At 65.2% G+C, this 57,671-nt stretch carries 48 protein-coding genes, 1 tRNA gene and 1 other RNA gene (1 of these 50 running past the window's edge); 36 read left to right on the top strand and 14 right to left on the bottom strand.

The genetic code is table 11. The annotated features are described in order from the left end of the window. Window positions 1–358 precede the first annotated feature (358 nt). Together D580_RS0107555 and D580_RS0107560 are read right to left on the bottom strand one after the other, a co-directional pair. The gene (locus D580_RS0107555) at window positions 359–1,282 is read right to left on the bottom strand and encodes a chemotaxis protein (protein ID WP_018953800.1); all 924 of its coding nucleotides are present in this window, start codon (window positions 1,280–1,282) and stop codon (window positions 359–361) included. A 109-nt stretch (window positions 1,283–1,391) separates the two neighbouring features. Next, complete coding sequence (locus tag D580_RS0107560) at window positions 1,392–2,252, bottom strand: pirin family protein (RefSeq protein ID WP_018953801.1); 861 nt, start codon at window positions 2,250–2,252, stop codon at window positions 1,392–1,394. Between the two features lie 229 nt (window positions 2,253–2,481). Here D580_RS0107560 and D580_RS17070 point away from each other — a divergent pair, with 229 nt between their 5' ends. From D580_RS17070 to D580_RS0107570, 3 genes are read left to right on the top strand one after another with little or no spacing between them, the layout of a single operon-like run. After that, the gene (locus D580_RS17070) at window positions 2,482–2,763 is read left to right on the top strand and encodes a hypothetical protein (protein ID WP_018953802.1); all 282 of its coding nucleotides are present in this window, start codon (window positions 2,482–2,484) and stop codon (window positions 2,761–2,763) included. A gap of 27 nt (window positions 2,764–2,790) precedes the next feature. Next, window positions 2,791–3,060, top strand: a complete 270-nt coding sequence (locus D580_RS15280; protein ID WP_018953803.1) for a PIN domain-containing protein — start codon at window positions 2,791–2,793, stop codon at window positions 3,058–3,060. After that, entirely contained in the window at window positions 3,057–3,470 is a 414-nt protein-coding gene (locus D580_RS0107570; protein WP_018953804.1) for an HIT domain-containing protein, read from the top strand. The genes D580_RS15280 and D580_RS0107570 overlap by 4 nt, the downstream gene beginning before the upstream one ends. Window positions 3,471–3,639: 169 nt before the next feature. On the opposite strand, the gene arsS is transcribed toward D580_RS0107570, so the two are convergent. The 3 genes from arsS to D580_RS0107585 all read right to left on the bottom strand — a co-directional run bounded on the left by arsS (window position 3,640) and on the right by D580_RS0107585 (window position 7,020). Next, window positions 3,640–4,605 (bottom strand): arsenosugar biosynthesis radical SAM (seleno)protein ArsS, encoded by a 966-nt coding sequence (gene arsS / locus D580_RS0107575; protein ID WP_018953805.1) that lies wholly within the window; start codon window positions 4,603–4,605, stop codon window positions 3,640–3,642. Window positions 4,606–4,613: 8 nt separating this feature from the next. Then, window positions 4,614–6,062, bottom strand: coding sequence for an FAD-dependent oxidoreductase (locus D580_RS0107580; RefSeq protein WP_018953806.1), 1,449 nt, complete (start codon window positions 6,060–6,062; stop codon window positions 4,614–4,616). A gap of 94 nt (window positions 6,063–6,156) precedes the next feature. Continuing rightward, a complete protein-coding gene (locus D580_RS0107585) occupies window positions 6,157–7,020 on the bottom strand; it encodes a diiron oxygenase (RefSeq protein WP_018953807.1) in 864 nt (287 codons plus the stop codon). A gap of 171 nt (window positions 7,021–7,191) precedes the next feature. On the opposite strand from D580_RS0107585, the gene D580_RS0107590 reads away from it, so the two are divergent. Then, on the top strand, window positions 7,192–7,527 hold the full coding sequence (locus D580_RS0107590) for a DUF1820 family protein (RefSeq protein ID WP_018953808.1): 336 nt from the start codon (window positions 7,192–7,194) through the stop codon (window positions 7,525–7,527). Window positions 7,528–7,649: 122 nt separating this feature from the next. Beyond that, a tRNA-Ser gene (locus D580_RS0107595) sits at window positions 7,650–7,740 on the top strand. 288 nt (window positions 7,741–8,028) lie between these two features. Here D580_RS0107595 and D580_RS0107600 read toward each other — a convergent pair. From D580_RS0107600 to D580_RS15285, 5 genes are read right to left on the bottom strand one after another with little or no spacing between them, the layout of a single operon-like run. Next, on the bottom strand, window positions 8,029–9,693 hold the full coding sequence (locus D580_RS0107600) for a diguanylate cyclase (RefSeq protein ID WP_018953809.1): 1,665 nt from the start codon (window positions 9,691–9,693) through the stop codon (window positions 8,029–8,031). Then, window positions 9,686–10,075: a response regulator gene (locus tag D580_RS0107605; RefSeq protein WP_018953810.1), complete on the bottom strand. Its 390-nt coding sequence runs from the start codon at window positions 10,073–10,075 to the stop codon at window positions 9,686–9,688. Before D580_RS0107605 ends, D580_RS0107600 begins: the two co-directional genes overlap by 8 nt. Further along, on the bottom strand, window positions 10,072–13,845 hold the full coding sequence (locus tag D580_RS0107610) for a PAS domain S-box protein (RefSeq protein ID WP_419581640.1): 3,774 nt from the start codon (window positions 13,843–13,845) through the stop codon (window positions 10,072–10,074). The genes D580_RS0107605 and D580_RS0107610 overlap by 4 nt, the downstream gene beginning before the upstream one ends. Continuing rightward, a complete protein-coding gene (locus tag D580_RS0107615) occupies window positions 13,842–14,903 on the bottom strand; it encodes an HD-GYP domain-containing protein (RefSeq protein ID WP_018953812.1) in 1,062 nt (353 codons plus the stop codon). Before D580_RS0107615 ends, D580_RS0107610 begins: the two co-directional genes overlap by 4 nt. Beyond that, entirely contained in the window at window positions 14,900–18,958 is a 4,059-nt protein-coding gene (locus D580_RS15285) for a response regulator (protein ID WP_018953813.1), read from the bottom strand. Before D580_RS15285 ends, D580_RS0107615 begins: the two co-directional genes overlap by 4 nt. 507 nt (window positions 18,959–19,465) lie before the next feature. Between D580_RS15285 and D580_RS15290 the strand changes: the two genes are divergently transcribed. The 23 genes from D580_RS15290 to D580_RS0107735 all read left to right on the top strand — a co-directional run bounded on the left by D580_RS15290 (window position 19,466) and on the right by D580_RS0107735 (window position 47,631). Then, window positions 19,466–19,783 (top strand): STAS domain-containing protein, encoded by a 318-nt coding sequence (locus D580_RS15290; RefSeq protein ID WP_081617252.1) that lies wholly within the window; start codon window positions 19,466–19,468, stop codon window positions 19,781–19,783. Window positions 19,784–19,842: 59 nt separating this feature from the next. Continuing rightward, entirely contained in the window at window positions 19,843–20,205 is a 363-nt protein-coding gene (locus tag D580_RS0107635; RefSeq protein WP_026289805.1) for a response regulator, read from the top strand. 23 nt (window positions 20,206–20,228) lie between these two features. Beyond that, window positions 20,229–22,325 carry a chemotaxis protein CheA gene (locus tag D580_RS15295; protein ID WP_018953816.1) on the top strand — a complete coding sequence of 699 codons (2,097 nt, stop codon included), beginning with the start codon at window positions 20,229–20,231 and terminating at the stop codon, window positions 22,323–22,325. A gap of 10 nt (window positions 22,326–22,335) precedes the next feature. Next, window positions 22,336–22,845 (top strand): chemotaxis protein CheW, encoded by a 510-nt coding sequence (locus tag D580_RS0107645; RefSeq protein ID WP_018953817.1) that lies wholly within the window; start codon window positions 22,336–22,338, stop codon window positions 22,843–22,845. 6 nt (window positions 22,846–22,851) lie between these two features. Then, the gene (locus D580_RS0107650) at window positions 22,852–23,601 is read left to right on the top strand and encodes a ParA family protein (protein WP_018953818.1); all 750 of its coding nucleotides are present in this window, start codon (window positions 22,852–22,854) and stop codon (window positions 23,599–23,601) included. 43 nt (window positions 23,602–23,644) lie between these two features. Next, window positions 23,645–26,206, top strand: coding sequence for a methyl-accepting chemotaxis protein (locus D580_RS16980; RefSeq protein WP_018953819.1), 2,562 nt, complete (start codon window positions 23,645–23,647; stop codon window positions 26,204–26,206). 98 nt (window positions 26,207–26,304) lie between these two features. After that, window positions 26,305–27,150: a CheR family methyltransferase gene (locus D580_RS0107660; protein WP_018953820.1), complete on the top strand. Its 846-nt coding sequence runs from the start codon at window positions 26,305–26,307 to the stop codon at window positions 27,148–27,150. Continuing rightward, entirely contained in the window at window positions 27,150–27,806 is a 657-nt protein-coding gene (cheD, locus tag D580_RS0107665; RefSeq protein ID WP_018953821.1) for a chemoreceptor glutamine deamidase CheD, read from the top strand. Before D580_RS0107660 ends, cheD begins: the two co-directional genes overlap by 1 nt. Before the next feature lie 16 nt (window positions 27,807–27,822). Beyond that, on the top strand, window positions 27,823–28,908 hold the full coding sequence (locus tag D580_RS0107670; protein ID WP_018953822.1) for a protein-glutamate methylesterase/protein-glutamine glutaminase: 1,086 nt from the start codon (window positions 27,823–27,825) through the stop codon (window positions 28,906–28,908). An 8-nt stretch (window positions 28,909–28,916) separates the two neighbouring features. Further along, window positions 28,917–30,089 carry a methyl-accepting chemotaxis protein gene (locus tag D580_RS0107675; protein ID WP_018953823.1) on the top strand — a complete coding sequence of 391 codons (1,173 nt, stop codon included), beginning with the start codon at window positions 28,917–28,919 and terminating at the stop codon, window positions 30,087–30,089. Between the two features lie 57 nt (window positions 30,090–30,146). Beyond that, window positions 30,147–30,452, top strand: coding sequence for an STAS domain-containing protein (locus D580_RS0107680; protein WP_018953824.1), 306 nt, complete (start codon window positions 30,147–30,149; stop codon window positions 30,450–30,452). Between the two features lie 5 nt (window positions 30,453–30,457). Further along, window positions 30,458–32,173 (top strand): SpoIIE family protein phosphatase, encoded by a 1,716-nt coding sequence (locus tag D580_RS0107685; protein WP_018953825.1) that lies wholly within the window; start codon window positions 30,458–30,460, stop codon window positions 32,171–32,173. A 141-nt stretch (window positions 32,174–32,314) separates the two neighbouring features. After that, window positions 32,315–32,917 (top strand): response regulator, encoded by a 603-nt coding sequence (locus D580_RS0107690; RefSeq protein WP_018953826.1) that lies wholly within the window; start codon window positions 32,315–32,317, stop codon window positions 32,915–32,917. Next, complete coding sequence (locus D580_RS0107695) at window positions 32,914–33,738, top strand: hybrid sensor histidine kinase/response regulator (RefSeq protein WP_018953827.1); 825 nt, start codon at window positions 32,914–32,916, stop codon at window positions 33,736–33,738. The genes D580_RS0107690 and D580_RS0107695 overlap by 4 nt, the downstream gene beginning before the upstream one ends. Further along, complete coding sequence (locus tag D580_RS15835) at window positions 33,719–37,375, top strand: PAS domain-containing protein (RefSeq protein WP_018953828.1); 3,657 nt, start codon at window positions 33,719–33,721, stop codon at window positions 37,373–37,375. The genes D580_RS0107695 and D580_RS15835 overlap by 20 nt, the downstream gene beginning before the upstream one ends. Beyond that, window positions 37,372–41,157: a PAS domain S-box protein gene (locus tag D580_RS15840; protein ID WP_018953829.1), complete on the top strand. Its 3,786-nt coding sequence runs from the start codon at window positions 37,372–37,374 to the stop codon at window positions 41,155–41,157. Before D580_RS15835 ends, D580_RS15840 begins: the two co-directional genes overlap by 4 nt. A gap of 379 nt (window positions 41,158–41,536) precedes the next feature. After that, window positions 41,537–43,162, top strand: a complete 1,626-nt coding sequence (locus D580_RS15320; RefSeq protein WP_018953830.1) for an ATP-binding protein — start codon at window positions 41,537–41,539, stop codon at window positions 43,160–43,162. Between the two features lie 124 nt (window positions 43,163–43,286). Continuing rightward, an RNA gene (gene ffs, locus D580_RS16150) (signal recognition particle sRNA small type) lies at window positions 43,287–43,383 on the top strand. Window positions 43,384–43,640: 257 nt separating this feature from the next. Then, window positions 43,641–45,314, top strand: coding sequence for a DNA polymerase III subunit gamma/tau (dnaX, locus tag D580_RS0107715; RefSeq protein ID WP_018953831.1), 1,674 nt, complete (start codon window positions 43,641–43,643; stop codon window positions 45,312–45,314). A gap of 74 nt (window positions 45,315–45,388) precedes the next feature. Then, window positions 45,389–45,715, top strand: coding sequence for a YbaB/EbfC family nucleoid-associated protein (locus tag D580_RS0107720; RefSeq protein ID WP_012637645.1), 327 nt, complete (start codon window positions 45,389–45,391; stop codon window positions 45,713–45,715). A 7-nt stretch (window positions 45,716–45,722) separates the two neighbouring features. Beyond that, entirely contained in the window at window positions 45,723–46,316 is a 594-nt protein-coding gene (gene recR, locus D580_RS0107725) for a recombination mediator RecR (RefSeq protein ID WP_018953833.1), read from the top strand. Window positions 46,317–46,409: 93 nt separating this feature from the next. Next, the gene (locus D580_RS0107730; protein ID WP_018953834.1) at window positions 46,410–46,754 is read left to right on the top strand and encodes a histidine triad nucleotide-binding protein; all 345 of its coding nucleotides are present in this window, start codon (window positions 46,410–46,412) and stop codon (window positions 46,752–46,754) included. 82 nt (window positions 46,755–46,836) lie between these two features. Then, entirely contained in the window at window positions 46,837–47,631 is a 795-nt protein-coding gene (locus D580_RS0107735) for a hypothetical protein (protein WP_018953835.1), read from the top strand. A gap of 109 nt (window positions 47,632–47,740) precedes the next feature. On the opposite strand, the gene rsgA is transcribed toward D580_RS0107735, so the two are convergent. Both rsgA and D580_RS0107745 read right to left on the bottom strand, forming a co-directional pair. Then, window positions 47,741–48,610 (bottom strand): ribosome small subunit-dependent GTPase A, encoded by an 870-nt coding sequence (gene rsgA, locus D580_RS0107740; protein ID WP_026289810.1) that lies wholly within the window; start codon window positions 48,608–48,610, stop codon window positions 47,741–47,743. A gap of 66 nt (window positions 48,611–48,676) precedes the next feature. Beyond that, window positions 48,677–48,979 (bottom strand): c-type cytochrome, encoded by a 303-nt coding sequence (locus D580_RS0107745; RefSeq protein WP_018953837.1) that lies wholly within the window; start codon window positions 48,977–48,979, stop codon window positions 48,677–48,679. Window positions 48,980–49,165: 186 nt separating this feature from the next. Here D580_RS0107745 and orn point away from each other — a divergent pair, with 186 nt between their 5' ends. Next, on the top strand, window positions 49,166–49,711 hold the full coding sequence (gene orn, locus D580_RS0107750; RefSeq protein ID WP_012637651.1) for an oligoribonuclease: 546 nt from the start codon (window positions 49,166–49,168) through the stop codon (window positions 49,709–49,711). A 161-nt stretch (window positions 49,712–49,872) separates the two neighbouring features. On the opposite strand, the gene D580_RS0107755 is transcribed toward orn, so the two are convergent. Both D580_RS0107755 and nadB read right to left on the bottom strand, forming a co-directional pair. Then, window positions 49,873–50,706, bottom strand: a complete 834-nt coding sequence (locus tag D580_RS0107755; RefSeq protein WP_018953838.1) for a sulfurtransferase — start codon at window positions 50,704–50,706, stop codon at window positions 49,873–49,875. 154 nt (window positions 50,707–50,860) lie between these two features. Next, window positions 50,861–52,489, bottom strand: coding sequence for an L-aspartate oxidase (gene nadB / locus D580_RS0107760; RefSeq protein WP_018953839.1), 1,629 nt, complete (start codon window positions 52,487–52,489; stop codon window positions 50,861–50,863). Window positions 52,490–52,668: 179 nt separating this feature from the next. Between nadB and rpoE the strand changes: the two genes are divergently transcribed. The 7 genes in view from rpoE to lepA are tightly spaced (at most 49 nt apart) and all read left to right on the top strand, a layout consistent with a single transcriptional unit that may run on beyond the window. Further along, on the top strand, window positions 52,669–53,244 hold the full coding sequence (gene rpoE, locus D580_RS0107765) for an RNA polymerase sigma factor RpoE (RefSeq protein ID WP_018953840.1): 576 nt from the start codon (window positions 52,669–52,671) through the stop codon (window positions 53,242–53,244). 49 nt (window positions 53,245–53,293) lie between these two features. Beyond that, window positions 53,294–53,899, top strand: coding sequence for a sigma-E factor negative regulatory protein (locus D580_RS0107770; protein ID WP_018953841.1), 606 nt, complete (start codon window positions 53,294–53,296; stop codon window positions 53,897–53,899). A 3-nt stretch (window positions 53,900–53,902) separates the two neighbouring features. Further along, window positions 53,903–54,877, top strand: a complete 975-nt coding sequence (locus D580_RS0107775) for a MucB/RseB C-terminal domain-containing protein (protein ID WP_018953842.1) — start codon at window positions 53,903–53,905, stop codon at window positions 54,875–54,877. Then, window positions 54,874–55,347 carry a SoxR reducing system RseC family protein gene (locus tag D580_RS0107780; RefSeq protein WP_018953843.1) on the top strand — a complete coding sequence of 158 codons (474 nt, stop codon included), beginning with the start codon at window positions 54,874–54,876 and terminating at the stop codon, window positions 55,345–55,347. Before D580_RS0107775 ends, D580_RS0107780 begins: the two co-directional genes overlap by 4 nt. A 44-nt stretch (window positions 55,348–55,391) precedes the next feature. Next, window positions 55,392–56,825 (top strand): DegQ family serine endoprotease, encoded by a 1,434-nt coding sequence (locus D580_RS0107785; RefSeq protein WP_018953844.1) that lies wholly within the window; start codon window positions 55,392–55,394, stop codon window positions 56,823–56,825. Window positions 56,826–56,829: 4 nt separating this feature from the next. After that, entirely contained in the window at window positions 56,830–57,072 is a 243-nt protein-coding gene (locus tag D580_RS0107790) for a glutaredoxin family protein (protein WP_018953845.1), read from the top strand. Further along, window positions 57,065–57,671 carry the 5' end (the start) of a translation elongation factor 4 gene (gene lepA / locus D580_RS0107795; protein WP_018953846.1) on the top strand. 1,208 nt of this gene lie beyond the right edge of the window, so the window shows 607 of its 1,815 coding nt (coding positions 1–607); its start codon is at window positions 57,065–57,067; its stop codon lies beyond the right edge, outside the window. Before D580_RS0107790 ends, lepA begins: the two co-directional genes overlap by 8 nt.

Consider the following 57,671-nt stretch of genomic DNA (forward strand, 5'->3'; position numbering starts at 1 on the left):
TGTCGATACCTATCACAGTCATCATCGGTCCTTTCCCATTCGGGGGGTGGTTGAGTCACAATAAGCACCGGTTCCCCGACCTCGCGCTTTTTGCGGCTTCGACCTTGTAATGCAAAGTCCAGCTTGGCTGGCTTTTGGATACTCCACGAAGTCAGCAATGAGGCGGGGAGCCGCTCTACGTACGAGGTCAGACAAACGCTGCCTCCAGGTCGGGACGGCTTACCCGGTGTCCGGCTGATAACCTATCAAACCAGACCTGCTCAACATACAAGGTCGGGCTTCAGCCCGACACCGGCGCTCGAATGAAGCCTCGCTGTCGGGCTGAAGCCCGACCTACCCTGGCTGGCGGCACTGTGTGTCAGGCCGATGTATCGGCGCCAATGCGCTCCTGAACCGCTCGGGCCAGGTCATCCGGGTGGTATTTCTGGATGAACTTGTTGGCGCCGGTGCGCTTGACCATGTCCACGTTGAACACGCCGCTGATGGAGGAGTGCAGCAGTATGTAGAGGTCCTTCAGTTGCGGCTGCTGGCGAATCCAGGTGGTGAGCTGGTAGCCGTCCACCACGGGCATCTCGATGTCCGAGACCACCATGGTGAAATGCTCGCTCACGTCCACGCCGTCGGCCAGCATCTTCTCCAGCAGCTGGATGGCGTGCTGGCCGTCGGGCACCTGGGTGCACTGGATGCCCAGCTGCTCCAGGGCGCGGCTGATCTGGTTGCGGGCCACGCTGGAATCATCCACCACCAGCACGTGGCGGTTGCCGGCATCGATCTGGGCGCTCAGGTCGGTGGACACATCGGTACTGGCACGCACCACCTGGTCCAGCACCTTCTCCACGTCCAGGATCTCCACGATCTTGTCGTCCACCATGGTCACGGCGGTGACGTAGGCATTGCGGCCCGTGGCCCGGGGCGGGGATTGCACCTTGTCCCACTGGGTGTTGACGATGCGCTCCATGCGCCGGATCAGGAAGCCGTGCACCGAGCGGTTGTATTCGGTGATGATGATGTAGCCGTTTTCCGGGTCCTTCATGGCGGGTCCGCCGATGGCCCGGGACAGGTCCATGATGGGCATGGTGACACCGCGCAGGGTGGCTACGCCGCTGACCATGGGGTGCGAGCCCGCCAGCCGGGTCAGCTTCTTGAAGGGGATGACTTCCTGGACCTTGAACACGTTGATGCCGTAGAGCTGGCGTCCCTCCAGCTGGAACAGCAGCAATTCCAGGCGCGTGCCGGCGGCCTTGTTGGATTCGAGGCTCGAGCCCCAGCTGTTCGTGCTCATGGCGGCATCCTGACTGTGTTGAAGAGTGTGCATGTTAGCTGAAGCACGCAGGGGCATGGCCGACGTCCGTCGGGCATGCCCCTACGCCGGTCCGTTTAGATTCGCCGAGTCAGGCGTGACCGCTCATACGGGCCTTGCTGCGCACCAGTCGCCCGGTCTGGTAGTCCTGGAAGGCCTGCTCGATCTCCTCGCGACGGTTCATCACGAAGGGCCCGTACTGCACGATGGGCTCACCGATGGGCCGTCCCGCGACCAGCACCAGCCGCGCGCCCTGAGCGCCGGCCTTGAGGGCAACGCCTTCGCCATTCTCAAGCACCGCCAGCTGGTGCTGTTCCAGCGCCGTGCCCTGGATGTCCACCGAGCCCTCGTAGACATACACGAAGGCGTTGTGCCCGACGGGCAGGGCATGCTCGAAGCCGGCGCCGGGTTCCAGGTTCACGTCCAGGTAATGCACCTGGGTGATCGGGTCCTCGATGGGCGCACGGGCATCGCCGTGTTCACCCATGAGTACCTTGACCCGGGCGCCCGCGCTTTGCACCTCGGGGAAGGCGTCGGGGCCGTATTCCTGGTAGGCGGGATCGGTCATCTTCTCCCGGGCGGGCAGGTTGATCCACAGCTGGAAGCCGCGCATCAGGCCCTCGCTCTGGCGCGGCATCTCCGAGTGGATCACGCCGCTGGCGGCCTTCATCCACTGGGCGCCACCGCTCTTGAGATCGCCCTGGTTGCCCATGCTGTCCTTGTGCTCCATGTGGCCGTCCAGCATGTAGGTGAAGGTGATGAAGCCCCGGTGCGGGTGGTCCGGGAAACCGGCCACGTAGTCGTCCGGGTCATTGCTGGAGAAGTGGTCCAGCATCAGGAACGGATCCAGGTTCTTGAGTGCCGGAGAGCCGATGCTGCGGCGGAGCATCACGCCGGCGCCGTCGGAGGCGGGCATGCCGGGGATGCGGGTCTTGACGGTGCGTGCCTTCATGATGAAGTCCTCCAGTCGGTCCTTGAGAATAGACCAGGTCAGTGTGTAGTCATTCTCGTTGTTTATTTATTCGGAATAAACGCCATGAATCGCAATCATGGGTTCTGTATTTCGGAACGAATAGTGCATTGCCGCGCGGGTGACTTTTCCCGTCCGCGCGTTGTCCATCAACATGGGGCAGGCGCTGTCCTGAATCCCCCGTGAACCTGAGAGACCGCCGGAGCCCGCCATGATTCCCCGTCCCAAGCACCTGTCCCGCCGCCGTTTCCTGACCTGGCTCGGGGGTGCCAGCCTGCTGCCGTTGCTCCCGGGCGTACCGGCCGGGGCGAATCCCGCCGGGATCCTCACCCGCCCCATCCCGTCCTCGGGTGAAGCGATCCCGGCGGTCACCTGCGCCATCCCCGCCACCACCCGGGTGGAGCACATGGTGCAGAACATGGGCGCGGCCTACGGGGCGCTGCCCGACGAGGCCCTGCGCCGGCGCATGCTGGCGGACTTCGCTGTGGCTTAACCCGCATATCTCACCGACCGGCTGGGTGTGGCCAAGAGCCGGTATCGGGACAAGAACGCGGCCCGTCTTGCCGAATTGGTCCGAGGCATTGCGCTGCAACCCATCGATGCCGAGGTGGCGCGCCACTACGCCCGCATATGGGCCGCCCTGGAGCAGGCGGGTACGCCCATTGGCGCCAATGACCACTGGATCGCGGCTCAGGCCCTGGCCCAGGAGCTGATCCTGGTGAGTGACAATGTCCGGGAGTTTTCCCGCGTGGATGGACTGAAACTGCAAAACTGGATGGCGGCGCCATGAACCCATTCGAACTCGATGCCCGCCTCGCGGCAGACACCCTCGCCCTCGGTGAATCCGAGTTATGCCTCTATCGCCTCATGGATGATGCCCGCTGGCCCTGGGTGATCCTGGTGCCCAGGCGTGCCGGGGTCACCGAGATCCATGACCTGAACGACGCCGACCACGACACCCTGTGGGCGGAGTCCCGCGCCGTGGCCCGCGCCCTCGCAGAGACATTCAACGCTCGCGCCATGAACGTGGCCAAGCTGGGCAACGTGGTGTCCCAGCTACATCTGCATCACGTGGTGCGCCAGGAGGGCGACCCGGCCTGGCCCGGCCCGGTGTGGGGGTTCGGGCAGCGGGTGGCCTATGAGGGGCGGGAGCGGGAGACGATGGTGAGGCGGTTGAGGGATGTGCTGAGTTGTCAGTAGTCAGTGGTCAGTAGTCAGTAGTCAGTAGTCAGTGGTCAGTGGTCAGTGGTCAGTGGTCAGTTGTTGAAACCCATGGACATACGCTTTGACGTGGCCAGACAACAGACAACAGACAACAGACAACAGACAACAGACAACTGACAACTGACAACTGACAACTGACAACTGACTAACTCAACGCCCCGCCGCAACTCGACCCCTGCCCGGCGGTGCAGCCGAAGCAGTGATCCGCCACGGCGATCTCCCGCCCCTCCAGATCCGTGCCCATCAGCTCCCGCAGATGGGCACGGCCGCTGTCCCCGCCCAGGGGTATGCCCAGCATCTGGTTGAAGTCGCAGTCGTAGACATAGCCCTGCCAGTCCACGCTGATCAGGGAGCGGCACATCACCGCCGCCAGGTTCTCGTCCCGGTGAGCGCCTTTCAGCAGGTCCAGGTATTCCCCCAGCCGTCCCTCCTTGCGCAGCTGTTTGCCGAAGCGGTGGATGGGCATGTTGGCGATGGTGAACAGCTGGTTGAACACCACGCCGTAGCGTTCGCCCAGGTGGCGTTTGTAATCCGCCTCCAGCGGCCCCTGGGGCGGCGGCAGGCTGGGGCCCTGGGGGTTGAAGACCAGGTCCAACACCAGGCCGCTGCCCGGTTGTCCGTAGCCCCGGGCGTTGAGCTGTTGCAGGCCCCGGATGCTGGCCTGGAAGACCCCGTCGCCCCGCTGGGCGTCCACGTTCTGCTCCAGGTAACAGGGCAGGGAGGCCACTACCTCCACCCGGTGCTCGGCGAGAAACGCCGCCAGGTCCTCCTGACCGGGCTGCTCCAGGATGGTGAGATTGCAGCGATCCATGACCTTCACCCCGAGGTGCCGGGCCTCGCGCACCAGGTCACGGAAATGGGGATTCATCTCCGGCGCGCCGCCGGTGAGGTCCAGGGTCTTCGCCCCCGAGGCGCGCAGGTAATCGAGCACCAGCGCCACCGTGTCCCGGTCCATCACCTCCCGGCGGTTGGGGCCGGCATTGACGTGGCAGTGAAAGCAGGTCTGGTTGCACACATAGCCCAGGTTCACCTGCAGGGTCTCGAGCCGGCCACGGCGGATGGCGGGGAAACGGGTGTCGTGCAGGGGGATCAGGGGCTGAGTTGCAGACATGGGTGTTCCTACGGAATGAGACGTTGAATCCAGCGTACCAGACGCCGGGTGGCAGGGCTGAACAACCTCGGGCTGTAGGCGGTATTGACCGCGCGGCGATGGATTTGTGCCAGGGTGGGGTAGGCGTGGATGGTCGCGGCGATGCGGCTCACGGGGGTCTTCGCCTGCATGGCGAGCGCCAGTTCGTGGATCAGCTCGCCGGCCCGGGGGCCCAGCAGGGTGGCGCCCACCAGCCGCCCCTTGCGCACCAGGAGTTTCGCCTCGCCCGCGGTCTCGCCCTCGGCCAGGGCCCGGTCCACCTGGCTGAAGGGGAAGCGCAACACATCCACCTCAAGCCCCTGCTCACGGGCCTCCCGTTCATTGAGCCCGACGCGCGCCAGTTCAGGATCGCAGTAGATCACCCGGGGCAACACCCGGTAGTCGGCACGCCGGGGCAGGCGGAATACCGCATTGGCGATCACGATGCCCGCTTCATATTCGGCCGCGTGGGTGAAGGGGTAGGGCGTGTCGCAGCAGTCGCCGCAGGCATAGATGTGTTTGGCGCTGCTGCGCATGCGCCGGTCCACGCGGATGCCGCGTGCGCCGAAGTCCACCCCCGCCGCCTCCAGGCCCAGGTCCTCCACGTTGGGCCGCCGTCCCGTGGCCACCAGGATCTCGTCGACTTCCAGTGTACGGGAACGAGCGTCCTGCACGTAGTCGAGGCGTTTCACGGCATCCAGGCTGCTTACGCCGGTCACCTGCGCACCGAGCCGGATCTCCAGACCTTCCTGATCCAGGATGGCCTTCAGCGCCGCGCCGGTGTCCGGATCCTCGCCGGGCAGCAGGCGAGCTGCGGCTTCCAGGATCGTGACCCGGCTGCCCAGCCGGGCCAGGGCCTGGCCCAGCTCCAGCCCGATGGGCCCGCCGCCGAGCACCGCCAGGCGGCGGGGCAGGCTGCGCTGGGTCCAGAGGCTGTCGCTGGTGAGATAGCCGGCCTCATCGAGGCCGGGGATGGCAGGGATGGCAGGCCGTGAGCCGGTGGCAATGACAAATCGCCGCCCGGTGAGGCGCCGGTCCTCCACCATGAGCTCCCGGGGGGCGGTGAAACGGGCCTGGCCGAAGATCACCTCCACCCCGTAGCCCCGGAATCGTTCCGGGTCGTCATGGGCCTGGAGGGTATCGATGACGCTGCGTACCCGGTCCATGACGGCGCCCAGGTCCACGCGGGGATCGGCCGCCGGCAGTCCGAACTCGCCGGCCCGACGCATCAGGGAGGCCACCTTGGCGCTGTGGATCAGGGTCTTGCTGGGCACGCAGCCGGTGTGCAGGCAATCGCCGCCCAGTTTCGGGCCTCGCTCGATCAGGGTGGTGCGCACCCCCAGCTGGCCCGCCACGCTGGCCGTGACCAGCCCGCCCACGCCGCCGCCGATGACCACCAGTTCAGGATTGTCTTGCTGTCGGGGACTCATGGGCATCATTACGGGGCCAGGCACGTATCGGATGCAAGGCCCGGCAACAAAAAGGGGGCCTGATCGCCCCCTCGTATATTGTGTATATGGTGATCGGCCTTCATCAGCGCCAGTTGAGCTTCAGCCCGTGGTCCTCCAGGACCCGCAGGGCCGATTCCACGCAGCGGTCGACGAAGGCCGTACGCTGAGTGTTCTGGCGTGCCAAGCGCGCCCAGCGGCGGCCGTCGGACAGCCCGGCCAGCTCATAGATACGCGGGCGGGGATAGTAGAAGGCGTGCACGAACTGACGGAATACCGCGTTCATCACCGGCCGGAACAGGGCACGCTGCAGGGGCGAGAGCTGATCCACTAGGCCCCCCAGGGTCTCCCGGGCGTGGGCGATGTGGCGCGCCTCGTCGATCACGTGCACGGTGATCATGTCGTAGATGGTGGGGCAGATGTCGTCCCGGTGCTTGCGGATCAGCCGGTTCATGCGATCCGGCACCTCCTCGCCGATCAGCACCGCGATCCAGAAGGCCGGGGACTCGTAGGGCGCGTGGCGGCCCAGCAGGTTGGCGAGGTTGAAGCGCCGGAAGCGGGTGCGTGGCATGGGCAGGCGGGAGCGGCGCATCAGCTCCAGGAACATCAGGCTGTGGCCGGCCTCCTCGCGCAGCTCGTGCAGACGGTAGGTGGCCCGGGACAGGTCCCCGCCCAGGTGCACCATGGAGCGGCTGATGCGTTCCATGAACAGGCTCTCCAGCCACAGCGCCCCCTCGATGAAATTGATGAACTCGTACTGGGACAGGGCCTGGCGGCGTTCCAGGGGCAGGGCGTCGAACTCCGGGATGCCGTGCAGGGACACGGCCTCCTCGGGCAGCCAGAAGCTTTCCAGGCTGAGCGCCTCCCAGTCCACCCGGGCCAGGGGGTCCAGGTAGGGGGTGCTGTTGCGGCTCAGGTGCTCCAGGAGTTCGGATGAGGGCTGGGTCATGGCCTTGATCGGGTCTTGAACCGTGGCGGCAAACCCCCAGATTCGGCACAGCTACCGGGGTCTGCCGGAAATTAGCATTTGCTTAATAAGCGGTGAATGATAGCCGCTTGTCACGAGCGGGTAAAATATCCTTCACCGACACCTATCCTCAGCCGCGGAGCCCCATGGGCCATGAGTCGCAGAAAGAGCATCTACAAGGTCAGTTTCATCAACCAGGGCAAGGTCTACGAGGTCTTCGCCCAGAAGGTCTACCAGGCCGACCTGTACGGTTTCGTGGTCATCGAGCAGCTGATCTTCGGCGAGCGCAGCACCGTGGTGGTGGACCCGGGCGAGGAGCGGCTGAAGAGCGAGTTCGCGTCCGTGCGCCGCAGCTTCGTGCCCATGCACGCCATCATCCGCATCGACGAGGTGGAAAAAGAGGGTGTGGCCAAGATCCACGAACTGGGCGCCAACATCACCGCCTTCCCGCCGACCCTGCCCCCACCGGGCGGGCGCCGGGACGGCTGAAAAGGCACCGCGGGGTATTTGCAGAAGTCCCGCATCTGGGGTAACCTTCCGCCCCTTGCCCGGCCCCGGATGGGGCCCGGCAGCCCGCCCCGGCATGAGTCCTCGGGGCGGAAACATCCAGCGGAGAGGTGGCCGAGCGGTCGAAGGCGCACGCCTGGAAAGTGTGTATACGGTAACCCCGTATCGAGGGTTCGAATCCCTCCCTCTCCGCCATATTTAAAACAAAGGGGCCCCGGGTGTTTTCCCGGGGCCCCTTTGTTTTGAATATCGATGTGAACGAGATTCGAACCCTCGAAATAGTCACGGGGGTTCGATCAGGTCGGCAGGAAGCTGATCTGACATCGCCCGAATGGGCGGCGCCGCGCAAGAGTGAGGGCCATGGAGGGTCCGAGTCAATATCTCTCTCTGGCACACAAAAGCAAAGGGGCCCCGGCATGATTGGGGTCCTTTTTATGGATCTAAGTGGGTGAACTCTCAACGGAGTGCGGTGTGATCACGCCATCAGGGTGTCATTACTGGATAGCCCTGTCTGACCCGGTTCCTGCCCGCGCGCTTGGCCGCGTAGAGGGCCTCGTCTGCGGCGACTAGGAGTTCGTTGCTGCGGTGGTCCGTGGAATCCGTGGAGCTTGCCAGACCTGCGGAAAGCGTGCACTGGAAGGGCTGTTCTCCATGGCTGAAACTCAATGAGGCGAAACGGCGACGTATGTCGTCGATGAGCAACTGCGCATCTTCAGCGGTGCATTCGGGCAGAACGACGAGAAACTCCTCTCCCCCATAGCGGCCGATCAGGTCGGACTCCCGCAAGCGCTGTCGCAAGAGCGTGGCCAGGGCCATGATGACCACATCGCCGGTGGCGTGTCCGTGGGTGTCATTGATCATCTTGAAGTGATCGATGTCGAGCATGGCGAGGGTGAGCGGTTTGCCCGTACGCCGGGCGCGCGCAATCTCGATCTCGACGGCTTCCTTGATGCTGGCGTGCTTGAGCAGCCCCGTGAGGCTGTCCTTGTTGACGTGTTCGGCGAGCTCTCTGGCGCGGTCTATGCGTGCGCGGACTGCGGCGACCAGTTGCACGTCGGGAACCGGCTTGGTGAGGAAGTCATCGGCACCGCTGGACATGGCGCTGACCTGCCGTTCGATGTCGGTCTCCGCAGACAGAAAAACGATCGGCAGCGTGGTCCAATTGTCGTGCTGGCGGATGACGCCAGCGAGATCCTTCCCCGTGTAATCGGGCATGTACAGGTCCATGAGTACCAGCTCCGGCCGGAAGGAGTTGAGTCTGTTGATGATATCCCCCGGCGATGCGAGGACTTCCGCCTCCATGCCCGCGCCCGTGAGCACCAGTCGATAGCGTTCTCCCAGATCCTGGTCATCCTCCACGATCAGCACCCGTTCTGGCGGCGCGCGACGTTTCTTGAGTACCCGTTCGATATCGTGGATCAGCCTGGGGATGTTGACGGGCTTGAGGTGATAACCCGCCGCACCCAGTCGCGCCGCCTGGACTCGCAGGAAGAAGTCGTCTAGGGAAGAGATGAAGATGAGCGGGCATGACAAGGCGCGCAGGGCCTGACAGGTGGGCAGGGCGATGGTGGCGTTCTGGTTCTCCTTGGGTAGAAACACGTCTACCAGCAACAGGTCCGGCGTTTCGCTGCGGGCCGCGTCCTCGGCCTGGCTGAGGCTGTCGAAGTGGTGCACCACATAATTGAATGATTGCAGCTGTTTGCTTAATTCTTCGGCGAGCACGGTGTCGCCGGTGATCAACCAGGCGCGGTCTGTCTTGCCAGTACGGGCCATGTGTATCGGGGGAAGGCTTTGAGGCTCGACGGCGTTTGTATTCACGCGCTCAGACAGGGCGTGAATCTGCCGTTGGAGATCCCGTAGAGACTCTGGATCCATGTGCAATGATTTCCCGCTGAGCCAGCTGGAGACACGTTTTTCCAGATCGCGTGCCGTGTCGCTCAGTGTCTGGAGCCCGAAGGAACCACCAGAGCCTGAAAGCCGGTGCAGGTGTTGGCGGATCTCCAGCAGGGGCGAACGATCCGCAGGAGTGCCGGTGAGGCGTCCGGCCAGGTAGGTCAGCTCGGCAAACTGTGCAGGCAGTTTGGCCATGTAGCTGCGACGCAGCGCTTCCAGCTCGCCCCGAACAGAGGAGGTCTCCTGCTCAGTCATCGGATCGGCTGCTCCAAAGTTCCCGCAGCTGCTCGGCGAGGGTCATGGGGTCGAAGGGTTTGGCGATGACGCCCACCGCGCCCAGGGCAAGCAACTGCTCAAGCTCCTGTGGCTGTGCCTTGGCGGTCATGAATACCACGGGGATGGTCGCGAGGTTTGGGTCGGCGCGCAGGGCCTTGAGCGTGCCCGGGCCATCCAGGCCGGGCATCATCACGTCCAGCAGGATCAGGTCAGGGGCGAAGCCCGGGGCCTCGTTCAGGGCGGCTTCACCGCAGGCGCATACATGAACCGTGAAGCCACCCACCTTCTCCAAGGCCAGACGTGCGATGGCCTGGATGTCGGGATCGTCTTCCACATAAAGGATACGCTGCAGTTGGCTCATGGCTCGGTACCCTCGTTGTGCCTGGTCTCGGGGTTGTCGCCTCCTTGCTGCTCGTTCCAGATCGGCAGATCGATATGGAAACAACTGCCCTGGCCTTCGACGGATTCAAAACCGATGCTGCCGCCCATGCGCTGTACCAGTTCGCGTGTGATCGCCAGGCCGAGGCCGGTGCCGCTCCGCTTGCGGGTATTTGAGCCATCCGCCTGGGAAAATTTCTCGAACAGGTGCGCTTGGAAGTCTGCCGGAATGCCGGGTCCCCGGTCTTTGACCGCGATCCTCACCTGGTCATCGATCCTGGTGACGGCGATCTCCACCTGGGCGCCTTCTGGGGAGAATTTGGCCGCATTGGATAGTAGGTTGGTGAGGATCTGATGAAGGCGTTGGGCATCGACGTTCACCATGACGTCATCCTGGCGGCTGGTCAGCGAGAAAGCTACGTCAAACTGATCCGCGTAGGGGCGATTGTCTGTCATGGCCTGTTTCACCAGAGGCATCAGTGCCTGTGGCTGCAGGTTGAAACGCATCTTGCCTGCCATGAGTTTTTCCATGTCGAGCAGGTCGTTGATGAGGTAGGTCAGGCGCTGGCTGTTCTTGTGGGCCAGTTGGACCAGTTGACGGACATTCTCGGGTATCTCGCCCATGGCGCCACCCTGGATCAGGCCCAGGGCGGCGGCGATGGAGGTCAGGGGGGTGCGCAGTTCGTGGCTCACCGTGGAGACGAACTCGCTCTTCATGCGCTCCAGGCGCTTGCGCTCGGAAATGTCCTCAATGATCGACCAGATCAGTTTGCGTCCATTGGTGTCCAGCACCACCATGCCATGCAGCAGCACCGGGTATCGGCTGCCGTCCTTGCGGATGTATTCCTTCTCATAGGGCCCGTACTGGCCGGTCTTTTCAAGGCTTTCCAGCTGAAGTCTTTCCTGAGCCTCGTATTCCCGGGGAGTCAAATCCCAGTAGCTCAGGGTCATGAACTCGTCTTGACTGTAACCGGAGGACCTGAGCAGGGCTTCGTTGACCTCGAGGAAATTGCCGGTCTCGAAATCATTCAGGGCGATACCTACCGGCGACAGTTCGAACAGGCCACGCAGGCGGGCCTCGCTGCGCGCCATGGCCAATTCGGCGTGTTTCTGTTGCGTGATATCCCTGATGTAACCGTGCCACAGGGTGCTGCCGTCAGCCATGGCCTCGGGCGTGGCATGGCCTTCCAGCCAGCGCACACGGCCGTTGTAGCGCAGGGTGCGATACTGCAAATGCCAGGTGCTGAGGTCCTGCATCGATCGCTTGATGGATTGTGCCACGGCGTGCAGGTCATCCGGATGGATAACGCGGTAGACGGCAGCGGCATTCTCGCGCACCTCCTCGGGGTGCACGCCGTAGATATCCAGGATGCCGGGGCTGCTGTAGGGGAGGGCTCCGCGCCCATCGGGCCATTGCTGGTACTGGTACACCATACCCGGGATGTGGGAGACCAGTTTCTGCAGCTGCTCATGGCTTTTTTGCTTCTCAAGGGTGACGGCAACCCAGCGGGACAGGAGGCGTATGAATTCGCGCTCGCTTTCCTTGAAGGGATTGGTGCGTGCCTTGGAAGAGGAGAAGCTCAGGGTGCCGAACAACTGCCCGGACACCTGCAGGGGAATGCTGATATAGCTCTCCACGCCGTTGGCGAGATAGCTGGGGTGACTGCGATAATCTGATGCGCCCAAGTGGTGTATGGAGTCTAGGTCGCTGCCAGCGATGGCCAAGTGATGATAGGTGTCCTGCAGGGGAAAGGCCTGACCCACGCGTAGATCCACGTTCTCCGGCGCCACCAGCCATCTGATCCGGAAGGTCTCACGCTGAGCCTCACCGATGACGCCGATCTCCATACCCAGGTGCCTGGCTCCCAAGCTCAGGGCCAGGGTCAGTTGTTGATCCACGTCCTGAGCAGGCAACGATGCGATCTCGTTGAGTACTGCGAGACCCTGGAGGTGATGCTCCACTTCTTCCCGCGCCTGCCGCTCGTGGGTGATGTCGGTCTCAATGGCCATGAAGTTGGTGATCTGGCCGGCGCTGTCGTACATGGGGCTTGACTGGATCCGGATCCAGTAGGGCTGGCCGTCCCGGGTGTAATTGAGAATGTCCACCTGAAAGGGTTTGCCGCGACAGATGGCCTCGCGCATGACGGCAACGGTCTCCGGATCGGTATCAGGCCCCTGCAGCAGTTCGCCCGGTTTCCTGCCGCGCATCTCATCCAGGGTGTAGCCGCTGATGCGGGTAAAACCCTCGTTGATCCATTCCACCCGGGCTTCGGTGTCGGTGATGATCACCCCGTTGATGGTCTGGCTGGCCACCCGGGACAGGCGCGCCAGCTCGGCCTGGTTGTCCTCGAGCCGGCGCTTCATGCGTGCGGCAATGATCAGCTGTCCCAAGGTCAGCAGGAGCGGATCCAGGAATTCGATCAGGGCCTGGTCATAGCCTCCGGGGCGGTTGGCGATGCCCAGCATGGCGACCATCTCGCTGCCATGGTGCACTGGCAGACCCAGGAAGGCCTTGAGTGGCGGGTGGCCATCGGGCAGTCCGCCGCGTCGAGGGTCGGTGGCGGGTGCGTTGGCGATCACCGCCTCGCCGCTGGTGACTACCGCGCCAAACAGGGTCTTGAGATTGGTGAACACCAATCCCTGCGGTGCGTTGGCCTCATAGAAGGCGCGGGTATCGGCGTTCCAGGCGATGTTGGTGATGGCGTGGGTCTTGAGATAGGGCTCACCCCCGGGGGTATGGAGGACCTCGCCGATGAAGCCGTATTCGCTGTGGGTGAGTGCCAGGATGTCACCCAGCAGGGTATCGAAGGCCTCGCGCTGATCCGGTTCGCTGATGAAGCTGGCCTGGGCGTGGGCGATCATGGCGGTGATGCGTTGCTGCTCGTGGAGGGCGGTCTCCGCCTGTTTTTGTCGGGTGATGTTGCGGATGATGATCAGCGCCTGGTCGGCGTTGATCCGGCGCACCCGGGCCTCGAAACTGGCCGGTCCGGCGGGGATGTCCAGGTCGTATTCGAAGGCGACCGTCTCGCCGGTTTGCAGGGTGTCGCGGATGGCGGCCATGGCGCGTTCCGCTACATGGGCAGGCAGGGTGTTGGGAATCGAGGTCCGAAGTAACTGCTCCCTGGGCATCAGCAGATCGGGGTGGTCGTGGCAATCAATGAAGCGCCCCGCCTGATCGACCACGAAGACCATGTCGGGCAGTGCCGTGAGGATGCCGAGATGTCTGGCCTGGCTGGCGGCCAGCAGGCTGGCCAGTTCCCGGTCCTGTCGCAGGTTGATTTCGTCCTGCACGCAGTCGGCCAGCTCCCGCAACGCCAGGCGCTGGGATGGCGTGAGCTCGCGGGGCCGGGTATCGATGATGCACAGGGTGCCGATGCGGTAGCCGTCCCGGGTGGCCAGCGGCGCGCCGGCATAGAAACGGATGTGGGGTTCGCCGGTGACCAGCGGGTTGTTGGCGAAGCGGGGATCCGTGGCGGCGTCATTCACCGCCAGGATGTCCTCCTCCAGTATGGTGTGGGCGCAGAAGGAGACATCCCTGCCGGTTTCACAGACATCCAGCCCCTGGCGGGACTTGAACCACTGACGCTGCTCATCCACCAGGGAAACGAGCGCGATGGGCACCTCGAACAACCGTTGCGCAAGTCGGGTGATACGATCAAAGCGTTCTTCAGCGGGCGTGTCCAGTATCGCCCGTTCATATAACGCGTTCAGGCGTTGTGTTTCGTTCTGTGGGCGTTCGGGTGGTTGCATCATTCGGGTTCCGCGTAGCGTTCGCGAATCTCCAGTATGCCCGGCAGCTGTTCCATGAATACCTGCACCAGGGCCGGGTCGAAGTGTTGGCCGCTGTTCTCCCTGATCAGGTCCACGGAGTCCTCCACTGTCCAGGCCTTTTTGTACGGGCGTTCGGAAGTCAGGGCGTCGAACACGTCGGCCAGGGCGGCGATGCGTCCGGCCATGGGGATGGCCTCCCCGGCCAGGCCACTGGGGTAGCCGCTGCCGTCCCACTTCTCGTGGTGGGTCAGGGCGATGTCCCGGGCCATGCGCATGAGATCGCTGTCATCGCCGTCCAGCAACTTGGCGCCGATGCTGGCGTGGGTCTTCATGATCTCCCACTCGTGCGGCTCGAATTTGCCCGGCTTGAGCAGGATTGCGTCGGGGATGCCGATCTTGCCGATGTCGTGCATGGGGCTGGCATGTAGGATCAGTTCACACTGGGCATCGTCCCAACCGATTGCTCGCGCCAGCAGCGCGCAAGTATGACTCATGCGCAGGATGTGATTGCCGGTCTCCTCATCCCGGTATTCCGCCGCCATGCCCAGGCGCTGCACCACCTGCAGGCGCGTGCGGCGCAATTCCTCGGTGCGCGCACGCACCATGTCCTCGAGCACTTTCTTGCGGTCGTGCATGAAGCGATGGGCCAGTTGCGCATCCAGCAGGTTGCGCACGCGCATGAGGAGTTCATTGCGATCGAAGGGTTTGGTGATGTAATCCCGCGCCCCGGCGGCCAGGGCGCGCAACAGGAAGTCCTTGCCGTGCTTGGCGGTGAGCATGACGATGGGAGGCAACAGAGGGTCATTGAGGCTCTTGAGCTGCTCCATGACCTGAAACCCGTCGAGGTGGGGCATGTTGATGTCCAGCAGGATCAGGTCTGGGCGGGCGCTGCGGTAGAGATCGACGACATCGCGTGGGTCATCGACGAGGACCAGGCCCTGGTAGCCCTGGCCGCGCAGCATGCGATCCATCAGTTTCAGGTTGGTGGGCTCGTCGTCCACGATCAGGATGCGTTCTTGTGTCAGTGCCTCGGTGCTCATGAAGATTCTCCAGCGGGCGCAGGGGTATCGATCGCTGAGGTGTCCTTGAGATGTCGCTGCACGGTTTCCAGGAGCCGCTCCACCTGCAATGGCTTGGTGAGATACTCCGCGAAGCCCGCGGCTCGCCCGTGCTCGATGTCCCGGGGCATGGCATTGGCGGTGACCGCGATCACCGGGATGTCCCTGAGATAGATGTCGCCCTGGAGCACGCGCATCACCTGGTAGCCATCCAGTTCGGGCATGTTGATGTCCATGAGGATCAGGCGCGGTCGCCGCGCCATGGCCAGCTCGATGCCCAGCGAGGGCGTGTGTGCGGTCAGCAGGCTGATGTGGGGCAGGCGGCCGAGGATCTGCGCCACCAGCTTGATGTTGGAAGGGTTGTCCTCGATGTAAAGCACGAGATGCTGGTCACTTTCTGCTGGCGCAGCCGTTGCGTCCGAGGCCAGGTCCCGCTCTTGAGCCGGGATCGGTCTGTCATCGGAGATGGACTCCAGGGGCAGCTCGATCCAGAAGGTGCTGCCCTCACCCGGTTCGCTTTGCACGCCCACATTGCCGCCCATCATTTCGACCAGGCGCCGGGTGATGGTCAGGCCGATGCCAGTTCCCTCGACGCCGCTGCGTTCGGCACCCAGGCGGTTGAAGGGCTCGAACAATCTGGCGACCTGTGATCGAGTCAGGCCCTGGCCCGTGTCGCTCACCAGGATGCGCAGCCATGCGCCGTCTCGAACCGGCTGGATGTCCAGGCTCACGCGGCCCCCTTGCCGGTTGTACTTCACCGCGTTGGACAGCAGGTTGAGCAGGGCCTGCTTGAGCCGTGTGCGATCGGCACGCACCCACACGCCCTCCATGCCGCCATGGTTGACGCGAACATCACGTTTGGCCGCCAGGGGCTCAATCAGACTGATGCATTCCTCGATGACGGGACAGAGCGCCACCGGCTCGATGGACAGATCCAGATTGCCGGACTCGATGCGTGCCAGGTCCAGGACCTCGTTGATCAGTTCCAGCAGGTGCCGTCCCGCCTTGAGGATCTCGTGGAGGTTGTCGACATGTTCCGCCGGCAGCGCATCGTCGTATTCCATGAGCTGGGCAAAGCCCAGGATGGCGTTCATGGGGGTGCGCAGCTCATGGCTCATGCTGGAGAGGAACTCGGACTTGGCGCGGTTGGCCCGGTCGGCCTCCTCCCGGGCGGCGATGAGGGCCAACTCCGCCTGTTTGCGTTCATCGATGTCCTGGACCACACCCAGCATCTGCAGCGGCCTGCCCTCGGCATCGCGTGTCACCGCCCCCTTTTCCAGCAGCCAGCGCACGGTGCCGTCGGGCCAGATCACCCGGTGTTCGATCTCGTAGGGTTCGTCGCGTTCCACACAGGCGTTGACGGCGTCGATCACCGATTGCCGGTCGTCCGGGTGTACGGCATTGAGGAAATTCTCGTAGGAGGTCTCCAGGTCGCCCTCCGGATAGCCGAACAAGGGGGCGATGCGCTCGGTCCAGAACAGTTCGCCGGTGACGATGTTCCATTCCCAGGTGCCGATGTTGGCGTAGGCCTGGCCCCGGCGCAGGCGCTCCTTGTGCAGTTCCGCGGCGGCCTCGGCCTGCTTGATGGCGGTGATGTCGTGGAAGCTCCAGACCATGCCGCCGGGTTTCCCGTTCCAGAACAGGGGTTTACAGTAACGTTCGATGACGCGTCCGTCCGTGAAGTGCAGGATATCGTGGGACGCCTGGCCGGAAGCGTAGAGGGCCTCCACCCCGGCCAGGAAGACCTCCGGGTCAGCGACCCGGCTGCGGGCATGGGAAAGCAGGTGATGGTCATCCTGACCCTGGAACAGGTCCTGATCCGGGATGCCCCAGATCTCCTGAAAGCGCTGGTTGACAAAACATACCCGCCGGTTTTCATCCACGGCGAGGATGCCGTCCTGGGTGGACTCCAGGGTGGCGATCAGGCCTTGCTCGCTCTCGATCAATGCCTGCTCGGCGCGCATCCGGGTGAGCGCGCTGCTGATGACGTCGGCCAGCAGTTTGAGCAGCGAGAGTTCCTCCTCGTGCCAGTCGCGGCGCTGGCGCACGGCGTCGTAGCCAAGGAATCCTATGGTCCTGTCGTGTCGCAGTAGGGGGAAGGCAAACAGGGACTGGATGTCCTGTGTCTGGAAATGCACCTTTTCCATCGCTGCCTCGGCGGGCAGTTGGTCCACGTCCGGGATGATCACCTGGCCCTGGGTACTGATCTGTTGCCACCACCAGGGCGTCTCATGCACGGGCATGTCCTGCACCTGCTGTTTCTGCGGTGCGATGCCCGGCGCGCACCATTCATGGGTGTTGCTCATACGGGCGCCGTCATCGCTCACTAGGAACAGGTAGGCCCGGTCGGCGCCGATGAACTCACCACTGACGCGCAGTACATCCTCGATGGCCGTGTCGGTTTCATGCAGGGAGAGGGACAGGAAACGGGCGGCCTGGTGGATGATGAGTTGCTGCATGTCTCGCTGCCGCCGCAGGGACAGTTCCGCCAGCTTGACATGGGTGATGTCCGTGCGGATGGAGACATACTGGTAGGGTATTCCCTGTTCATCCATGAAGGGGACGATGGTGGATTCCACCCAGTAGAGCGAGCCGTCCTTGCGGCGGTTGCACAGCACGCCCTGCCATATGCGACCCGAGGCGATGGTGCCCCACAGGCCGTGGTAGAACTCGGGCGCGTGCTCGCCGGACTTGACGATGCGGTGGTTCTGGCCGATCAATTCCTCGCGCCGGTAGCCACTCACCGCGCAGAAGCGGTCATTCACGTAGAGGATGTCGCCGCGCCGGTCGGCGATGCTCACGATGGCATGTGTATTGATCGCCTGGTGTTCCCGCTCCCGTTCATATAGGGCGTTCTGCAGGCGGCAGCGCATGGCATTGGCCTGGCGCGCGCGCCTGGCCCGGGCAGTGACCGCGGCCACCAGGTGATCCGGCGGCACCGGCTTGACCAGGAAGTCGTCGCCGCCGAGATTCAGCGCCAGCAGTTGCTGGCTCATGTCGGTCTCGGCGGAGAGAAACAGGATGGGCAGGTTCAGCTGCTCGTCCCGCTCGCGCAGCACTGCGGCCAGTTCCGGGCCGCTGATCTCCGGCATGTACACGTCCAGCACCACCACGTCCGGTCGCGTGCTGTCCAGCACCTCCAGGACCCGCATGGGCTGGTCCAGGGTGGTGACCTCCATACCGGCGGCGCGCAGCACTGTGGCCTGGGCCTCCAGCAGCAGGGGTTCGTCGTCCACCAGCAGCACCCGGTAGGGTTCCGGCGGCTGTCGGTGGGTGAGGGCGTCCAGCAGGCTGGTTAGGCGCGCCTCGTCCACTGGCTTGGTGAGGTAACGGCAGGCCCCTGCGCGCAGTGCCGCCAGCCGGGTGGGCAGATCGTCCCGCACGGAGACGACCACCACCGGGATGTTGTCTTCCCGACGCAGGTCCAGTCGGGTCAATGCCTGGGCGCCGGCGTGCTCGCCTTCCGGGAACACCATGTCCAGCAGCACCGCGGCGGGCCGTTCCGCATCGCTGTCCTCCCAGTCCTTGTGAAAGGCCGGCAGTTCCAGGAAGACCCGGGTGCGGTAGCCGCCGTCCCGCAGGGTCCGGGCCAGTGATTCGGCCTGTGCGGCGTCATCGTCCACCACATAGACCAGCGGGACGTCAGCCTCGCGCCTGACAGGGGCGTGGCGGGGTCGCGCCGAGACCTCCGGTTCTTTGGCGGAGACGATCACTTCCGCCACCCGTTCCAGGGCCAGGCCGATGGACCGGATATCCGCATCTCCGGGTTCGGGGTCCCGGTGGATCAACTCCTGTACCAGCCTTTCCAGGGCGCGGGCGGCGTCGGACAGGGTGTGCAGGCCGAAGCTGCCCGCCGCGCCAACGAGTCCGTGGGCCAGGCGTGCCAGGGACTGGGCCTCCTCGGCGGACCAACCGTTCCTGGCCAGATGGGAGTAGTGGGCCTGCATGGCGGAGAGGCGCTGCTCGAGCCCGGCGATGAACTGCCGGTGCAGGTCGGCCAGTGGCTTGTCGAGGTCATCGTTGTTCAGGTCGTTCATCGCGTCGCCCGTGTGTTGAGGGCTTGTAGTTGTGTGGGTCCTGAGCGCCCGTGGTCCATATCAGCGGGGCAGGGCGCGCGTCGTTTGTCCTTTCTTCCTGTGCGTCTGGCCGTGGCTTCACCGAAGTCTGGCTCATGGGGCTGCAGCTTGAGGATGCCAGCTCCAGCCGTGAGCCAATCTTGCCATAAAAATATAAAAAGTGGTAATAGTGAAAAAAATGTTTTATAACGTGGCCAGAGCGGGGAGGGTGTCTCTCGGCCTTATCGCGTGGGCCGGATTTCCAGGCCCGGGTTCTCCTGTCCTCAAGTTATCGGCAGATACGGCCGATACATGAGCTGGGAGCGCGGTTAAAAGGCCTGCCAGAACCAGACGTGTGAGTGCGTTCGGGCGTCAATCTCCTGGCGCGGCGCGGCCGGAATGCCTTCGGAGGGTTAGGCGCCGGAGTCGCAAGTGACTGGATATAAAGACTTATTCATTATAGGGCATGGATATTGCTAGTTTTTATTCATGCCACAGATGTCTGACGAATCGGAAGGAATTGCCATGCAGAGCATCGTGCTGCCGGACAGCCTGGACATCAGCTACGCGGCCGAATTGCACGCCCTGTTGCGGGACGGCCTGGAGGCCGGTGAGGGAGTGGAGCTGCAGGCGGCCGGTGTGAGCCGTCTGGACACCGCCGGGGTGCAGCTGGTTGCCGCGTTCCTGCACGAGGCCCGCGCACGGTCGCTGCCGGTGCGGCTGGTGGAGCCTTCCGATGCGCTGGTTTCGGCGGCCGAGCGCCTGGGTCTGGCAGCGCTGATCCCGGCGCCGACCGGTACGCCCTGACCTGCCGGGATGAGGGTTGATCGAGTGTCTTGTGTAACAAAATAAGCGGAGAAATCACGGTGGCAAAGATTCTTGCGGTGGATGATTCGACCTCCCTGCGCCAGATGGTGGCCTTCACCCTCAAGCAGGCGGGCCACGAGGTGGTTGAAGCGTCGGATGGGCGTGATGCCCTCCAGAAGGCCAAGGGCGGCCGGGTGGACCTGGTGCTTTCCGATGTGAATATGCCGGGCATGGATGGCATCTCGCTGGTGAAGGAGCTGCGTACACTGCCCAGCTACAAGTTCACCCCCATTCTGATGCTGACCACCGAATCGAGCCCCGAGAAGAAGCAGGAAGGCAAGGCGGCGGGTGCCACGGGCTGGATCGTCAAGCCCTTCAGCCCGGACCAGCTGCTGGCCACCGTGAAACGGGTGCTGGGTTGAACTGAAACCGGGGTACGCGCGCCATGAGCATCGACGTCAGCCAGTTCGTACAGACCTTCCTGGAAGAGAGCTTCGAGGGGCTGGATGTGATGGAGGCCCAGTTGTTGGATCTCCAGGGCGATGACGTGGAGGCCGTCAACACCATCTTTCGTGCCGCCCACTCCATCAAGGGGGGCGCAGGCACCTTCGGTTTTGCCGCCGTGGGCGAGTTCACCCACGGGGTGGAGACCCTGCTGGACGAGATGCGATCCGGGCATCGCAGTGCAACCCCGGAGCTGGTGAAACTGCTGCTGGAATCCGTGGACTGCATCCGCGAGATGCTGCAGGCGGCCCGGGACGGCGCCGAGGTGGACGCTGCGCGCATCGCCACCGTGGGCGCCGCCATCGAGGCCTCCCTGGGCAAGGGCGAGGCCGCAAGCGCGGATGGCGAGGCGGCTCACGGGGAAGTGAATGTCTCATCGGGCTGGCACATCCGCTTCGTGCCCGAGCCGGAGGTGCTGCGCACCGGCAATGACCCCCTGCGGCTGTTCGCCGCCCTGGAGGAACTCGGTCCTCTGCAGGTGCAGTGTGATCTGGATCGTCTGCCACCCTTTGCGGACATGGATGCGGAGGCCTGCTGGCTGGCCTGGGATCTGCGCCTGGAAGGCGATGCCAGCCGCGAGGCGGTGGCCGAGGTCTTCGAGTGGGTCGAGGATCAGTGTGAACTGCTCATCGAGCCCCTGCGGGAGGACGAGGGTGCAGGGGCCGAAGAAGATGCACCGGAGTCAGTGAGCCCGCCGCCTGTCTCCGGCGCCACTTCCGGGACGCCGGTGCCGATTGCGTCTGTACCCGGGTCGGCCGTCCCGGCTTCGGCGGCCAGCGCCAAGTCACGCCCCGCCACCGAGAGCAGCTCCATCCGGGTAAACATCGACAAGATCGACGCGCTCATCAATATGGTGGGTGAACTGGTGATTACCCAGTCCATGCTCAGCCAGGTGGGTGAGCGCCTGGAGGGCAGCGCCGGGGCAGACAATCTGCCCTGCCTGGAGAAGCTCCTGGAAGGCCTGGCCCAGCTGGAGCGTAATACCCGGGAGCTTCAGGAAAGCGTCATGGGCATCCGCATGCTGCCCATCAGCTTTGCCTTCAACCGCTTCCCGCGCATGGTCCATGACCTGGGCGCCAAGCTGGGCAAGCAGGTGCAGCTGAAACTCTCCGGGGAGCAGACCGAGCTGGACAAGACGGTCATGGAGAAGATCGGTGATCCGCTGGTGCACCTGGTGCGCAATTCCATCGACCACGGCATCGAGACCCCCGAGGTGCGCGTCGCCGCCGGCAAGCCGGCGGCGGGCGAGGTGCATCTCAATGCCTTCCACAAGGGCGGCAATATCGTCATCCAGATCAGCGATGACGGTGCCGGATTGAACCGCGACCGGATCCTCAACAAGGCCGTCGAGCGGGGCCTGGTGGCGCCGGACCAGGTGCTCAGCGACGAACAGATCCACGACCTGATCTTCGCGCCGGGTTTCTCCACCGCCGAGCAGGTGAGCGATGTCTCCGGCCGGGGCGTGGGCATGGACGTGGTGCGCAAGAACATCAAGGCCCTGGGCGGCTCCGTGGAGGTGCAGTCCCGGCCCGGCGAGGGCAGCACCTTCACCATCCGTCTGCCCCTGACCCTGGCCATCCTGGACGGTCAGCTGGTGGAGGTGGACGGTGAGCGCTACGTGGTGCCGCTCATCTCCATCGTCGAGTCCATCCAGGTGCGCCCCGAGTTCGTCAAGTCGGTGGCCGAGCGGCGCCTGGTCTACCGCCTGCGGGACGAATACATCCCCATCCTGTTCCTGGACGCCCTGCTGGGCGCCGGTGCCCGCCCGGAGCGGCAGCTGACCGACTCCCTGCTGGTGGTGGTGGAGGCGGAAGGCCAGAAGCTGGCCCTGGTGGTGGACGACCTGCTCGGTCAGCAGCAGGTGGTGATCAAGGCCCTGGAGACCAACTTCCGGCGCGTGGAGGGGCTCTCGGGCGCCACCATCCTGGGTGATGGCACCGTGGCCCTGATCCTGGACGTCTCCGGTCTGATGACCCTGGACAAGCAAGCGGGAGGGCAGCCGGGATGGCGCCCGTCCCGGGAACACGAAGCGGCATGAGGACACGCACATGAACATGGGACAGGCCCTGGAAAGCGATTTTTCCGGCGTCAGCGGCGAGGGGGATCAGTACCTCACCTTCATCCTGGCCGGCGAGGAATACGGCATCGACATCCTGCGGGTCCAGGAGATCCGCGGCTGGACCAAGACCACGCCCATCCCCAACGCGCCCCATTACCTCAAGGGGGTGATCAACCTGCGCGGCACCATCGTGCCCATCGTGGACCTGCGCGAGCGCTTCGGCCTGGAGCGCCTGGACTACGGCCCCACCACCGTGGTGATCGTGGTGCGGGTGCAGGGGGAGAGCCGCGACCGGGACATGGGCATCGTGGTGGACGCGGTCTCCGAGGTCTACAACTTCAACGCCAAGGACCGCCAGGCGCCGCCGGACCTGGGTGGTGCCATCGATGACCAGTTCGTGCAGGGGCTGGCCACGGTGGAGGAGAAGATGATCATCCTGCTGGACATCGACCGGTTGCTGAACACCGGCGCCCTGGCCGCGGCGGAGCAGGCGGACTGAGGGGCCATGCGGGTGATCGCCGTCATGAACCAGAAGGGAGGTGTGGGCAAGACCACCACGGCGGCCAACCTCTCCCATGGCCTGGCCCTGGAGGGGCGCCGGGTGTTGGCCATCGACCTGGATCCCCAGGGGCATCTGGCCGCCAGTTTCGGCGTGCATGGCGCTGAACAGGGGCTGGACGCGGTGCTGCGCGGCGAGGCGGATTTGGACGTGGTGCGGATCAAGGTGCGAGAAGGCGTGGACCTGGTGCCGCCGGGACCGAGGCTCAACGAGGTGGACGGACTCACCGAGGGCGGCGTGGCCCGTGGCTGGCTGCTGCACAACACCCTCGCACAGCTGGATGACGAGGACTTCGTGATCGTGGACTGCCCGCCGTCCTCCGGGCTGTTGGGCATGAATGCCCTGCTGGGCGCCGAGGAACTGCTGATCCCCGTCTCAGGCGATTACCTGGCCCTGGTGGGCCTATCGAAACTCATGGCCCTGCTCAAACGCCTGGAGGCGAAGACCGGTCGCGAGACCCGCAAGTGGATCCTCATCACCCGCTTCCAGGAGCGCCGTCGCCATGCCCAGGAGGTGCGCGAGAAGATCCGCGCCTATTTCCCGGGGCAGGTGCTGGGTACCCCGGTGCGCGAGGCGGTGGCTCTGACCGAGAGCCCCAGTTTCGGCAAGACGATCTTCGAGTACCGACCCAATTCCCGCAGTGCCGATGAATACCGGGCCCTGGCCGTGGACCTGATGAACGGCTGGGCCTGCTGACAGGTGCAAGGGTGAAGCGATGAGTGCAAAGACAACGACAAAGATGGGCAACGACCCCCTGGCCTGGCTCCAGGATGCGCCCGATGCGGCCCCTGCCGTGACGACGGCACCCAAACCCGTGGAGCGGCGCAAGCGGGCGCGGCGCAAGTCCGATATCTCCCGGGAACAGCCGGAGGGACTCGCGGTGGATGCCCTGGAACGCAGTTTCGAGCTGCTGGCCGACCAGGGTGAGGCGCTGGTGGCGCGTTTCTATGCACGCCTGTTCCAGGACCACCCGGCGGTGCGCCGGCTGTTCGACAACACCACCCCCGCCGAGCAGCAGCGCAAGCTGCTGGCGGCCCTGAAGCTGGTGATCAACAACCTGCGCAAGCCCGAGGCGCTGCAGAAGGTGCTGCGGGAACTGGGCGCCCGTCATCAGGGTTACGGCGCCCTGCCAGCCCACTACGGGGCGGTAGCCACCACCCTGCGCGAGGTGATGGCGGAGCTGGCGGGCGATGCCTGGAACGAGGAATTCGACAATGCCTGGCGGTCGGCTCTGACCGCGATTGGTGAAATCATGCTGAGTGCCTACGGCACGACGGAGGACGGAACAATGGTCGCGAGCAAGAAGGTGATGGAAGAACAGGTGGCCGGTGCCGATGTGGCGGCCGAACTCAATCGCATGCGCTCCGCGGTGGACGGGGCCATGACGGCGATCATGATGGTGGACCGGGACCTGGTCATCACCTACGCCAACAAGTCCACCATCGAGCTGCTGGGCCGCAATCAGGCGGAATTACGCAAGATCTACCCCGGCTTCGATGTGAACAAGTTGGTGGGTACCTGCATCGATGATTTCCATGCCAATCCGGCCCATCAGCGCCGGCTGCTGGAGGACCCCGCCAACCTGCCTTACCGCACCGACATCCAGGTAGGCAGCCTGCGCTTCAACCTGAACGTCACGGCCATCATGGACGCTCAGGGCAATTACATCGGTAACACCCTGGAGTGGTCCGATGTGACTGAAGAACGGCGCAAGGAGCGGGAGGTGGCTCGCCTGCAATCAGCCATCGACGGATCCACCTCCAACATTATGATGTGCGACGACGATCTGAACATCGTCTATGTGAATCCTGCGGTGATGGCCATGTTCCGCAAGCGGGCCGCCGAACTGCGCCAGGCCTTCCCCGGTTTCGACCCGGAGAACCTGCTCGGGCAGAACATCGACAAGTTCCACAAGAACCCGGCCCATCAGCGGGCCCTGCTCAAGGATCCGAATCGTCTGCCTGCCAAGGCGGAGATCAAGGTGCTGGACCTGGAGTTCGAGGTCAACGCCACCTATGTGAGCGGCCCCAACGGCGAGTACATGGGCAACATGGTGGAGTGGAAGGACATCACCGAGATGAAGGACGCGGAACGCCAGATCCGCGACCTGGTGGCTGGTGCCGCCCGGGGTGAATTCTCCAACCGCATCGACACCGGGAAGTACCAGGGTTTCTTCCAGCAGTTGGGTGAACTGCTCAATGATCTCATGGACATCAGCGAGAAGGGCCTCACCGACGTGGCGGAAGTGATTCGCCGCCTGGCCCAGGGGGATCTCACCGGCAGCATCGACGCCGAGTACCATGGCCTGTTCGGCCAGCTCAAGGAAGACGTCAACGGTACGGTGGAGAACCTGCGCAACACGGTGGAGCAGATCCGCGAGGGTGCCACCAGCATCAGCACCTCCGCCTCGGAGATCTCCCAGGGCAACACGGATCTCTCCCAGCGCACCGAGGAGCAGGCCTCGTCCCTGGAGGAGACCGCCTCCAGCATGGAGGAGATGACCTCGGCGGTGAAATCCAGCGCCGACAACGCCCGCCAGGCCAACCAGCTGGCGGCCGGTGCCCGGGATCAGGCCGAGCGCGGCGGTGAGGTGGTGGGCCAGGCGGTGGCTGCCATGGCGGAGATCAACAGCGCTTCCAAGAAGATCGCCGACATCATCAGCGTCATCGACGAGATCGCCTTCCAGACCAACCTGCTGGCCCTCAATGCCGCCGTGGAAGCGGCCCGCGCCGGCGAGCAGGGACGCGGCTTCGCGGTGGTGGCCGCCGAGGTGCGCAACCTGGCCCAGCGCAGCGCCCAGGCCGCCAAGGAGATCAAGTCCCTGATCAAGGACAGCGTCGAGAAGGTGGAGGACGGTTCCCGCCTGGTGGGCGACTCCGGCAAGACCCTGGAGGAGATCGTCACCGCGGTGAAGAAGGTGAGCGACATCATCGCCGAGATCGCCGCCGCCGCCCAGGAGCAGTCCGCCGGCATCGAGCAGGTCAACAAGGCGGTGACTCAGCTGGACGAGGTGACCCAGCAGAACGCCGCCCTGGTGGAACAGGCCGCCGCCTCCAGCGAGGCCCTGGATGAACAGGCCCGGGCGCTGACGGAACTGATGGCCTTCTTCCATACCGGTGAAGTGGAACCCGCGCCGCGCATGCCGGCGGCCCGTCAGGCCCAGGCGCGACAAGCTCCGGCCCGCCAGGCTGCCGGTCGGCCTGCCACTCCCGCGCGTCCTGCCCAGCGCAGTGCCCCGGCACCCCGTGCCCGCACCCGTCCCGTGCCCCAGGATCAGGGCGAGGATTGGGAAGAGTTCTGAGCGCGTCCCGCCGGACGCATCCGTCCGGCGGGTCTGATCCAGGGGAGAGGCGCTACATGGCAAGCGGTATGGCGGCAGCGCGCAGTACGGGCAGGTCAATGGAGGCTGGCGAGGCGGGTGCCCGGACGGGGGACTTTGAGTTCACTGACCGGGATTTTCGCTTCATCGCCCGTTTCATCGGTGAGCACGCCGGGATCGTCCTGAGCGACGCGAAACGGGATCTGGTCTACGGCCGTCTGCAGCGGCGCCTGCGGGCCCTGGGACTACGGCGGTTCTCGGATTACTGCGAACTGCTGGAGCAGGGTGACGGCGAGGAACTGGAGCATTTCGTCAATGCCCTGACCACCAACCTCACCTCGTTCTTCCGCGAGCCCCATCACTTCGAGTACTTGCAGAAGGATCTGCTGCCCCGGCTGCTTCGAGAGCGGAGCGAGCGCCGGCTGCGCATCTGGTCGGCGGGCTGTTCCACCGGGGAGGAACCCTATTCCATCGCCATGGTGGTGGCGGAGACCGTGCCCGAGGACTGGGACGTGCGCATCCTGGCCACGGACCTGGACACCAACGTGGTGGCCACCGCGGCGGCGGGCCGCTACGGCGCGGATCGCGTCGAGGGCATCAGCGAGGCCCGGCGCCGGCGCTGGTTCCTGCGTGGCAAGGGGGCGAATCAGGGCATGGTACGGGTGCGCCCGGAACTCCAGGAGTTGATCCGCTTCCGTCCGCTCAATCTGCTCGATCCCTGGCCCATGCGCGGTGCCTTCGACATCATTTTCTGCCGCAACGTGGTGATCTATTTCGACAAGTCCACCCAGCGGGTGTTGTTCGATCGCTTTGCCGGGCAGATGCGTCCCGATGGCCATCTGTTCATCGGCCATTCCGAGACCCTGCACAAGGTCTCCGAGCGGTTCCAGCTGCTGGGCAACACCATTTACAGGAGGGTCGGCTGATGGCACAGGGCGTGGTGACCCGTCTGTCCAGGGCCAACAGCGCGCGCCCCCCGCCGCCTGTACTGCCCGGTTACGAGCACATCAACCGCTACTGGGATCCGACACACGATCGCTACGCGGCCAAGATCCTGCCCGGGGAGTATTACGTGACCCTCTATGGTGAGCTGATCACCACCGTGTTGGGTTCCTGCGTGTCCGCCTGCGTGCGCGACCGCAAGCTGGGCATCGGCGGCATGAACCACTTCATGTTGCCCCACAGCGAGCGGGTGGAGGCCTGGGGCGGGGCCAGCGCCGCGGCCCGTTATGGCAGCTATGCCATGGAGACCCTGATCAACGACATTCTGAAAAACGGCGGGCGCCGGGAGCACCTGGAGGTGAAGATCTTCGGCGGAGGACAGGTGCTCGCGCAGATGACCGATGTGGGACGCAAGAATATCGCCTTCGTGCGCGAGTTCATCCGCGTGGAGGGCTTGAACCTGGTTGCCGAGGACCTGGGTGGGCCGCACCCCCGCAAGGTGGTGTTCTTCCCCGACAGCGGCCGGGTGAGGATCAAGAAGCTGCGCGCCATGCACAACGAGACCATCGTGCAGCGCGAGACCCGTTACATGGCGCAGTTGCAAGAAGCGCCGGTGCAGGGTGAAGTCGAACTTTTCTGAGAACTGAGGAGCATGCGTGTCCGGACCCATTCGTGTACTGATCGTCGATGACTCGGCGCTGATCCGAAAGCTGCTCACGGAGATCCTGAGCAGCGCACCGGGTATCGAGGTGGCGGGAACCGCCTCCGATCCCTACATGGCCCGGGACAAGATCAAGGCCCTGAATCCGGACGTGCTGACCCTGGACGTGGAGATGCCGCGCATGGACGGCATTACCTTCCTGCGCAACCTGATGCGCCTGCGTCCCATGCCGGTGGTGATGGTGTCATCCCTCACGGAGCAGGGGGCCGATGTGACCCTGCAGGCCCTGGAACTGGGGGCGGTGGATTTCGTCACCAAGCCCAAGCTGGATGTCTCTCACACCTTAAAAGACTATGCCGAGGAGCTGATCGAGAAGGTCAGGGTCGCCGCCGGCGTGAAGGTGCGCGCCCTGACGCGTCTGCCCGATCCTGCGCCGTTGAAGACCACTGACGCGGTACTGCCCAAGGCGGCACCCAAGCATTTCCGTACCACCGATCGCATCCTGGCGATCGGTGCTTCCACGGGCGGTACCGAGGCCATCAAGGAGGTGCTGCTGCGCCTGCCGCCGGACGCGCCGGGCACCGTGATCGCACAGCACATCCCGGCCGGGTTCAGTGCCGCGTTTGCCGAGCGCATGAACCGCCAGACCGGCCTGACGGTGAAGGAGGCCGCCGACGGCGACCTGGTGATACCCGGTCACGTGTTCATCGCCCCGGGCGACCGCCACCTGCTGCTGGTGCGCGATGGTGCCCGCTATGTCTGCCGGCTCAATGACGGGGAACCGGTCAACCGGCACAAACCCAGCGTGGACGTGTTGTTCCGCTCCGTGTTGCAGGCGGCGGGGAGCAATGCCGCCGCGGCGCTGCTCACCGGCATGGGCGCGGATGGTGCCCAGGGGCTACTGGAGCTGCGCGAGGCGGGCGTGCATACCATCGCCCAGGACGAGGCGACCAGCGTGGTCTGGGGCATGCCCGGTGAGGCCGTGAAACGGGGCGGCGCCTGCGAGGTGCTGCCCCTGGAGGCCATCGCGCAAGGGCTCTTGCGCGCCGCCCGTGGACAGTCAATGGCCGGCACCGGATAGGGGGAAGGATGTTCGACGAGCTCAAGATAGGTGCCCTGCGTCGCGCGGGAGAGGCCTGGGGACGCTGGCTGGTGGCGGGTCTGGCGCTGGCGCTGGTGGTGATGTCACTGCTCTCCGGCGCTTGGGTGCAGATGCTGCTTGCATTGGCCGCAGGTGGGGCGGCCATGCTGTTCTGGCCGCGAATGCTCCCCGGGTCTGGGGATAGTGCCCTCTCCAATGAACAGGCGCCCTGCGCCCGGGTCCTCGAGGAAGTGGGCCAGACCATTCAAGGCGAGGCCAGCCACGTGGAGGAGGAGGTGGGGCGTGTCACGTCCATGATCGGTCACGCGGTTCAGGAACTGTCCTCCACCTTCACCCGCATGCATGAACTCTCCAACCACCAGGCCGCACTGCTCCGCGACAGCATCCAGTTTGAGGATGAGGGCGGTGAGCCCGTGAGCCTGTCCACGTTCATGAGCGGTTTCGCCTCCCGCTCTGACCACTCCCTGCAGCACTTCATTGACACCCTGGTCGAGGTGAGCAAGCTGAGCGTGCAGACCGCCCATCACATGGACGACATGCTGGGGCACCTGGACGGCATCTTCCGGCTGCTGGAGGAATCCAGTTCCCTGGCGGACCAGACCAACCTGCTGGCCCTGAACGCCAGCATCGAGGCCGCCCGCGCCGGGGATGCGGGCCGGGGTTTCGCGGTGGTCGCCACCGAGGTCCGCGCGCTGTCGCAGCGCTCGGCGCAGTTCAACGAGCAGATCCGCGCCAAGGTCAACGAGACGCGCCAGGCGGTGGCCAAGGTCCAGACGACCGTGGACCAGATGGCCTCCCGGGACATGAACGAGACCCTGGGAGAGAAGGAACACATCCAGGAGATGTTCTCCCGCGCCGAGGCCCTGAGCGGTCGTCTGCAGTCGGCCCTGGACACGCTCTCGGACATCAGCCCGCAGCTGGAAACAGCGGTGGCCACGGCGGTGCGTGCCCTGCAGTTCGAGGACATGTCTTCCCAGTCGTTGGGCGCGGCCTCCCGAAGCCTCGCCCATGTGCGCGAGTTGTGCGGCGATCTGGAAACCCCCGGTGACACCGAGGCCCTGGTGCAGCGTGTGCGCTTGCGGCGCGAGGAATGGGCGCAGTCCCGCCACCGCCCGGTGTCCCAGACCTCCGTGGATGAAGGCGAAGTGGAGCTGTTTTGAGGCAGTGTTGTCGGGCCAAAGTCCGGCCTACGAATGGTTTACAGATCAGGAGCAGCTATGGGTATCAAGCGAAGCGAGGATTCCAACGGCAAATGCATTGTCATCCACGTGGACGGTCGTTTCGATTTCTCTCAACAGCGGGCGTTCCGGGATGCCTATCGGGACATGGCCGGCGGGCAGGTGGAGTACGTGGTGGATCTGAGCAAGGCGAGCTACATCGACAGCGCAGCCCTGGGTATGCTGCTGCTGTTGCGGGAGCATGCCGGTGGAGACAAGGCCAGGGTGAGCATCCAAGGCTGTTCCGCCGATGTGCGGAGAGTTCTGGATATTGCCAATTTCGGCCGCTTGTTCAACCTGAATTGATCCCCATGCTGCAGGACATGCCGGACACCGGAGCGCAGCAGCAGGCCGACCGCGGTATCGCCCTGGTGGTGGATGACGAAGGTGCCAACCGGCGCCTGCTCCAGGCCCTGCTTCAGCGGCAGGGCTTTCGCACCCTCTGTGCCAGCACCGGTGAGCAGGCCCTGGAGCTGTTCGCCGCCGAGTCCGTGGACCTGGTGTTCATGGACGTGATGATGCCGGGCATGGACGGATACGAGACCACGCGCCGCATCAAGGCCATGGCAGGGGAGCGCTTCGTGCCGGTGATCTTTCTCACCGCCCTCAAGGACTCCGAATCCCTGGCCCGCTGCACCGAGGCCGGGGGGGATGATTTTCTCAGCAAGCCATTCGACTTCGCCATCCTGGATGCCAGGGTGCGGGCCATGGAGCGCATCCGTGATCTGCACCGCCGTCTTGCTGCGCAGCATCAGGTGCTGGCCGAGGCCCGGGAACGGGATCACGTGGAGCAGCAACTGGCGGAGCGCATCTTTCACCGGGTGGTGGCCGCGCGCAACGTGGCCACCGACGAGATCGGTATCCTGCAACGGGCTGCGGCCACCTTCTGTGGCGACCTGGTGCTGTCCGCCTATCTGCCCGACGGCGGGCTGCGGGTCCTGGTGGGCGATTTCACCGGCCACGGGCTGGCGGCGGCCATCGGCGCCCTGCCGGTCACGGAGATCTTCCATGCCATGACCTGGGACGGCGCGGATGACCTGGAACTGCTCACGGAGATCAACCGCCGGCTCTACGACCTGCTGCCCGCGGACCGGTTCATGGCCGCCTGCCTGGCGACCCTGTCTGCACGGCACAACGTCCTGAGATTCTGGAACGGCGGCATGCCGCCCGCCCTGTTGTGGGGACCCCAGGGCGTACGTTCACTGCCGTCCCGCGGCCTGCCCCTGGGCATCGTTCCGGATCTGCCGCGGGATGGCGCCCTGGAGCAGATCAGCGTTCTGGCCGAGGAGCGCCTGCTCATGCTCAGCGATGGTCTGACCGAGGCCGAGGACGGGGCGGGAGCCATGCTGGGAGAGGGGGCTGTGCTGGACTGGCTGCGGCACATCGATGACCCGCAACGGCTGCTGCCCGATCTTGCCCGGCTCCTGGAGGCCCACTGTGACGGGATCCCGCAACGGGATGACATCACGGCGGTCGAGTTGCCCATGAATGCATGTACCGATGCCTGTCCGGTGCGGCGGGATCTGGAGTGGCCCGCCGAGGGCGGTTGGCGCTGGTTCATGGAATGGAGCGGCAGGCATCTGCCGGCCTCCCCGGGCTTGCTGGATGCCCTGCGGCCCCTGGGCCTGCTGGAGGGGCTGGAGGCCCATCAGGCCGCCCTGGAGGGCATCGTCAATGAGCTCTATGCCAATGCCCTGGAGCACGGGGTGCTGGAATTGCCCTCGGCCATGAAATCCCTGCCGGACGGCTTCGAACTCTACTACGCCGAACGGGCCAGGCGGCTGGAAAAGGGTGTGCGCGGGCGCATTTGTGTCGAGGTGCGTTACGAGGCCCTGGATGCCGGCGGCCGCTTCATCGTGCGCGTGGGTGACAGCGGCCAGGGTTTCGAGCCTGAACCGCCGGTCCCGCCAGAGGAGGCCCTGTTGCGCCCCTGGGGGCGGGGAGTCTCCCTGGTGCGAGAATGGTGTGAGTCCGTGCAGTACCTGGGCAATGGCAACCAGGTCGAGGCGGTTTACCGCTGGTCCTGAGACCGCTCCCCACGCCTGGGCATCTTCAGGTCGGCCCAGGGATGAGAGCCAGCTCACACATTGATTCATGGTTTCGATGAATCTGCCCGATACTTGGCCGTGTCTATTGAAAAAATATTAAAAATGTTAATCATTGCATTTATGGCAAAGCGACACGATCAAGCAAGGGATTTCTACACCACCCGAGAGGCGGCCAAGGTCCTGGGTGTGTCTCTCACCACCGTGCAGCTCTGGGTGGAGGCGGGCATCCTGCCGGCCTGGAAGACGCCGGGAGGGCACCGGCGCCTGGCCAGGGATGCCGTGGATCGGCTGCAACGGGAGCAGCAAAGCGCCAAGCAGCCGGCCCTTGGTCGGCTCAAGGTCCTGGTGGTGGAGGATGAGCCGGTGCAACGGGAACTCTACCGCCTGCAGTTCGCCCGCTGGGGCCTGAACCTGGATCTGCGCCTGGCGGAAAACGGGTTCGATGGCCTGATTCAGGTGGGTCGTGAGGTGCCGGACCTGGTGATCACCGACCTGGACATGCCGGGCATGGATGGTTTCCAGATGATCCGTCACCTGTTCCGCCAGGTGCCGGGCATCGGCAAGGTGGTGGTGGTCAGTGCGCTCTCGCCCGAGGAGATCAGGGCTCGCGGAGGTGTGCCGGAGCAGATTCCGGTTTACGCCAAGCCCGTGCCCTTCGCCGCCCTGCGCAAGCTCATCGAGCAGGAACTCACTGAGCGCGCCTTCCCGAGACGCGCCTCATGAGTGAACTGCCGGCCCTGCGTGTCCTGGTGGTGGAGGACCACCCGGTCAACCGCGGCCTGCTGGCCCGGCAACTGGGGCTGCTCGGCTGCCAAGTGGAGGCCGTGGCCGATGCCGAGACCGCATTGGAGGCATGGCGTCGCAGCCGTCATGACCTGGTGCTTACAGACCTGAACCTGCCCGGCATCGACGGCGCCGAGTTGGTGCGCCGGCTGCGGTCGGAGACGGCGGACCGGGGCGAGGCGCCCGTGATCATCGCCATCACCGGCACCTGGGAGCCGGAGCGTCAGGCCCCGCTGCAGGCGGCCGGCGTAGACCAGATCCTGGTCAAACCGGTGGATCTCCACGAGTTGCGTGCCATTCTCATGCGTTGGCAAGAAGGCGAGCCAGACCGGGTCCCCAAGGCCATCGCCAAGCCCGTGCAGCCGGCAGCGTTACCGGTGGCTTTCGATCGCCGGGTCCTCTCCGAACTGCTCGGCGAGGCAGCGGGCGAGGATTCCAGGCGGCTGGTGCAACTGTTTCTGGATAACGCGATGCAGGGGTTGGCGGAGGCCGAGGCGTCGCTGGCGGACCGTGACAGGGAACGGCTCAGGCAATTCCTGCATCGCCAGCGTTCCGCCGCCGCCGCCGTCGGCGCGCTCGGATTCGTGGACCAGGTGCTGGGCCTGGAGCTGGCCCTGCGCGAAGGGGATTGGGACACGCTGGAACGGCAATGGCCACGGTTGCACGAGGCCCTGTCGAGTCTTGAACGCATGTTGCGGGGCAGGGATGCCAAAGAGACAGCGATGTCGTCACGGGGCACCCATGTCCGCGGTCGGGATTGATCCGCTCTGCGGCGCCCGGGTGCTGCTCCTGGCCCCGGCGCCGGAGGTGCTGGCGGCCCACGTGGATCTGCTGGCAGGGCTCGGCTGTGAGCTGCATGTGGAGCACGACACCGGCCAGGCCCTGGCCGGGCTTGCCGACCTGGATCCCCACGTGATTCTCCTGGCCCTGGACGACAGCCAGGATGCGCTCTCCGCCCTGGCCAGCGCCATGGCGGGGGAGACACCCGATCTCTCAAGGCCTGTGCTGTGCCTGACCGACGCGGAGCGCTGGTCCGAGGCGCCCGCCTCTGACATGGAACTGGATGTCCTGCCTGGGCCGTTGAGCCCTGTCCAGCTGGCGGTGGCGCTGCGGGCGCGGGTGCGACAGGCGCGGGCCCTTCGGGACCTGCGCGACAGGCTGGACGAGAGACACCGCGAGTGGCAGCGGGTGCGCGAAGCACTGGACCGGCACGCCATCGTGAGTATCGCCGACCGGGCCGGCAACATCACCCATGTCAACGACCTGTTCTGCCGCATCAGTGGATACAGCCGGGAGGAACTCCTCGGACGCAACCATCGCCTGATCAAGTCCGGGGAGCATCCGGACGGGTTTTACCAGGATTTATGGCGCACCATTGCCGGGGGCGAGACCTGGCAGGGGGAGATCTGCAACCGTCGCAAGGACGGTTCCCTTTACTGGGTCAGCAGCACGATCACCCCGGTCCTGGACGGGCAAGGCAGACCCTGTCAGTACATCTCCATCCGCACCGATATCAGTGCACTGAAGACCGCCGAGATGGGCCTGCGTCGTCAGCACGAGATGCAGCGCATGGTGGCCCGCGCGGCCGTGGGCTTCATCAACAGGAACATCGACGAGGCCTTCATGCAGGCCTTGCAGATCTGCGGCGAGTACGTGGGCGCCGACCGGTCCTACCTGTTCCTGTATTCCGATGACGGGACTACGGTCACCAACACCCATGAATGGTGCGCGCCGGGCATCACGCCCCAGAAGGATCGTATCCGCGATGTCTCAATCGCGGAGATGGGCTGGATCGCGCAGCGGCTCGCGACCGATAGCGAACTGGTCATCTCGGACGTCGCCTGCCTACCGTCTGAGGCGACGCGGGATCGCGCCTTCCTGGAGGCCCAGGGGATCCGTTCTCTGCTCCTGGTGCCGGTCCGCCATCGGGGCGTGACCATCGGCTTCATGGGTTACGACGCCGTGTCGGATACCCGGGAGTGGACCACGGAGGAGATCTCAGGCCTGCGGGTCCTGGCGAACATGCTGGCCAACGCCCTGGTGCGTCACAGGACCCAGATGGCCCTGCGGGACAGCGAGGCGCAGCTGCGTCTGCGCACCGAGGCCATCGAGGCAGCCATGAGCGCCATCGTGATTGCCGATGCCCGCCAGCCGGACATGCCCATCATCTACACCAACGCTGCCTTCAAGCGCATCACCGGCTATGGAGATGACGAGGCACTCGGGCACAACTGCCGCTTCCTGCAGGGCGAGGATACCGGGCAGCCGGCGCTCGATGAACTGCGTGCGGCCGTCCGGGCAGGGCGTCCGACCAAGGTGCTGTTGAGGAATTACCGCAAGGACGGTGCCCTGTTCTGGAACGAACTGAGCCTGGCACCGGTACGGGATTACGCGGGTGAACTGTCCCATTACATCGGCGTTGCCACCGATGTCACCGACCGGGTCGCCGCCACCGAGGCCCTGGAGCGCAGCGAAGAGCGTCTGCGCATGAGCCAGGTGTACGCCAATATCGGTACCTGGGATTGGGACATCCGGTCGGGTGCCCTGTTCTGGTCCGAGCGCATCGCCCCTTTGTTCGGCTATAACGAGGGATTCACCGAAACCAGCTATGAGAACTTCATGGCGGCGGTGCATCCCGAGGACCGGGACAGCGTGGTGGAGGCGATTCGGCGCTGCATGGAGGACGGGCAGGACTACTTCGTAGAGCATCGCGTGGTCTGGCCCGACGGCAACATTCGCTGGCTGCTGGAACGAGGGGACGTGGTGCGCGGCGAGCAGGGCGAGCCATTGCACATGCTCGGGGTGGTGCAGGACATCACAGACCGCAAGCAGGCTGAGCTGGCCCTTGAAGAGCAGCGGCAGCTGCTGCTGGAAGCCCAGCGCCTGGCGCGATTGGGTAGTTGGAGTGCGGATATCTCCAGTGGTGTCGTGCTGTGGTCTGACGAGATCTACCGCATCTTCGGGCGCGACCCTGACCAGTTTCAACCCAGTGTCGAAGCCTTCCATGCCTCGGTACATCCCGAGGACCTGCACCTGGTGCATGAAAGCGAGCGCCTAGCCGAGCTCACGGGCAATCACGACGTGGTGCACCGTATTTTGCGCCCCGATGGGGAGATCCGCTATGTGCACGAGTTGGGTCGGGCGGAGTGGGATGAGGCGGGTCGTATGGTCCGTATGGTGGGCACGGTTCAGGATATCACCGAGCAGGTCGATGCGGAGAATGCCCTGATCCGGGCGCGCGAGGAGGCCGAGCAGGCCAGTCGCGCCAAATCGGAATTCCTGTCCAGCATGAGTCATGAGCTGCGCACCCCGATGAACGCCGTGCTGGGTTTCGCACAATTGCTGCAATACGACGCCCGACTCGAGCAGGATCAACAGGACAGTATCCACGAGATCCTGCGCGCCGGACGCCATCTGCTGGAGCTGATCAACGAGGTGCTGGATCTGGCCAGGGTGGAGTCGGGACGCATCGACCTGTCCCTGGAACCGGTCGAGCTGTGCGCTGTGGTGGAGGACTGCCTGGGGTTGATGGAGCCCCTGGCCCGGGAGCGGCGACTCACCGTGGAACACCAGGGCCTGTCCGGCGTGGTGGTCCGGGCGGACCGGGGGCGTCTCAAACAGGTGCTGCTCAACCTGATCAGCAATGCCATCAAGTACAACCGCGATCAGGGCCGGATCGACCTGCGCGTCGCCAGCGCCGGCGCGCAGCGGGTGCGTGTGCTGGTGGAGGATACCGGTCCGGGCATCCCCGTTGAGTTGCAGGCCCGCTTGTTCGAACCCTTCAATCGGCTGGGGGCCGAAGGCAGCGACGTGGAGGGCACCGGCATCGGCCTGACCATCAGCCGTCGCCTGATCGAGATGATGGGTGGACAGATTGGTGTGGATAGCAAGCCTGGCAAGGGCAGCCGGTTCTGGGTTGAACTGCCCCTGGAACAGCAGGAGGTGTCGGAACACGCTCAGTCGGACGCCGATGAGGATTCAGAGACACTGACCGATGACGGTCGGCAGCATCTGCTGCTGTACGTGGAGGACAACCCCGCGAACCTCAAGCTGGTCAGCCAGATGCTGGCGCGGCGTCCGCATATCCATCTGCTCACCGCCCATACCCCGGAACTGGGGCTGGAACTGGCCATGGCCAGGCAACCGGATCTGGTCTTGCTGGACATCAACCTGCCGGGCATGGATGGCTACCAGGTGCTGGAGGTGTTGCGGGCTGACAGTCGGCTGCGCCATGTGCCGGTGGTGGCCATCAGCGCCAACGCCATGGAGCGGGACATCGAGCGTGGGCGGACGGCGGGCTTTGCCGAGTATCTGACCAAGCCCCTGGACTTGATGCGTTTCAACGCGGTGCTCGACCGTCTGCTGGGCACTGCGGCACCGGGCGGGCAGGCGCCATGACCGCCTGGGTCACGGATCATCTGCCTGCGTTCTACGGGCTCTATGGCCTGGCCCTGTTTTCTCTGGGTGTGGCGGCACTGGTGCTGCCCCGTTCCGGCAAGGGCTTGTCCGTGGCGCCGCACCTGCCCTGGCTGGCAGCCTTTGGATTGTTGCTGGGTCTGGTGAAGGTCCTCGACGTGGACATGATGTTGGCCCCTTCGGGCGTCCTGGCCTGGTCGTCCACACTCATCTCTGCGGGCGCCTTCATCGCCTTGCTGGAATTCGGGAGACGCCTCTGGAACACCGGGTCTGGTCGGATCCGCCTGTCAGCCGTACCGCTCTATGGCGTGCTGATGCTCGGCGTCACGGGATTCATCGGGTGGCTGCCCGATATGCGCCTGGGCGTGGAGGTGGGGGCACGCTACCTGCTGGGTTTGCCGGGCGCCTGGCTCACGGGCGCCGCCCTTCTGCTGGCCTGGCGCGAGGCCCTCAAGAACAACGCAGCAAGCCTCATGGCCCCGTGGTTGTTGGCGGCGTCAGTGGCCATGATCTTCTTCGGTGTGCTGATTCCCGTTACCCCGAATGCCGGGACCCTTGTGCCGCCCTGGCTCCCCACTGATGAGGATTTCCTTCGCCTCACGGGCATGCCTGTGCAGTTTCCCCGTGCGTTCTCTGCGCTGATCCTTGCGGCTGCGTTCGTCATGCTGATCCGTCAGGTCAGCCAGCGTACCGCAGAGAGCCTGCATCGGGTGGTGGATAACCTCAACGGCTTCGTCTACCGCTGTCGCAACGACCGCAACTGGACCGTGGTGTACATGAGCGAGGGTACCGAGCGGCTGACCGGCTACCCCGCGGACGACTTCCTGAAACGGGACGGCGTACATTTCGGCACATTGATTCACCCCGACGATCAGGAACGGGTCTGGGAACAGGTCCAGGCGGGCCTGGCCGAGCGCAGACCCTACGAGATCGGCTACCGCTTCATCGATCGGCAGGGGAGGGTGCGCTGGGTTTATGAGCATGGTCAAGGTGTGTTCGACGCGCACGGGTATCTGCTTTACCTGGAAGGCCATGTGCAGGACGACAGCGCTCGCCGCCAGGCGGAGGCGGAGATGCGCGTCAAGAACGCCGCCGTGGACTCCTCCATCAATGCCATCGCCATCGCCGGACTGGATGGCCGCCTGCAGTATGTGAACCCCGCCTTTGTGAAACTCTGGGGCCTGCCCGATGCGGATGGGGCCATCGGGCGATCCGCGCTGGAGTTCTGGGAGCAGCCGCAGGCCGCCCAGGCGGTGATCGAGGCCCTGATGGCGCGGGGCTATTGGCAAGGCGAACTGCTGGCCAGGCGCCAGGACAGCAGCACCGCGGAACTGCAGCTCTCGGCTCACCTGGTCAAGGATGAGAATGGCGGCCCCTTGTGCCTGATGGCCTCCTTCGTGGATGTCACTGCCCACCGGGAGGCGGAGCGTCAGATACAGCGGGAACGGGATTTCGCCACCAGCCTGCTCAACACGTCTCCCGTGATCGTGCTGCTGCTGGATCCCCAGGGCAATATCCAGTACATCAACCCCTTCTTCGAGCGGCTCGCCGGCTACAGCCTGGAGGAGGTGCGCGGCAAGCCCTGGTTCGAGACCTTCCTGCCTGAACGGGACCGGGCGAGGATCCGGGCGATCTTCGAGGGTGCCATCACGGACACGCCGGCCAGGGGGAACATCAACCCCATCGTCACCCGCGCGGGCGCGGAGCGGGAGATCGAATGGCATGACCAACTGATGCGCGATGCCGATGGACATACCACCGGGCTGCTGGTAATAGGCCTGGATGTCACGGAGCGCCTCGCCGCCAACCAGCAGGCGAAGATGCTGCAGTGGTTGGTGGATAGATCTCCGCAACCCATCGGCTGGGCCAATCTGGATGGTTCGATACAGTATCTCAATGAGGCCTTCCGGGCGCTGATGCAGGTCCCTGATACGATCCCCAACAGCGATCTCCAGGTACGCGCATTCTATGACGCAGAGGGTGTGGCCTTGCTGGAGTCCCGTTGTTTGCCCGAGGTGCTCGAACAGGGGCAGTGGACCGGGGAGCTGACCCTGCACTCACCCTACGGGCCAGTCGTGCCCACCCTCCACAGTGTCTTCAGTCTGCAAGATAGCGACGGCCAGGTGATCGCGATCGCCAACGTGATGACCGACCTCACCGAGCTCAAACGTGCCCAGGCGGCCACCCTGGAGAGTGAATCCCGCTACAGGCTCCTGTACGAGCTTTCCTACGAAGGCATCGTCTACGCCGATGTGGAGACCCTGGGCTTCGTCGCGGCCAATCCCCGTTTTGCGGAGATGCTCGGATACGACCCTTCGGACATACCACGCCTGGGTGTCAGGGACATCCACCCGGAGTCCTCGCTGGCCTGGGTCATGGAGCGCTTTCAGGATTTGGCCCGCGGCCGGATCAAGATCGCCACCGACATCCCCGTGCTGCGGCGGGACGGCTCGGTGTTCTATGCCGATGTGACCGCCAGCATGATCGCCCTGGAGGGTCGGATGTTGCTGGTGGGCATCTTCCGGGACGTGACCCAGCGCCGCCGGGAGGCGGAGCTGATCCGGGAGATGAACCTGCAACTGGAGAGTCGTGTCAGGGAGCGTACCCGGGAGCTGGAGATGTCCAAGGCCTTCGCCGAGGCGGCCAATCTGGCCAAGTCGGAGTTTCTCTCGCGCATGAGTCACGAGCTGCGCACCCCGCTGAATGCCATCCTGGGCTTCGCCCAGTTACTGGACACCGATCCGGTGCAACCCTTGCATGGGAACCAGGCGGAGAGCGTGGCGGAGATCCTGCGAGCTGGAGAACACCTGCTGGCCCTGGTCAACGAGGTGCTGGATCTCAGCCGTATCGAGAGCGGCCATCTGGACCTGCAGCTGGAGGTGGTGGATCTGGGCGAGGTCGCCCGGGCCTGCCTGTCCCAGTTGCGGCCCCTGGCCATCCAGCGTGGCATCGCGCTCCCTGGTCAGGCCTGCGCCTCGACCTGGGTCCGTGCCGACAGGCGGCGACTGACCCAGGTCCTGTTGAACCTGGTATCCAATGCCATCAAGTACAACCGCGACGGCGGGCGCGTGGACATCGAATGCCTCGTGCAGCCCGACGGGCGGACACGCGTCAGTGTGCGCGATACCGGCCGCGGTATTGCCCGGGACGACCTGCCGCGTCTGTTCCGGCCCTTCGAGCGCCTTGAATCCGCCTACGAAGGCATCGAGGGCACGGGGATCGGCCTGGCCCTGGCGAAGCGGCTGGTGGAGGCCATGGGCGGGGCGATCGGGGTGGACAGCGTACCGGGGGAGGGGAGTTGTTTCTGGTTTGAGCTGGAGGCGGTGGGCAGTACAAACGGAGGCGTCGTCGCGGAGACCCCCTCGCAGGCCCTGCCGGCCTCCGCGCATGCTGTGCGCAAGGTGCTCTGTATCGAGGACAATCCAGCCAACCTGAGACTGGTCAGCAAACTGCTGGCGGCGCGACCCGATGTGCGTCTGCTGGAAGCGCGGGATGGCCGCAGCGGGGTGCAGCGTTGTCTCTCCGAGCGCCCCGACCTGGTCCTGCTGGACATCAACTTGCCGGACATGGATGGCTTCGAGGTGTTTCGCCTGCTGAGGGAGAACATCGAGACCCGTCACATCCCGATCATTGCCGTCACCGCCAATGCGATGCCCGGCGATCAGGAGCGGGGCAGGCAGGTGGGTTTCGACGCCTATCTCATCAAGCCCCTGGATGTCACCCGTTTCTTCGAGTGCCTGGATCGATACCTGGATTCACCCTAGTGTCCTGAGTCAGAGATTCGTTGCATTTCAGAGCCCCGCACAAGACCCAAGGCAAGGCGCGGGCCGCAGGCAATGGCAAGCCCTTGGCAAGGACCGCAACGCCGCATTGGGTCTTGTGCGGGGCTCCCTGCGGGCGGGCCTGTCCGGGCGCTCGGCCGCGTTGCTCTCGCTCGAATGGGCCTGCCCGTCCTTCGCTCGTGCGCCTTGCCGCGCATCCCGTACAGGCCCGCTGAAATGTAACGAATCTCTGACTCAGGACACTAGCGTCCTCGGCTTGCTACGCGCACCTGACTCCAACAGGCTCCCGGGCGGGCTTGTGTCTCATTTTCAGAAAGTGTGACAATCGTCACGGTTATAAGACCTCAGTGAGTTTGAGGCCATGAGCGATTTTGACAACGATGTTCCTGAAAACCTGTCGCGCAAGGTCCTGAACAGCCTCGAGGACCGCATTGCGGTCCTGGATGCCCGGGGTGAGATCATTGCGGTGAACCGCGCCTGGCGGGCGTATGGCGAGGCCCATGGCCTAAGCCCTGACCGGGGCGCCTGCGGTGGCAATTACCTGTCAGTCTGCCAGCGCGCCGCCCGGGAGGAATCGCTGGGTGCGGCGGAGGTGGCCGAAGGTCTGCAGGGGGTCATCGAAGGCAGGCTGTCCCGGTTCGAAACCCTGTATCCCTGTCACGACGGCCACGAACTGCGCTGGTTCCTGATGCGGGCCACGGCTCTGTCCCCTTGTGAAGGCGACGCCCGGGTCGTGGTCAGCCATGTGGATGTCACCGCGTCCCATCGGCTGGAACTGGACCGGGCGGCCCATGACCGGGAAAACATCCGGGTGGCGGAGCAGTTGCTGAAGGCGCGCCAGGCCGCCGAGCGCGCCAGCGAGGCCAAGACGGCGTTCATCTCCAACATGAGTCATGAGCTGCGCACCCCGCTCAATGCCATCATCGGCTTCGCGCAGCTCATGGAGCTGGATCCGCTCGGCGAGGATACCGCGGCCAGTCTCAGGGAGATCGTGCGGGCCGGCCGGCACCTGCAGGCCCTGCTGGACGAGGCCCTGGACCTGACCCGTATCGAGCAGGGCAGGGTGGAGTTGCACTGCGAGCCGGTCAACCTGCGCACCGTGCTGCTGGAATGCTTCTCCCTGACCGAACCCGATGCCGCCGCCCACGGCGTTAGCCTGGAGGCGCCACCCGAGGACTGCGCGTCCCTGTGGGTCACGGCGGACAGGCGGCGTCTGTGCCAGGTCCTGCTGAACCTGCTCTCCAATGGCATCAAGTACAACCGGCCCGGGGGACGGGTGGATGTCCATTGTCATCGTCACCGTGACGGCCGCGCCGAGATCATCATCACCGATACCGGCGTCGGCATTCCCGAGGCCCGCCAGTCCGAGTTGTTTCAGGCTTTCAACCGCCTGGACCAGGAAGGCGGCTTCATCGAGGGCACCGGGCTGGGTCTGGCGATCAGCAAGCACCTGGTGGAACTGATGGGGGGCGGTATCCAGGTTACCAGCGCGCAAGGGAAGGGCAGCAGCTTCAGCCTGTTCCTGCCCCTGGCCGGCGATTCCGGCGCGGCCCTTGGCCGGGAGGCGTCGGGGCCCCGTGCGGCACTCGGGGGGCCGGCCGGCCGACGGCACAAGGTGCTGTACGTGGAGGACAATGCCGCCAACCTGCGCCTGGTGGAGGCCCTGCTATCGCGCCGGGAGGATCTGGAATTCCTGGGTGTACAGGACCCGGCCGAGTGCCTACCCCTGGCCCGGCGGGCACGGCCGGACCTGATCATGCTGGACATCAACCTGCCCGGTACCAGCGGCTATGCGCTGCTTGAGGCCCTGCGTCAGACCCCCGGATTCGAGCGCACGCCCATCATTGCCGTCAGCGCCAATGCCATGCCCTTCGAGGTGGAGCGGGGTCTGGAGGCGGGTTTTGCCCGCTATCTGACCAAACCCCTGGACATCGGCCTGTTCATGGAGACCCTGGACGAGTTGCTCGAGGCCCCTGACGAGGGCTGACGTGGCACGTCTTGCCGGGCCTGCCTGGCCCGGCTGTACCCACCCGGCGGCGGGGTGTTACACTGCGCCCCCGCTCGTTGACCGGTCCAGGCCGGTTGACTTGCAACCCTTCAATGGTGACCCGCATCGGTCCCCTCGCGACAATAAGCTGTGAACCCCGCCAGGCCCGGAAGGGAGCAACGGTAACAGTGGACTTGGGCGCCGGGGTGTGGCTGGTGCGGGTTGCCACCTTTAAGGGCAGTGGCAAGTCTCAAGTGGCTAGTGGCAAGGAAAGTCAACCGACTTTCTCCCTCCCCCTCATGGGGGAGGGCCGGGGTGAGGGTGGTTTTCCTTGCCACTTGCCACTTGCCACTTGCCACTTGCCACTTGCCACTTGCCACTTGCCACTGCATTCATCGCCACTGTTCCATTGAGCCAAGGTGTGCCGCCTGCGGTATCATGGTCCTCCCATGCCTACCCAGAACACGTAGCATCCCAAATGTCTTATCAGGTTCTTGCCCGCAAATGGCGTCCGCGCAGTTTCGAGGAGATGGTGGGCCAGCCCCATGTGGTGCGCGCCCTCTCCAATGCCCTGCGCGACCAGCGTCTGCACCATGCCTACCTGTTCACCGGGACCCGGGGCGTGGGCAAGACCACCGTGGCCCGGGTGCTGGCCAAGTGCCTGAACTGCGAAACGGGCGTGACCGCCACACCCTGCGGCCAGTGCAGCGCCTGCCGTGAGATCGACGAGGGGCGCTTCATCGACCTGATCGAGGTGGATGCCGCCTCCCGCACTAAGGTGGAGGACACCCGCGAACTGCTGGACAACGTCCAGTACGCGCCCACCCGGGGCCGCTACAAGGTGTACCTCATCGACGAGGTGCACATGCTCTCCACCCACAGTTTCAACGCGCTGCTCAAGACCCTGGAAGAGCCGCCGCCCCACGTGAAGTTCCTGCTGGCCACCACAGACCCGCAGAAGCTGCCCGTGACCATCCTCTCCCGCTGCCTGCAATTCAGCCTCAAGGCCATGCCCGCGGACATGGTGGGCGCGCACCTGAGGAAGGTGCTGGAGCAGGAGGGGGTTGATTTCGACCCGCCGGCCATCCTGCGCCTGGCCCGGGCCGCCTCGGGCAGCATGCGCGATGCCCTGAGCCTGCTAGACCAGGCCATCGCCTACGGCAGCGGCGCCCTGCGTGACGACGACGTGCGCGAGATGCTCGGCGCCATCTCCCAGGATCACCTGGAGCGCATGCTCCAGGCCCTGGCGGCCGGTGACGGCCCCGCCCTGATGGGGGCCGTGGACGACCTGGCCCAGCGGGCCCCGGACTACAACGCGGTGCTGGGAGAACTGGTCTCCCTGCTGCACCAGGTGGCCCTGGCCCAGCAGGTCCCCGAGGCCCTGGACGAGGGGGCGGTGGATGTGGCGGCGGTGCAGGCCCTGGCCCGGAGCCTGGCCCCGGAGGACGTGCAGCTCTATTACCAAATCGCCCTGCTGGCCCGTCGCGACCTTCCCCTGGCCCCGGATCCCCGGGCGGGCTTTGAGATGGCCCTGCTGCGCATGCTGGCCTTCCGGCCGGCGGGCGCCGGGGAGACCACGGCAGCTTCGTCCGTGCGCAGCCGGCCAGCGCCGGCACCCCGTAACGAGACCCAGGCACGGGCACCGGTCGAGCCCGCGCGCAGCGCGACGACACCGGAGCCGGCACCTGCGGTGCGCGAACCCCGAGTGCCCGAATCCATAGCCTCTCGACCGGCCCCGACCCCGGCCTCGACCCCGGCCTCGACGACGGCCCCCGGTGGGCTCGACTGGGTGGCCACGGTGGCGGCCATGGGGCTGGGCGGCCCGGTTTTGAACCTGGCCAACCACTGCGCCGTGGGCCGCTACCAAGATGGCGAGCTGGTGCTGAGCCTGGCCGCCCGGCACGAGACCCTGAAATCCGCAAACAGCGAACGGCGCCTGATCGAGGCGGTCAGACAGTATCTGGGTGAAGACCTCAAGGTACGCATCGAGATCGGCGAGCCCACGGCGGAGACCCCGGCACAATCCCAGGTACGCGCCTCGGAGGAACGTCAGCGGGCGGCGGAGGCGGCGGTGGCCGGCGATGAACTGACCGCCCGTCTGGGCGAGGTCTTCGGTGCCCAGGTGGTGCCGGGCTCCGTGAAACCCGTGTGAGCCCCGAACTCGGGGCGGCAGGCGAGAGGCCTTGCCGCCATACAACGAACAACCCCAGCAAGACAGGTGATGAGATGATGAAAGGTGGACTTGGCAACCTGATGAAGCAGGCCCAGAAGATGCAGGAGCAGATGGCCCGCGCCCAGCAGGAGCTGGCCAACATGGAGGTGACCGGGCAGTCCGGCGGCGGTCTGGTAAGCGTGGTGATGACCGGCAAGCACGAGGTGCGCCGGGTGGCCATCGATCCGAGCTTGTTGGCGGACGACAAGGACATGCTGGAAGACCTGGTGGCCGCGGCCATCAACGATGCCGTGCACCGCGTCGAGGAGACCACCAAGGAACGCATGGCGGGCCTGACCGCGGGCATGAGCTTGCCCCCGGGTTTCAAGCTGCCGTTCTAGTCGCTGCGTGAAGTCCTCGCTGCTGGATGAACTGATCGACGCCCTGCGCTGCCTGCCGGGCGTGGGGCCCAAGTCCGCCCAGCGCATGGCGCTGCACCTGCTGGAGCGGGACCGCCCCGGCGGCGAGCGCCTTGCCGCCGTGTTGCAGGATGCCATGGCGCGCATCGGCCACTGCAAGGTGTGCCGTACACTCACGGAACACGAACTCTGCCGGGTCTGTGCCGATCCCGGGCGCCAGCGGGATGTTTTGTGCGTGGTGGAGACACCCGCCGATGTGCTGGCGGTGGAGCAGGCCACGGGATTCCGCGGCCAGTACCACGTGCTGCTGGGGCATCTCTCGCCCCTGGACGGGATCGGCCCCGAGGAACTGGGCCTGGACCGGCTCGAGGCCCGCCTGGACGAGGGCGAGATCCGCGAGGTGATCCTGGCCACCAGCACCACTGCCGAGGGCGAGGTCACCGCCCACTACATCGGCGAGCTGGCCCGGGCCCGGGGCATCCGCAGCACCCGTATCGCCCACGGCGTGCCCCTGGGCGGAGAGCTGGAATACGTGGACCGCGGCACCCTGTCCCACGCCTTCGAGGGCAGGCGCGAATATTGATTAAAGCGCAGAGACAAGAGACAAGATACAAGAGGCAAGTGGGAGGTCTTTCTTGTATCTTGCCTCTTGGATCTTGTCTCTAGGAGTCATGCAATGACGACCTGTATCTTCTGCAAGATTGCCAATGGTGATATCCCTGCCGAGATCGTCTACCAGGACGACCAGGTGCTGGCCTTCCGGGATCTCAATCCCCAGGCGCCTCTGCACGTGCTGGTGATTCCCCGCAAGCACATCGCCACCATCAATGACCTGACCCCCGAGGACGAGGCCCTGGTGGGCCGAATGTACCTGGCGGCGCGTCAGGTGGCCGAGGAGGCCGGTTTGGCGACGCGCGGCTATCGTACCGTGATGAACTGCAACTCCGAGGCGGGTCAGAGTGTCTATCATTTACACTTACATGTGTTGGGTGGCCGCTCCATGCAGTGGCCGCCGGGCTGAGGCCGACGGGATAACGGCGAAAGGATACGGCGTAACCCGAGGCGCGACCGGCAGGGGGAAACCCCGAGGGGAGGGCTGAACAATGAACAAGGCACGCATCTGTACCTGGGCCATGCTGGCCGGTGTCCTATGGGGTACGGCGGTCATGGCCGAACCTGAATCCACCGGCTACCAGGCGGGTGTGTTCCTCGAGACCTATCCCGACCGCTGGCAACTGACCGGCCGTCATCACGATCCCCTGCTGACCACGCCCACCAGCCGGACCATCCTCAACGCCCAGCTGGACAACTTCCTGCGTGGTGATGCCGGCTACCTGTTCGGGGTCGATGGCCGCATGCAGTGGGCCAAGGCAGACCCGCTGAGCGAATTGCCCGTGCATCAGGATGCGGATTTGCGCAGCCTGCAGTTCCAGGCTCTGGGCGGCTACCGTTTCGGGGCCCATGGCGATCCGGTGCGCTACGACCTGCGCATGGGTCTCGGTTACCAGGGTTGGAGCCGGGAGGCACTGCCCGGCAGCGGCCTGGCCGACGAGGATCTGGGCTTGCTGTACACCCAGTTCTCCGGCGGTCCCCGCTTCGCCAGCGGCGGCTGGCAGGGTTTCCTGGAACTGGGTGTGCGCATGCCCGTCTCGCTCACGGACTCCGGCATGTACGGCCGGGCGGATCCCGCTGAGGCCAATGGCCTGCGCAGCTCCGGTTTCATCAGCTTCCAGAATCAGTTCCAGCTGGGCGACAGCAGCGCCCTGCGCCTCGATCTCTACTACGACAGCCAGCGCTACGGCCTGCCCAACGCCCGGGGCAGCGATCTGTATGGAGATGACGCCTTCAACGCCCGGGATCGCGACGTGTTCGGGGTGGAGATGGGGGTGAGGTTCTGAGGGGGGGATTCAAGATTCAAGATTCAAAATTCAAAATTCAAGATTCAAAGGGGTGAAGCGAAGTACCTTTGAATTTTGAATTTTGAATTTTGAATCTTGAATCTTGAATTTATTTCTTCATCGCCAGATAACTGCCGTAGCGCTCGCCACTGATTTCTCCCGCTTCGACCGCCGCCTTGATGGCGCAGCCGGGTTCCCGGTCGTGGTTGCAGTTGTGGAAGCGGCACTGACCCAGGTAGGGCCGGAACTCCACGAAGCCCCGGGCCAGTGCCTCGGCGGGCAGGGGCGGGGGGGTGAAGTCCCGCACGCCCGGCGAGTCGATCAGATCACCTCCGCCCGGCAGGTGATAGAGGCTCGCGGCCGTGGTGGTGTGGCGGCCTTCTCCGGTGGCTTCCGAGACCTCCCCGATGCGCAGACTTTCCCCGGGCAACAGGGCCTGGATCAGGGATGACTTGCCCACGCCCGACTGTCCCACCAGGATGCTGGTCCTGTCCTTGAGCTCCCCACGCAGATCATCGAGTCCCAGGCCGGCACTGGCGCTGGTGTGCAGCACCGGGTAACCCAGTTGCCGATAGCGTTCTTCCATCCCGGGTTGCGGGTCCGAGGGATCCGGTTCCAGGTCGGCCTTGTTGAGCACCAGCAGTGCCCGGGCATCCAGGTGTTCGATGGCGACCAGGTAGCGGTCCACCAGGGGCCACTGGGGCGGCGGGGGGCGGGCGATGACCACGACTACCTGATCCAGATTGGCGGCCACGGGCCGGGTCTGGCCCCGGGGGTCCAGGCGTTGCAGGAGGTTGTGCCGGGGCAGGATGGCGGTGACCACGTCATTGCCCGAGTCGCTGGGACTCCATTCCACCCGGTCGCCGCACACCGCGTCCTGCAAGCGGCGACGGCTGGTGCAGCGTCGGCGCTGGCCCGTCTCGTCCTCGATCACCAGCTCCGCGCCGAAGCGGGTGACCACCCGTCCCGTGTGAGTCACGCGTGATCCGGTCCCTGGGTCTGAAGGGTTTGGAGGGTGTCGGGACGGATCACGGGCTTGGCAGGCTCAGAATCTGTAGAAGTTGCTGTTGAGGTATTCCACCACGGCCATCACGTCCTCATCAAACCAGCGCAGGCCCAGGGTGCTCTCGCAGCGCCGAACCTGGGCGATGAGCTGATCCCGGGAGCCCACCATGCGGTTGGGGCGGGTGTACAGGGCCGTGCCGTTGCCGCCCACCATGCTGGTGTGGCAGCTGACGCAGTTGGCGGCATGCAGTTGCTGGCCGCGCTTGACGTCGGCCTGGGCCGTGGCGCCGAACAGCAGGGCCAGGATGGCGATCACGGCGGTGAGGGTGAGGGTCGGTTTCATGGGTGGGTCCTCCTGGAAGCGCGTGCAGCCTGCTGACACAGGCACAAATCTTAGTGTAAGACTAGGGCATTGCCGGTGCCGAGTACACAGCCCAATGCTCTCGGTCCCGTGCCGCCCCGCCTCGAACACCCCCGGGGGATGCGTGTACACTGCCTCCCGAAGCCATATGCTGCACAAAGGACGTCCATGAATCCCAATCCCGACAACCTGGCCTGGATCGATCTGGAGATGACCGGTCTGGACACGGACAACGACTACATCATCGAGATCGCCACCCTGGTCACTGACAAGGACCTGAATATCCTGGCCGAGGGCCCGGTGATCGCCGTGCATCAGAGCGATGCGATCCTGGCGCGCATGGACGACTGGAATCGGGATACCCACGGCCGCTCCGGGCTCATCGACCGGGTCAGGATGAGTCTCCATACGGAGATCGAAGCGGAGCAGGAGACTCTGCGTTTCCTGGAAAAATACATCCCCCGTCGCGGCTCACCCATGTGCGGCAACAGCATCTGCCAGGACCGCCGTTTTCTGGCCCGCTGCATGCCGGACCTGGAGGCCTTCTTCCACTACCGCAACCTGGACGTGAGCACCCTCAAGGAACTGGCACGGCGCTGGGCGCCGGGTGTGGCCAATGCCTTCACCAAAGAATCCAATCACCAGGCCCTGGACGACATCCGCGCCTCGGTGCAGGAACTGCGGCATTACCGGGAACACTTTATTAAGGTGTGAAGTGGGAATTGGGAAGTGGGAATGAAAGGCAAGAAGGCGAGCTTGGCTCGCCTTTTTTGTCAGCGTAGCCCCGGTGGTAGGTCGGGCTTTAGCCCGACAGCACGGCTTCGACCGGACACCGCTGTCGGGCTAAAGCCCGACCTACGCCTACGGGACAGGTGTCAACGCGGGGTGCCGGTCTCCACGGGCACATCCGGGGCGTTGCCCCAGTCGGACCAGGCGCCGGGATAGCCGCGTACCCGCTCGAAGCCCAGGTGCCTGAGCATCAGCCAGGTGTGGGCGGAGCGGTGGTGGGTCTGGCAGTAGACCACCACCTCCTTGTCGGGGGTGATGCCCAGGCCGGCCAGTTCCTCGCGCAGCTCATCGGCGGGGCGCAGACGCAGGTTGCGGTGGATGTCCATGGCCCGGGTCCATTCGTAGTGCACGGCACCGGGAATGTGTCCGCCGCGGGCGGCTCGCATGTCGCTGCCCTGGTATTCACCTGCGGTGCGGGTATCCACCAGGCACAGGCCAGGGTCGTCGAGGTGCTCGAGGATCCAGGCCCGCTCGGCCACATCCTCGCCGGTGTAGTGCCAGGTATTCCGGGTAGGTGCGGGCGGCGCGACAGGCCGGCTGTCGAGCGGGTGGCCTTCCTGGGCCCAGGCATGCAGGCCGCCGTTGAGCAGGCTGGCGTGGTGGTGACCGTAAACGGCCAGGGTCCAGATCAGGCGCGCGGCCTTGCCGCCGCCCTCGTCGTCGTACGCGATCACCCGGGTGCTCGGGGTGATGCCCAGCTCACCCAGGACGGCGGCCAGGGTGTCGGCGTCCGGCAGCAGGCCCTTGACGGGATCGCGACTGGCCACGATGCGCCCGTAGTCCAGGTGCAGGGCGCCGGGCACATGGGCCTGGGCGTAGGTCTCCGGTTTGCACAGGTCCACGACGCACATGCCCGGTGTGCCGAGCAGGTGTTCCAGCTCGGCGGGTTCGATCAGCAGGGGTGTTGGCCGTGGTGTCATGGGCGTCTCCGAAAGCTGAGGGAAGAATGTCTTGTGATCAGAATTGCGCCGGTGGCCAAACAAAAAATTTTTTGCCACAGAGGTCACAGAGTCATTTATGCGGTGGTTTCTCTGTGTCCTCTGTGAGCTCTGTGGCAAATCGCTTTTCTGAGCGCTACACCCAGCCTGGCGGCGCAAGTATGGTGGGCTTTCCGTCCATGGCCGGATCCCGCTCCGGGTAGTCCAGGGTGTAGTGCAGGCCGCGACTCTCACGGCGCTGCATGGCGCAGCGGATGATGATGTCGGCCACCATCACCAGGTTGCGCAGCTCCAGCAGGTCGTTGGTGACCCGGAAGTGGCTGTAGTACTCGTCGATCTCCGCCATCAGCAGGTCCACGCGATGCTGGGCACGCTCCAGGCGCTTGGTGGTGCGCACGATGCCCACGTAGTCCCACATGAAGCGGCGCAGTTCGTCCCAGTTGTGGGAGACCACCACCTCCTCGTCGGAATCGGTGACCCGGCTCTCGTCCCAGGCGGGGATGGCGAGCGCCGGCAGTGTGGCGGTGTCCCGGGACAGGATGTGCTCGGCGGCGGCCCGGGCGAACACCAGGCATTCCAGCAGGGAGTTGCTGGCCATGCGATTGGCGCCGTGCAGGCCGGTGTAGGCGGTCTCGCCGATGGCGTAGAGGCCCTCCAGGTCGGTGCGGGCATCCAGGTCCGTGACCACGCCGCCGCAGGTGTAGTGGGCGGCAGGTACCACGGGGAGCGGCTCCTTGGTCATGTCGAAGCCGAATTCCAGGCAGCGCTCGTGGATGGTCGGGAAATGGCCTTTCACGAAGTCCGCCGGCTTGTGGCTGATGTCCAGGTACACGCAGTCCGCGCCCAGGCGCTTCATCTCGTGGTCGATGGCCCGGGCGACGATGTCCCGGGGGGCCAGTTCGCCCCGGGGGTCGAAGCGGTGCATGAAGGGCTGGCCGTCGGGCAGCAGCAGCCGGCCGCCCTCGCCGCGCACCGCCTCGGAGATCAGGAAGGACTTGGCCCGGGGGTGGTAGAGGCAGGTGGGGTGGAACTGCATGAATTCCATGTTGGCCACCCGGCAGCCGGCGCGCCAGGCCATGGCGATGCCGTCGCCGGTGGCGCCGTCCGGGTTGCTGGAGTAGAGGTACACCTTGCTGGCGCCGCCGGTGGCCAGCACCACGCAGGGGGCATGGAAGATCTCCACGCCGTTGGAACGATCCAGCACGTAGGCCCCCACGCAGCGGTTGGGGCCGTCCAGGCCCAGCTTCTCGCGGGTGATCAGGTCCACGGCGATGTGCTGTTCGAACAGTTCGATGTTCGGGGCGCGCCGGGCCTGACCCACCAGGGTGTCCTCCACGGCCTTGCCCGTGGCGTCGGCGGCGTGCACCACGCGCCGGTGGCTGTGGCCTCCCTCCCGGGTGAGGTGCAGCTGGATGCTGCCGTCGGGCAGGGTCTCCTCGGTGAAGGGCACCCCCAGGTCCTGGAGCCAGCGGATGCTGGCCGGGCCGTGTTCCACCGTGTAGCGGACCGACCGCTCGTCACACAGACCGGCACCGGCCGTCAGGGTGTCCCGCACGTGGGCCTCCAGGGAGTCCTTGTCGTCCAGGACCGCGGAGATGCCACCTTGGGCATAGAAGGTGCTGCCCTCGGTGATGGGACCCTTGCTGAGCACGGCCACCCGACGGTGGGGGGCCAGGTGCAGGGCCAGGGACAGGCCCGCCGCGCCGCTGCCGATGATCAGCACGTCATGGTGGTGGACAGCGGACTTGGCTTGAGGCGGGGTCATGATTTGAGTTATTTTGTCACAGTTTTTGCGGCCTTAGCGTGGCAACCACGGGTCGCGCCACATGGGTTCGCCCGCTCGGGCGGGCATTCATCAGGCAACTATCCGCCAGAACTTACCGCTGGTTTTCAGGTCAATCGCTGGTAGGGTACAGGACGTGCCCTGAGAGGGGGAGTGCCCGCATGGGCAAGAAGGTCACCGACGAGGAGCTGGTCAAGCGTGTTCAGGCCGGAGACAAGAAAGCTTTTGACGCCCTTGTGCTCAAGTACCAGCACAAGATCGTCAATCTTGTCTCACGCTATGTGCACGACCCCTCTGCCGCCCTGGATGTCTCCCAGGAGGCCTTCATCAAGGCCTACCGGGGGCTGTCCAATTTCCGTGGTGACAGTGCCTTCTACACCTGGCTCTACCGGATCGCCATCAACACGGCGAAGAATTATCTCGTCTCCCAGAACCGGCGCACCCCCGACTACGAGGTGGACGCCCAGGACGCCGAGCAGATGGGCGGTGAATCCGCTCTCAAGGAATATGCAACCCCCGAGGGTGAATTGCTGTCACAGGAGATACAGGCCGCGGTGCAGCGCACCATCGAGACCCTGCCTGAGGACCTGAAGACCGCCATCACCCTGCGGGAACTGGAAGGCATGAGTTACGAGGAGATAGCGCAGACCATGGGATGCCCGATCGGCACCGTGCGCTCGCGCATCTTCCGGGCCCGGGAGGCCATCGACCGGACCCTGCGGCCCCTGCTGGAGTGATCCCGGGGACGCCCATGGTTATTTTCAATCGAGTAGAGAGTGTACGCCCATGACCGCCACGAAGAATGAACGCCTGTCCGCCCTGGTGGACGACGAGGCCGACAGCTTTGAGGTACGACGCCTGGTGGATGAGCTTGGCAAGCATCCCGAGGACCTGGCCCAGTGGGGCCGATACCACCTGATCGGCGACGCCATCCGCGGCGGTCTGAGTCGCTCGGCCCCGGCAGACTTCGCCAGTCGGGTGAGCGCCCTGATCGAGCAGGAACCGGCCCTGACGGGCGTGCCCCATCAGGCCAGCCGCGGCCTGCTCAAACCGGTGGCCGGCGTTGCCATGGCCGCCTCCGTGGCGGTGGCTGTGCTGGTCGGTGTCATGAACGTGGGCGGTACCCCGGACAACAGCCTGCCGGCCCCGGTGCTGGCCGATCGTTCCGCGCCCAATCAACTGGCCGCGCAGGGCATCAGGCCGGTGGCCGAAGCCGAGCGCTCCGTGGCGATCAGCAGCGTGCCGGTGAGCCGCGAAGCTCCCCGCCTCAGCCGCCTGGAGACGCCCGATGCCCGGCTCAACAGCTTCATCGTCAACCATGCTGAGCATGCCGCCGGGCAGGGCCTGATGCCCGTCGTGCGTGTGGTTGGCTACGAAACCCCCGGGGAATAAGGCATGGGTCTGCGGGGACTCACCCGGTACGTACTGGCCGTGGGCCTGCTGGCCTCCAGTCATGCCTGGGCCGACGAGCACCGGGCCGATGCACTGCTGGATCGCATGATCGAGGCGGTCAGGAGTCTCAGTTACGAGGGCACCTTCGTCTACATCCACGGCCAGAAGACCGAAACCATGCAGATCGTCCACACCCGGGACGAGCGTGGTGAGCGGGAGCGTCTGCTGTCCCTGACCGGCGAACCCCGCGAGGTGATCCGCGACGAGGACGTACTCACCTGCGTCTGGCCTGCCAGCCGCTCGGTGGTAATCGAGCCCCGGCGCAGCCGTCTCGGTGGTCTGCCCGCCGCCATCCCGGACCGTCAGTTCGGTCCCGACTCTCCCTACCGCTTCCAGGTGGAAGGGGAGCAGCGCATCGCCGGCCTGAGCTGCCGCACCCTGCAGATCATCCCCAACGACGACCTGCGCTACGGTCACCGCCTGTGCATCGATGAGGACTCGGGCATGCTGCTCAAGTCCGAGATGCTCGATCACCAGGGCAACACCATCGAGCAGTTCATGTTCACCAGCATCCAGTTTCCGGATTACGTTCCCGACGACCGTTTCATTCCGGTCATGAAGGGTGAGGGCTTCACCACCCACCGGGTGGATGCCCAGAGCGAGATGAACCCGGATCCGGGCTGGAGGGTGCGAGATATCCCCGACGGTTTCCGAGTGGCAACCGTGAGCAAACGTCCCATGGCCGCAAATCTCAACCCGGTACAGCACCTGGTGCTGAGCGATGGGCTGGCCACGGTCTCGGTGTTCATCTCCCGGGCCAGCAGCCTGGACGACCTCTACATGGGCCTGACCCAGTCCGGTGCCCTACACGCCATGGCGGTGCCCGCCGGCGAATACCAGGTCACGGTGGTGGGCGAGGTGCCCGAGAGCACAATTCGCATGATCGCCGACTCCGTCTACCACGAGGCCCGTCCGTGATCGAGGAGCAGGCCCGGGTCATCAGTGTCGAACAGGGGCATGCCTGGGTGGAGACCCAGCGTCGTTCCACCTGCGGCAGCTGCGCCGCCAACAAGGGTTGCGGCACCTCCGTGATCGCCAAGGTGGTGGGCAACCGGCGCAGCCGGGTGCGCGCCATCGACCCCGTCGGCGTGCGCCTGGGTGACGAGGTGGTGGTGGGCATCGAGGAGGCGGCCCTGGTGCGTGGCTCCCTGGCAGTCTATACCGTGCCCCTGATCACCCTGCTGGTGGGTGCCCTGCTGGCCCGCTGGCTGTGGCCGGCGGCCGGTGAGCCGGTGGTGGTGCTGAGCGGCCTGGCGGGACTGGCCGCGGGGCTGGTGTGGCTGCGGCTGTTCGCCGGCCGGGTCAGTTCCGATCCCCGTTACCAGCCCGTGATCCTGCGCCGCCTGCACAGCCTGCATCCCCGCGCCAATGGTGTTTTGGCCCCCTGATTGTCATAATCCCCACTGGGTTTATTCCCCGGACCGGTTTCCAGATGATGGTTTTCTCGCGTAGTACCCTGCCTTTCGTCCTGTTGTTCATCACCCTGGTGTTTTCCGCGGCTGCCCAAGGGCGCGCCGCACTGCCGGATTTCGTCCCCCTGGTGGAGGACAACAGCCCGGCGGTGGTCAACATCAGCACCAGCCGCAAGATCGCCCGCGGTGGGCGTGATCATCCCCAGTTCCGCATCCCCGACATGCCCGATGACGGCATGCTGGGCGACCTGCTGCGGCGTTTCTTCGGCGAGGGCGGCGAGATGCCCGAGCAGTTCGACACCAGCTCCCTGGGCTCGGGCTTCATCATCTCCCGGGACGGCTACGTGGTGACCAATCACCATGTCATCGAGGATGCCGACGAGATCATCGTGCGCCTGAGTGACCGGCGCAGCTTCCCCGCCACCGTGGTCGGTTCCGACCCCAAGAGCGACGTGGCCCTGCTCAAGATCGAGGCCAGCGACCTGCCGACCCTCAAGCTGGGTAACTCCGAGCAGCTCAAGGTGGGCGAGTGGGTGCTGGCCATCGGCTCGCCCTTCGGCTTCGACCATTCCGTGACCGCGGGCATCGTCAGTGCCAAGGGCCGTGCCTTGCCCACGGAGAACTACGTGCCCTTCATCCAGACCGACGTGGCCATCAACCCGGGCAACTCCGGCGGTCCGCTGTTCAACATGAAGGGCGAGGTGGTCGGCATCAATTCCCAGATCTACAGCCGCACCGGCGGTTTCATGGGCCTGTCCTTCGCCATCCCCATCGAGATGGCCATGGAAGTGGTCGAGCAGCTCAAGACCCAGGGCTACGTGAGCCGGGGCTGGCTGGGTGTGCTGATCCAGGAGGTCACCCGGGAACTGGCCGACTCCTTCGGCATGAGCCGCCCCACCGGCGCCCTGGTGGCCCGGGTGCTGCCCGACAGCCCGGCGGAGAAGGCCGGCGTGCGGGTGGGCGATGTGATCCTGACCTTCAATGGCGTGGAGGTTACCCGCTCCAGCGCCCTGCCGCCCCTGGTGGGCCGTGCCCCGGTGGGCAAGGATGCCCGGGTCGAGATCCTGCGCGACGGCCGCAAGCAGACCCTGCGGATACGCATCGCCGAACTGCCGCCGGACGACGAACTGGCCAGCCGTACGCCGGCCGAGCCTGCGGCCCCGTCGGCCCCGGAAACCCACTTCGGCATGACCCTGGAGCCGGTGCCTGCCGAGCTGCGCAAAGACCTGGACCTGGAGCAGGGCGGCGTGCTGGTGGCCGGGGTAGGCGAGGGCGCGGCCCGGGATGCCCGTATCCAGCGCGGCGACGTGCTGGTGATGATCAACAACCAGCGCATCGAATCCCCCGCGCATTTCGCCGAGCTGGCGGGTAAACTCACCCCCGGCAGCAGGGTCCCCGTGCTGGTGCAGCGTCGCCAGGGTCCGGTCTTTCTGGCACTGAAGGTGCCGGATTGACCCCGTGGCACGGACGCTGATCCTCTACAGCCGGGCCGGATGTCACCTGTGCGAGCAGATGCACGCGCAGCTTGCCGCCATTGATCTCCCGGACGATGTTTCCCTGAACACCGTGGATGTGGACGCGGACCCTGCGCTGCGCGCGCGTTTCAACGTCAAGGTGCCGGTGCTGGCCCTCGACGACGAGATCCTGTGCTGCCATTTCCTCGATGAAAACGAATTGCGACAGGCCCTGAGTGATGGCTGAACCCCGACAAAATTACATCCGCAACTTCTCCATCATTGCCCACATCGATCACGGCAAGTCGACCCTGGCGGACCGCTTCATCCAGACCTGCGGTGGCCTGGACGAGCGTGAGATGTCCGAGCAGGTGCTGGATTCCATGGACCTGGAGCGCGAGCGCGGCATCACCATTAAGGCCCAGAGCGTGTCCCTGGACTACCACTCCCGCAGCGGCCAGGTCTACCAGCTCAACTTCATCGATACCCCCGGGCACGTGGACTTCTCCTACGAGGTGTCCCGCTCCCTGGCCGCCTGCGAGGGCGCGCTGCTGGTGGTGGATGCCTCCCAGGGCGTCGAGGCCCAGAGTGTGGCCAACTGCTACACCGCCATCGATCTGGACCTCGAAGTGCTGCCGGTGCTCAACAAGATCGACCTGCCCGCCGCCGACCCGGAGCGGGTGGCCGCGGAGATCGAGGAGATCATCGGCATCGAGGCCAAGGACGCGGTGCGGGTCAGCGCCAAGACCGGCCAGGGGGTGGACGACCTGCTGGAGGCCCTGGTGGCACGCATCCCGGCACCGGCGGGCGATCCGGACGCGCCCCTGCAGGCCCTGATCATCGACT

The organism is Thioalkalivibrio sulfidiphilus, assembly GCF_000377945.1.
In the GTDB taxonomy this organism is placed as follows: Bacteria; Pseudomonadota; Gammaproteobacteria; order Ectothiorhodospirales; family Ectothiorhodospiraceae; genus Thioalkalivibrio_A; species Thioalkalivibrio_A sulfidiphilus_A.

Bases quoted from the DNA above. Each gene is read 5' to 3' on its own strand.
- D580_RS0107555 (WP_018953800.1), bottom strand. From the start codon at position 1,282: ATGAGCACGAACAGCTGGGGCTCGAGCCTCGAATCCAACAAGGCCGCC.
- D580_RS0107560 (WP_018953801.1), bottom strand. From the start codon at position 2,252: ATGAAGGCACGCACCGTCAAGACCCGCATCCCCGGCATGCCCGCCTCC.
- D580_RS17070 (WP_018953802.1), top strand. From the start codon at position 2,482: ATGATTCCCCGTCCCAAGCACCTGTCCCGCCGCCGTTTCCTGACCTGG.
- D580_RS0107570 (WP_018953804.1), top strand. From the start codon at position 3,057: ATGAACCCATTCGAACTCGATGCCCGCCTCGCGGCAGACACCCTCGCC.
- arsS (WP_018953805.1), bottom strand. From the start codon at position 4,605: ATGTCTGCAACTCAGCCCCTGATCCCCCTGCACGACACCCGTTTCCCC.
- D580_RS0107580 (WP_018953806.1), bottom strand. From the start codon at position 6,062: ATGATGCCCATGAGTCCCCGACAGCAAGACAATCCTGAACTGGTGGTC.
- D580_RS0107585 (WP_018953807.1), bottom strand. From the start codon at position 7,020: ATGACCCAGCCCTCATCCGAACTCCTGGAGCACCTGAGCCGCAACAGC.
- D580_RS0107590 (WP_018953808.1), top strand. From the start codon at position 7,192: ATGAGTCGCAGAAAGAGCATCTACAAGGTCAGTTTCATCAACCAGGGC.
- D580_RS0107600 (WP_018953809.1), bottom strand. From the start codon at position 9,693: ATGACTGAGCAGGAGACCTCCTCTGTTCGGGGCGAGCTGGAAGCGCTG.
- D580_RS0107605 (WP_018953810.1), bottom strand. From the start codon at position 10,075: ATGAGCCAACTGCAGCGTATCCTTTATGTGGAAGACGATCCCGACATC.
- D580_RS0107610 (WP_419581640.1), bottom strand. From the start codon at position 13,845: ATGATGCAACCACCCGAACGCCCACAGAACGAAACACAACGCCTGAAC.
- D580_RS0107615 (WP_018953812.1), bottom strand. From the start codon at position 14,903: ATGAGCACCGAGGCACTGACACAAGAACGCATCCTGATCGTGGACGAC.
- D580_RS15285 (WP_018953813.1), bottom strand. From the start codon at position 18,958: ATGAACGACCTGAACAACGATGACCTCGACAAGCCACTGGCCGACCTG.
- D580_RS15290 (WP_081617252.1), top strand. From the start codon at position 19,466: ATGCCACAGATGTCTGACGAATCGGAAGGAATTGCCATGCAGAGCATC.
- D580_RS15295 (WP_018953816.1), top strand. From the start codon at position 20,229: ATGAGCATCGACGTCAGCCAGTTCGTACAGACCTTCCTGGAAGAGAGC.
- D580_RS0107645 (WP_018953817.1), top strand. From the start codon at position 22,336: ATGAACATGGGACAGGCCCTGGAAAGCGATTTTTCCGGCGTCAGCGGC.
- D580_RS0107650 (WP_018953818.1), top strand. From the start codon at position 22,852: ATGCGGGTGATCGCCGTCATGAACCAGAAGGGAGGTGTGGGCAAGACC.
- D580_RS16980 (WP_018953819.1), top strand. From the start codon at position 23,645: ATGGGCAACGACCCCCTGGCCTGGCTCCAGGATGCGCCCGATGCGGCC.
- D580_RS0107660 (WP_018953820.1), top strand. From the start codon at position 26,305: ATGGAGGCTGGCGAGGCGGGTGCCCGGACGGGGGACTTTGAGTTCACT.
- cheD (WP_018953821.1), top strand. From the start codon at position 27,150: ATGGCACAGGGCGTGGTGACCCGTCTGTCCAGGGCCAACAGCGCGCGC.
- D580_RS0107675 (WP_018953823.1), top strand. From the start codon at position 28,917: ATGTTCGACGAGCTCAAGATAGGTGCCCTGCGTCGCGCGGGAGAGGCC.
- D580_RS0107680 (WP_018953824.1), top strand. From the start codon at position 30,147: ATGGGTATCAAGCGAAGCGAGGATTCCAACGGCAAATGCATTGTCATC.
- D580_RS0107685 (WP_018953825.1), top strand. From the start codon at position 30,458: ATGCTGCAGGACATGCCGGACACCGGAGCGCAGCAGCAGGCCGACCGC.
- D580_RS0107690 (WP_018953826.1), top strand. From the start codon at position 32,315: ATGGCAAAGCGACACGATCAAGCAAGGGATTTCTACACCACCCGAGAG.
- D580_RS0107695 (WP_018953827.1), top strand. From the start codon at position 32,914: ATGAGTGAACTGCCGGCCCTGCGTGTCCTGGTGGTGGAGGACCACCCG.
- D580_RS15835 (WP_018953828.1), top strand. From the start codon at position 33,719: ATGTCCGCGGTCGGGATTGATCCGCTCTGCGGCGCCCGGGTGCTGCTC.
- D580_RS15840 (WP_018953829.1), top strand. From the start codon at position 37,372: ATGACCGCCTGGGTCACGGATCATCTGCCTGCGTTCTACGGGCTCTAT.
- D580_RS15320 (WP_018953830.1), top strand. From the start codon at position 41,537: ATGAGCGATTTTGACAACGATGTTCCTGAAAACCTGTCGCGCAAGGTC.
- dnaX (WP_018953831.1), top strand. From the start codon at position 43,641: ATGTCTTATCAGGTTCTTGCCCGCAAATGGCGTCCGCGCAGTTTCGAG.
- D580_RS0107720 (WP_012637645.1), top strand. From the start codon at position 45,389: ATGATGAAAGGTGGACTTGGCAACCTGATGAAGCAGGCCCAGAAGATG.
- D580_RS0107730 (WP_018953834.1), top strand. From the start codon at position 46,410: ATGACGACCTGTATCTTCTGCAAGATTGCCAATGGTGATATCCCTGCC.
- D580_RS0107735 (WP_018953835.1), top strand. From the start codon at position 46,837: ATGAACAAGGCACGCATCTGTACCTGGGCCATGCTGGCCGGTGTCCTA.
- D580_RS0107745 (WP_018953837.1), bottom strand. From the start codon at position 48,979: ATGAAACCGACCCTCACCCTCACCGCCGTGATCGCCATCCTGGCCCTG.
- orn (WP_012637651.1), top strand. From the start codon at position 49,166: ATGAATCCCAATCCCGACAACCTGGCCTGGATCGATCTGGAGATGACC.
- D580_RS0107755 (WP_018953838.1), bottom strand. From the start codon at position 50,706: ATGACACCACGGCCAACACCCCTGCTGATCGAACCCGCCGAGCTGGAA.
- nadB (WP_018953839.1), bottom strand. From the start codon at position 52,489: ATGACCCCGCCTCAAGCCAAGTCCGCTGTCCACCACCATGACGTGCTG.
- rpoE (WP_018953840.1), top strand. From the start codon at position 52,669: ATGGGCAAGAAGGTCACCGACGAGGAGCTGGTCAAGCGTGTTCAGGCC.
- D580_RS0107770 (WP_018953841.1), top strand. From the start codon at position 53,294: ATGACCGCCACGAAGAATGAACGCCTGTCCGCCCTGGTGGACGACGAG.
- D580_RS0107775 (WP_018953842.1), top strand. From the start codon at position 53,903: ATGGGTCTGCGGGGACTCACCCGGTACGTACTGGCCGTGGGCCTGCTG.
- D580_RS0107785 (WP_018953844.1), top strand. From the start codon at position 55,392: ATGATGGTTTTCTCGCGTAGTACCCTGCCTTTCGTCCTGTTGTTCATC.